Source organism: Methanoculleus methanifontis (assembly GCF_030464365.1).
GTDB classification, from domain to species: domain Archaea; phylum Halobacteriota; class Methanomicrobia; order Methanomicrobiales; family Methanoculleaceae; genus Methanoculleus; species Methanoculleus methanifontis.
Genome location: NZ_VCYI01000019.1, coordinates 1 through 45,543, shown reverse-complemented (window position 1 = coordinate 45,543; position 45,543 = coordinate 1). Strand labels below are relative to the sequence as shown.

Genomic DNA, 45,543 nt, shown 5'->3' with positions numbered 1-45,543 from the left:
GCCCGACATGAGGTTTCTGGGGAGGGAGATGCGGCTCAATGATTGCCCAGAGTTCGTCATCGATTTCCCGGAATGCCATACATCCCGGGTTTTATTCAAGGTCTCTTATAATTGTGGGATGACCTCAGTCCCAACTTGGTCCCCACCAGGTCCCTCGTTTGAGCACCTATCACCAGGTCTCGTCCCGGGCGCCACAGAACCTGGACGAACTGCTGGCCGTTCTGCCGGAATTCCGGCGGCGGCAGTCGTCGCGCTACCATATCGCATCATGTATCCGCCGTCGGCGAGGACCTTGATCGCCCGGCGAACTTCACCGCGCATTGGGCAGTCCCACACGAGGGGAAGAGCGGGGCGGAGACTGCCTCCCCGCACGCCACCCGCCGGAACGAAACAAGCGGGACGATCCAGGCCCCCGTCCGGGTCCGGATCACCAGCGCTCTGCCTGCCGGATTCACCGCCGCATACCCCTCGATCGTCAATCCGGTCCCACCTTCATGCCGCTCCCGCACCACCTGAGCCGGGCGGCCGAAGAAGATGAGTGCCCTCACATCCTCGGGTGTGATCCGGTAACGCTCCGCCTCGACGTGGACGATGAGCCCCCCCGCAGCGGTACAGGCGAGCGTGCCCGGCTCTGGGGTCATGGCCGCCCCCGCTCGACGCTGATCGCGTACTGGTGGTTCCGGGTCCGGCGGACGTTGATCTCCCGGACGGCCCGACCGTGCCGCCGGATCTCGTCCGCGACCGCTCGCGGGACGAGGAAGAGCGGCACCGGGGAGACGTTTATCTCTTCCGGTGAGGATGTACCAGTGGCGGCCTGGCCGACGGTGCGGTCACACTTCAGGTTCGGGCTGCCGCCGCTGGTTTTTGGTTCGGTTCCTCCCGGATTCCGTCTGTCCGGGGTTGCTCCAGGTTGCTGTTGCATCTCTGTTTCTCCCTGCACCGGTGTTCTCTCCGGCGCATACAGATTCCTGAGGGTCAGACCGTTAAAAGAGTGAGCCAAATATCCCGGAAAAAGCAGCAGAGCACATATAAGCATTACTTTATTGAACGTGCTTAAAAGCGAAGCATCGGAGGAGGCACTCCAATCCGGGACAGGGCCGGGGGTTACGGGAGTTCATGATCAGTCCGGGATTTTGCAGGTTGAGTCCGGGGTTTGCAGGCGGTAGCCACGTCCCCGGCATCATATCGGAGCCTGACCTCCCGCCCACGGCCCGTCCCGGGCACCAGGTCGACGATTCCGGCGTTCGCGAGGGCGTTGAGGTGTTCGTGGTAGGTTGTCTTCCCGACCGGAAGATACTCCTGTGCCGCCTCAAAGATCGCCCCCGACGCCATATCGGCCCCGTCGCGGGATCGCTCGGCGATCCACCAGAGCAGCGCCCGCTCGCCCGTCGAAAGCCCCGCGGCCCGGTTCCGGAGCGCGGGCGCCGTGACCGCCCGTGTCGCGGCGGTGACATCGCCGGGGCTGACCCGCCGGCGGCCGTCCTTTTCCGCCCGGAGACATGCTGCTCGGACAAGGTCGATCCCGACCCGGACGTCCTGCTCGCCGGCGGCGATGGCGGCGATGCGGTCGAGGAGAGGCTTCGGCAACACCCGGGGGTAGAGCCCCTGCCGGACGCGGTCGGCGAGGATCTCCCGAATCTCGGTCCTCGTGTAGGGCGGGAAGTTGATCTCGGTCGGGTGGAAGACCGACCGGACGCTCGCGTCCGCTTCGGCGTAAAGGTTCAGGGCGAGGTCGCTTGTAACGGCGAAGACCCCGGCCTTCCGGACATCCCACTTCTCGTAGAGCCGGAGGATCTGGTAGAGGAGGGTGTTGAACGTTCCCGCGGCGGTGAGATAGTTCGCGTCGTCGAGGCAGACGACGAGTGCGGCGTCGTGTTCCCGGAGCCGGGCGGCGACTCCGCGCTTGATCTCGTCGAGGTGCCGCCCGGTCGTCGGCGGGGCGTGGCCAAGGACCTGTTCGAAGATGCACCGGTAGACGGCGGACGGCGTGCGGTCGTGCAGGCAGTTGACGTAAGCCGGGACGACCCGGCGGGTGGTCTCGGCAACCTCGCGAAAGATCCGCCGGACGGTGGTGGTCTTCCCGGTTCCCGGCGGGCCGCGGAGGACGGCGCTCCCCGCACTCCCGCCCCGGAGCGCCGGCCGGAGGAGGAAAGCGAGTTCCCGGACCTGGGCGTCGCGGTGGTGGATCTCTCCGGGGAGATACGTGAACTCGAAGACCTCGGGGTCGCGGAAGAGCGTCTCGTCGGAGCGGAGGAGGGAGGAGTGCGTCATACGTCAGTCTGAAGAAAAGAGGGTTGTTAACGAGGAGCCGGGCGCGGGATGAAAGTGAGGGGGGCAACCAAGGGCCCTCTGGCTTTCTGCCGGAAAAGGAGGTTACTCTGCCTGCAGAATCTCAACGATCCGATCGATGACCGACGTGACGGCCTGGCTGTTGAGACGACCCGCTCGGTAGAGGATCAGGTTGGTACTGGCAGAAAAGAGCCGGTTTGGCCGGACATTGCTTGGCTTTCGGAGTGTTCCCTCTGCAAAATCAATATCGGTGATACCAACGGCATGACGATCGCGGATCTGTTGGCTCGTGATCTGGCAGAGAATGATATCGTCTCCGCCGGGCGTTGCAACGACTAGAGCCGGGCGCCGTTTCACGGTTGAAAGATCGGAGAAAGGAAACGGTACAACGACAACGTCACCCTTCACAAATTGCTCCACGCCTCTTCCTCCTCGGGCCGGAGCCAGTCTTTCCGGAGCGCGGGCTCACTAGCGAGGGCGGTGTCGGGGGCGACTTTCCGGCGCCGGGATTTGAGGAACCGGATGAAGTCGAGCACCTCACCGTACGTCCGGGGTGGGAGGTCATTCAACTCACTGATGATCTCCTCTTTTACTCGGGTCATAGCGGTCTCACCTCTGGGTATATTGATACTCTAGTGTTTCAATCTACATATCTCTGTCTGATGAGGAGTTGTTTACCGTAGTGTTTTGTGCTCCGGTACCGGGAAAATTGAGCAGGGGGTTTCCCCCTCCTCACTCCAGCGTCCCAACGGTGTCGGCCCAGGTCTCGACCGCGTTCCGGATGGTGTCGTCCTGGTAGGACGAGAGCCGGACGGTCTTCCGGGTGAAGGTGACGTAGAAGTCGTCACCCGAGGGGTCGTGGCACTTGAGCTGCGCGTAGTAGGTCTCGCCGGGGCTGTTCCGGACGGCCTCGCCGCCCATCGCGGCTGCGATGGTTGCGTCCTCCATCACCGCGGCGGCGTTCGCCTCGAACGCCGTGATCGTCGGGGACTGGAGTGAGACGGTTCCGATGCGCTTCCCCTCACCGTTGATGAAGTTCACCTTCGCGGTGTAGTGCTCGCGGTTGCGGACGACCGGAGCAACGGCCTCGCCGTCGGCACCCGTATACCCGACGCACCCGAACGGGTTGTCGTCGATGACGGACTGGATGAGGTTGTTAAACGACGTTACGCTGACGATCGGGACGGCGAGGTCCCGGACCGCCGTTTTGTTCACGGTAGTCTGAACGAAGTCTGCCATGGTTTTTCACTCCTCACGGCACAACCCTCTGGGTCGTGCCTGTTAGGAAGACGCGAAGCGTCTTCCGTGGTCTGCATGTTCCCGGGAATATGACAGACAACTATAGGGTAGACCCGGGAGGGTATCAGCCTGACTTTATCGGGAAGCCCGGATCGAGCCCGGATTCTTGAATATAACCATTACGGTCAGCCTTTTTGTTCCCGACCCCCTATGGTCCCGCGGGAGGGTTGCCTGGATGACCGACGAAAAGATCACCCGGGAGCCCGGTCTTACGAGACGAACCGGGACGTGAAGTGGATATGCCGGACGCGATGCTCCATCTGGAGCGGAGCGGGAGCACCGTTAGGTGCGACTCGCTGCAGCGAATGGAGGCGCAGGACGAGGACTTCGAGGCCCGGCTCCGGGCGCTGGAGGGATGGCGAGCGGAGAAGGTGGGAGAGGAAAAACGGATCTCGACGATCAGCGCCGGGGCAGGAGGGATTGTCGGCGGGGTGGTGGCGGTGCTGGTGAAGGTGCTCGGCGGGGGGTGAAGATCCTCCATAAACAGGCCGGGGGATACTTGCTTATCCTTCCGGGCGGTGGGGGCCGTTCCGTGAGCCCGTACAACTCATACACCAGCCTGTCGATTCCCGGTCGGTTGTGTCGATCATCTCCTTCTCGTGCGGGGCCTTCGCCGCTGCGAGGTGCCTGTTCAGGTTGTGCATCTTCTCGATGGGGTGACGATCTGGTCGTGGCGGGCGACGTCAGCGGAGCAAGCCGTTTTCGGGCGAACCACGGCAGGAGGCGGTCAGGCGGCCTCGTCGTCAAGCATCTGTCTGACTGCAACCTGTAGTTCCGGGATCTTGTTCTTGACGACGTCCCACACGATCTCATTATGGATTCCAAAGTATGCGTGAATGAGGATGTCGCGCATTCCTGCAATCTTTCTCCAGGAAATATCGGCATGTTCGCATTTGAGCGATTCGGGGATGAGTTTCACGGCCTCACCGATGACCATGAGGTTCCGGATAACTCCGTCCTGCACCAGGTCGTCTGCCAGGAACTTCTCGTAGTCCATTCCCCGGGTATACCGCTCAATTCTCCCGATGGCCTCAAGGATATCACGGAGATAAAGGTTATATTCCCGGGACATAGCGAACACTCCGGAGGATGTGCGGTGCGAGAGCCGGTTTTATGGCATCACGGTCGACGAGGTCGACTCTCCTCCCAAAGAGGTCTTCGAGGAAGAATTTGAGATCCATGTACGTGTCAAAGGAGCGCCCTCCTTCCTTGAACTCGATGAGGATATCGATATCGCTCTCTTCACGCTCTTCGCCCCGGGCAAAGGATCCAAAGACCCCGATCCGCCGGACGCCCAGGCTCCTGATCCGTTCGCGGTGTTCTGCCAGCGCACCGAGGATGCCATCAGCCGTAAGCATGTCGTATCATACTCCTGTTACCCGCCTATCAGGATAACGCTTTTCCCCCGGGTTGCCGGTCGCAGGGTTGTGCTGGCAGGCATCCCCCATCCCGACAACAACGTTTCTCTCCCGGCATGCTCCCCTCACGGCTCAACGTCGAACCGGTAACAGTCCATCTGCGGGATGGTTGCACAGGGGTCGTCGGCGGGGGTGAAGATCCTCTGGAATTTTAAGAGGTTTCGAGAGTTCAAAGGTTTCGGGCCTCGGTTTCGAGGTCAAGATCCTGCTGCCGGTCGCCAGGCCCCCCTTCGCCGATTCACACGGTGAACGAGGGCTTTTTCTGTTCTGCATCGGAGGTCCGATCTCCCCCGATTCAAAAAAGGTCAATACTGTTGAGGACAGAAAGAAACGTTGACGCGAGCATCTCCATCGCCGGAACGGTTCGTTCCCCCGGGCAGTATGGAGATGTTTCCTTGTTTCAGCAGGAACGGTACGAGCCATGGAGATGCATAAGGAGATTCTTGCCACATTCCCCGGCCTCTCGGTTGCAGAAGGTGATGTCGGGCCGCTGTCGGTTCAGGAGAAGAGCCCGGCCCTGGAGGCGCTGAAAGACGAGACCGTCCGTCTGGCAAGAGAACGGTATACGCTGGAGAGGATCAAGGATGAACCCCTGTTCAGGGCGTACAGGGACTTCTTCTGGAGGGTGGGCGTCGATCCGACCAAAACGCGGCCCGCCTCGGAAGCGCTTGTCCGAAGGATCCTGGCCGGCAAGATGCTCCCGGCGATCAACACCGCGGTGGATGCCTATAATCTGGCCTCAATTCGCACCGGAATCCCCATTGCGGCGTTCGACGCCGATACCCTGGGCGGGGAGCTCACGATGCGGTTTGCAGAAGAGGGTGAGGAGTTCCTCGGCATCGGGATGGCCGCACCCGTCACGCTCCATACGAACCAGGTTATCCTGGCGGATGAAGACGCGATCGTCGCCGTCTACCCGTACCGCGACTCGGATGCGACAAAGATCACCCTCGCCACAACGACGGTGCACGTCGTGGCATGCGGCGTGCCGGGGATTGAGCGGGAGAAGGTGTGTTCGGCATACGACCTGGCTGCTGCATACCTGCGGGAACACGCTTCAGTCCGGGGATGATTCGGACAAACCGGTTGCCGAAACCTACATATGGTCCTCCGAATACGGGCGACCATGAAGATCATACTGACCAGGGTATTTGTCGACGATCAGGAGAGGGCTCTGAAGTTCTACATCGAAACGCTGGGCTTTGTGAAGAAGAACGACGTTTCTGCCGAAGGCTACCGGTGGCTTACCGTCGTCTCCCCCGGCGACCCGAACGGAACCGAGCTGCTGCTCGAGCTGAACGATAACCCGGTAGTCCGGGCATACCAGAAAGGGATATTCGAACAGGGCATCCCTGCCGCGTCCTTTGGTGTCGAAGACACCCATGCGGAATACGAGAGGCTGAAAGCACAGGGCGTGAAGTTCACGATGGAACCGACGGAAGTTGTCGACCGGGTGATCATAGCGGTCTTCGACGACACCTGCGGCAATCTCATCCAGATCCAGACGCTGCAAAAATAAGTTGTTTCACTGAGGCGGCCCGCCCCTGGACTCCCTCACTTTTTACCGGTTCCCCCGTGTACAACATTGTAAATATGATAATCACTTACAATGCTATCATGGCTGCAACCAAGAGGATTCCCGTCTCGGAAGGGATATGGGCGGAGATCTCCGAGCTGAAGCGCCCCGGCCAGACCTTCGACGACCTCCTCTCGCACATGGTCGAGCAGGAGAAGAAGCGCCGGTTCATCGAGGATATGGACCGCATCGAAGCCGAAGGGGATTTCGTGGAGCTGGAGTTTGACGTTTCGGATACTGATTAACAAAAAGGCCCTTGAGAGCATCAGGAGCCTCAGCGAAAAGAGCCGGCGGATAGTCATGGAGAAGTTGAAAACCCTCCAGGACGACCCGTATCCCGGCAGCGACAGGGAGCGCCTGCACGTGCACGGGCGGGAAGATACTTACCTGCTCCATATCAGCCGGACATTCACGGCATTCTATCGCATCCATGAGCAGGAGTTGGAAGTTCATGTTCTTGCCGTGATGTCAATCGGGCAGGCACACAAACGGTACGGGTGGTTCTGACCTCTTTTTTTTGACTGAGATTCGAAAGTGCGTCAGTTCGGACCGTTTTTGCAGTGATTCATACGCGGTGAGATCGCGCGGGTATAGCCATGAGCTGCCCTCCCGGATCCCAGTAACATAACAAAATCGTTATATAACATATCTGTTATACAACACACTCATTGGGTGCACCATGTTGCCTGTAGGGAGTCCCGCAACGGGAGACGACTTCATCGACCGCGAGCGCGAAACCGCGTTCATCCTGGACACGATCGAGAAAGACCACGTCATGCTCGTCGCCCCCCGGCGGTTCGGCAAGACCTCAATCATGCGAAAGATCGAAAGAGACCTCGCGAGCAGACATAAGCCGTGCGTCTTCCTCGAGGTCGAGAGCGTCAACTCGCCGGGAGAGTTCATCACCGATCTCGTTACGGCGCTCGTCGAGTGCGGGGGAGCAAGCCACAAGACCCGGATCTTCTCGGCGCTCGAGAAGGCGTTCGCCCGGCTGCAGGAGAACATCGACGAGATTGAGACCCCGGTCTTCAGGGCAAAACTCCGCAGCCGTCTCCGGGCGGAGTTCTCGGACGACTGGCTCGAGAAGGCGAGGAAACTGGATACGATCTTTGCAGAGATCGACGGCCCGGTCTGCATCATCCTCGACGAGTTCCCGGTTGCCATACAGAACATGGAGGCCGACGACGCGAGAACGTTCCTGCACTGGTTCCGGCGGCTGCGCCAGGTTTCGGCAGGGGTGAGGTTCATCGTCGGGGGCTCGGTCAGCATCGACCACGTCGTCTACGGCGTCGGCGGAACCCCGGTCATCAACGACTTCCGGAGGGTCGGCATCGGCGGGTTCGAAGAGAGCGTCGCCCTCTCCGTCGTCGAACGCGTTGTTCAGGATGAAGGGTGGGAGTATTCCCCGGAGACCGGGCGGGCCGTCCTCGACTGCGTGGGCGACCCCTGCATCCCCTACTTCCTCATGATCGTCCTCTCCGGCCTGAAGGAGGAGATCGAGATCTCCGGCGGCGCTCCCTCCCCGGCGCTGGTCGATCGGGTCTACAACAAACGAATCCTCGGCAGCGAGGGGCGCCACTACTTCGAGCACTACTCGCGCCGTCTCCGGATCACCTACTCCGATCAGGAAGCAAAAGCCGCACGCGCCATCTTGAGCAGGGTGAGCGCCGCAGAATCCCTGCCTGCGGCCATCGCTTACGATATCTTCAGGCGGAGCACCGCATCGGAGAGCGAAGATGCGTTTTTGGCGCTGCTTGCACAGTTGAACCACGACTTTTACGTCACCATGGATACCCCCGGCGAGCTGCGGTTCTACTCGAAGATGCTCCGGGACTGGTGGAGGATCTACCATGCCGGCACCGGGTAACGCAGCCGTCTGCCGCTACTCTCCCGGTGCGCTGGATAGAGAGACGCTCCAGTACCTCCTCGTCGGCCGGGAAGACCTCCTGGATGACACCCTGGCAGAACTGGACCGGGCGTCCCGGAGCGGAACGCCGCGGTTCTTCCTCCTGGTCGGCTCCCGCGGCGCCGGCAAATCCCACCTGCTGAGCCTGCTCTACCACCGGGTCCGCGACGAGCTCCCCGGGCGAATCATCCCCGTGAAGCTCGCGGAGGAGGAGTACTCGATATTCAGGGCGTCCGACTTCTTCCTCCGGGTGCTCGAGGAGATGGGGATCGAGACTTCAACGATCACCGCGCTCGACGACGACCCCCTGGTCCGGGACGCCGCGGTCGATACCCTCGCTGAAGCGGCCGCTGGAAGACAGATCGCGGTGTTCGCCGATAACATACACGAACTCTTCAACCAGATGGACAGGAGCGAGATCCGGGCGCTGCGGTCGGTATTCCAGCGGACGGATCTCTTCTCGATGGTCGCGTCGGCACCGTCGCTCTTCCCCGGGATTGCGGATCACGACGAGCCGTTCTACAACTTCTTCCGGGTCTTTCACCTCCGGGGACTCGAAATTGCCGAAGCGAAGGAACTCATGAAGAGGGTCGCACGGCTGGACGGCAACACCGCGTTCATCGAGAACTTCTCCGATTACGAGCCCGGCATCGAGGGGCTGCTGCACTTCGCCGGCGGCAGCCCGCGGCTGGCCGTCCAGGCGTATGAGGCCGTCTCGAGAGCCGGAACCAGGGATATGGCGGCGGTCTTCTTCAGGATGACGGACGAGCAGACGCCCTACTACCGGGAGGTGTTCGGGAGACTTCCCGGGCAGCGGAGGCTCATCTTCGATACCGTCCTCAGCGCGGGTACCCCCCTTACGCCGAAGGATATCGCAGAGCGTGCCCGGCTGAACCCGGCGACAGTGACCGCGCAGCTCCGGAGGCTGGAGGCGGACGGCTACGTCGTCTCCCGCCCGATGAGGAAGCGGACGTCGTATGAGGTCCGGGATCGCCTCTTCTGGCTCTGGCGGGCGATGCGAAGACCGGCCGGCCGGGACCGCGTGAGTGCTCTCATCGAGTTTCTGGAGGCCTGGCACGAACGGGAACGCGAACCCCGGGAGGGTCCGTATGCCGCCGGGACGGGAGCGCTGGAAGGCGATCAGGTGCAGAGAGCTCAATTATCGCTCGATCGCGCACGGGAGGAACTCCTGAACGGAAACGAGGCGAACGGCCTCTCCCTGATAGATGAGGCATACGGGCACGCGGAAGACCTTGACCCGGGCACGGTGCGGCGGATCACGGCGGGTTTCCTGAAAGGGATCATCGGGGAAGGGCGGGCCCTCGTGATCAAAAGCGCCGTTCGCGGGATCGTCGCGTCCGGGGGCGCCGGGTTCGAGCGGTTCCTAAAACCGGTCGCGGATGCCGTGGCAATCGTCGAGGCGAACGACACGCGGTTGTATTACTCAAAGTTGCAGCCGGAAGAGCGGGCGGTCGTTGCCGGGATTGTACGGGCGATCACGGGATCGGAGGAGCTGGCTCCGGGCCTCTAGGTTCCAGTTGACGTGAGGGCGTTTGGGGGCGGGCAGGGTCGACACAGTGTCCCGGCATGCCTTCGAGAGAGAACCCCCGGGATCGCATTTTGTTTGATTATAACCCAACAAAAACAAACATTTATGCTGGATTATATTCCAACAAACCATATGCCCTCGCCCCTCGCCCTCCTCACCGCCCTCAATCCCTGGTGGAGCGGCAGACCCTTCGATGCGGGTATACTGCGGGAGAAGTACTTCACGAAGATACAGAAGTATCTTGGAACCGGAGAGATCGTTGTCCTTACGGGGGTGCGGCGTTCAGGCAAGACGACGCTCCTCTTCCAGGTCATCGACGATCTTATCCGCAACCGCGGGGTCGATCCGCGGTCGATACTCTTCGTGAACTGCGATGAGCCGGAGATTGCCCGGCTCGAGAATCCGCTTGAGACGCTGCTTGAGACCTACCGCAGGGACGTATACGGTGGTGATAAGGCCTACCTCATCCTTGACGAGATCCAGACCGTCGAGGGCTGGGAGCGGTGGGTAAAGTCGCTTTACGACCGGAAGCAGTTCAGCCTCATCATATCCGGCTCGACGTCATACCTCCTCGACTCAAACCTCTCGATGCTCATCGCCGGGCGGTATCTTCCGGTTCACATCTACCCGCTCGACTTCGCGGAGTACGTGGTCTTCTCGGGCGAGGACCTGCCGCACGACCCTGTCACGCTCGCGGCGGCGAGGTACCGGCTCCTGCACCTGCTCGGCGAGTATCTCAGGGAAGGGGGTTTTCCGCAGGTCGTCCTTTCGGATGACGAGACGATCCGGCGGGACCAACTGAAGGCATACTACGACAGCATCGTCTATCGCGACATCGTGCGGGTCAACGAGGTGCGGAACCAGAAGGCGCTCGCTGATCTGCTCGTATACTGCATGACGAACGTAACCTCACCCTACTCCTACCGGAACCTCCGGGAGGTGCTCGGCATCGACTTCGAGACGATCAAGGAGTACCTCTACTACGCACAGAGGGCGAAGATCCTCTTTGAAGTCCAGTACTTCAGTTACTCGCTGAAAACACAGAGCCGGAACAATAAAAAGATCTACTGCATCGACAACGGTCTCCGGAATGCCGTATCGTTCCGGTTCTCGGAGGACGAGGGAAGACTTGCGGAGAACCTCGTCTTCATCGAGCTCAAGAAGCAGGTTCGTGAGGTCTACTACTGGAAGAAGCAGGGCGAGGTTGATTTCGTGGTTAAAAACCCCGACCGGTCGCTCTCGGCCATCAACGTCTCGTATACGGATGCTCTCTCCACCCGGGAGGAGAAAGCGCTGCTTGAATTTGCAGACCTCCACGGCTCCGGGGTGCGGGAGTGCATCCTTCTCACGAAAGATACGGAGAAGAGAGAGGGAGCCGTCCGGTATATCCCGCTCTGGAAGTGGCTGCTCGGCGCCGGCTGAGGTCGGTCGTGCCTCTCTCCAGGCGTCCCGGAGGTCTTTCGGCCGATAAGCGCCCTGAACGAGCCGGGTACTCCTGCCCGCGCCCGGTATCCGAGAGCGCTCTCCATCAGCCAGAGCGGAATGCCGGCAAAGAGCAGGGCGATGACGTAGGGCAGAAGAAACGCCCCGCCGCCGTTGTCATAACAGATATAGGGGAAGCGCCAGAGGTTTCCGAGGTCGATTGCCGCCCCTATCCCGGCGAGTACGAAGGTGAGCCGGGAGCTCCAGCGCTCTCCTGCACTCATGACTCAGATATCTTGAGTCCGGGGCGGGAAAGATATGTCGTTATCGTTCGCAGATGCAGCCCGGGAAAGGTCTCTTTACCCCGGTATGGTAGGGGCCGTGGGTTCAATACCGCTTGGTCAGTCCTTTTTCGCGATAGATAAAATATCTCAGGCTGAATTCCGGAACTGCCGGGATTTATGCATCGCCCCTTCTGATGCGGTTCGACCCGGACCGGTACTCTTATCCTCCTCGCGTTCCAGGATTCCAGATTGCAGCCTGTCGCTATTCTGCGTCGTGCAAGGGATGCTTCCGGGAAGAGTCGAAGAACAACCTCGCCGCCATCTTCGCCTTCCCGGAATAGAACTAGGAAAATGGTTCCCGGTGGTCTCACCAATACCCTGATGAGGCATTCGCACCCATGCTCTCCAGGAAGTGCCGGGATGGATCTTGCGACGTTCTTTGGAGATGAGGGAATTGACGTTTTCTCCTGGGTTGCCATCGAGGATCTTCCCGATGCCGACAGGGCGTCGGTGCTGGAGTTCTTCCCGGCCGCCCGGTCCATGATCGTCTTCGGGAGGGAAGTCCCGATCCCGGTGTACCGGATGCCGCAAAGAGAGAAGACCCGGGAGATGCTCCGGACTGCGGAGAGCCTGGACAACACTGCCGTACGGCTCGCCGGCCGCCTGGATGCGGAGCAGATCCCGGCCCGCCCGGTCCCACTCTACCTGCCCGTCCGGATTGTCGACGGGAGGGTGCAGGGGTCGTCCGGCTGAAGCAGGTTGCAGCGGCCGGGGGGCTCGGGGAGATTGGGAAGAATACTGTTCTCCTCAACCCCCGCTTTGGCCCACGGCTGCTCCTCGCCGGTGTCGTGGCCGGCTCCCCGGTGCAGGAAGCCGGGTATAGGGCTGCAAGCACCGCCGCGCCGCTCTGCACCGGGTGCGGAGCCTGCATCCGGGCATGCCCGGACGGCGTCGACGCGTTCCGGTGCCGGACCGTGCGTGCATGGGTGCCGCCCCCGGTCGTCCCTGCCGTGAAATGGCTGCTCCGGCGGCAGTTCCTGCTCAGGAGTGTGGCCCCGCTTGCGCCGCTCGTCGCCCGGACGGCAACGATCCGGTGCAGCCTCTGCGTCACCGGGTGCCCGAAATTTCCAGGGGTTGAGGGGAAGGAATAAGGGTTCGGTTGTTCCCCGGTTGAACCCTGCAGAACCGGTTAAGTCGTTCCCGGATCAATATCACGTATGGACATCTTCGACTCGGTCTACCACGGCACGCCCCCCTGGGAGATCGGCCGGCCCCAGAAGGCGTTCGTCGAGCTCGCCCGGGCGGGAGAGGTTGCCGGCTCCGTCCTGGACGTGGGGTGCGGAACGGGGGACCATGTCCTCTTTTTTGCGGAGGAAGGGCATGAGGTGCTCGGGATCGACACCGCCGCTCTTGCGATCCGCAAAGCCGAAGAGAAGGCTGCCGGAAGAGGTCTGCAGGCGCAGTTTCTCGTCCGGGACGCACTGGACCTCTCCGGGCTTGAGCAGACGTTCGACACCGTCATCGACTCCGGGTTTTTTCATACCCTCTCCGACGAAGACCGGCCGGTCTTCGTGGATAACCTCGCGGCCGTTCTCGCGCCCGGCGGGAGATACTTCATGCTCTGCTTTGGCGACCAGAATCCCGGCGAATACCCTCTGCCGAGAAGGATCGCGGAGGGAGAGATACGGGATGCCTTCCGGGACGGGTGGCGGATCAACTACATCCGGCCGGCGATCTTCGAGAACAGCATCCAGGTCGAAGGACACCATGCCTGGCTCGCGTCGATGACCCGGTCCGGGGAATGACGTGAGCGGCTACCCCGGAACGATTATCCCGCAGGAAGCGCTATCTCCCTTGCGAGGATCATGGAGGATATCCCGCTCCGGAGGTTCCGCCCGAGGAGATCGAGGACGTCAGCAGGCTCGTCACCGAGACGATAGAGGTCTCGTATGCGCACAGCTACCCTCGGGAAGCGATAGACTACTTCCTCGAGTACCATACCGTGGAGCAGATCCTTCTGGATGCAACCCGGGGCTGCACCTTCGTCCTCGCGTCCGGCGGCCGGATCGCCGGCACCGGAACCCTGCTCGGCACGACGATCAAACGGGTCTTCGTGCACCCCTCCCGCCAGCGCAGGGGATACGGCGCCCTCCTGATGCATGCCCTGGAGAGCGAGGCGATCCGCCGCGGCATCGGGAGAGTCGATCTCTCCGCCTCGCTGCCGTCGAAACGGTTCTATGACCTGCTCGGGTACGCGACGGAATGCGAGGATTACATTCCCGTCCGAAACGGGAAAAGGCTGGACTACTACACGATGGTCAAGGCCCTGGGAGAAGGCCGGTAGGCGGCGTGTTCCGGGGCTATTGGTCGCCTTCCGATTGCGTATTGTTCGTCGTATCCCGGGTGAGATACCTGTCGATATGCCGGAAGAACTTCCAGTGCAGGAGCAGGTGGACGATTACCAGGGCGGCAAACACGAGACTTGAATTGTCGTGCATGACAACCCACTGGCTGCGGGGGATGTCGAGGAACAGTTCCCATCCGCTGCCCCGCCCGCCTCCGGAAGGCAGGACAAGATAGAGCACGAGTCCCGAAATGACCGAGGGAATGAACGTGATCAGGCATCCGATGTCGACGAGCGCGTTGATGGCGATCTGCTTCATGGTCACCCCTGTCATTTGCAGGATATATATCCTGCGCCCCCGGATCTGGTGGACTGATATGTCCGGAGGTCGATATCTTCAGGCTGCACTGCGTGTGCACGGGACGGCGTGATCAAAACGAGCTGGCAGGATTTTGCAATTACCGGCATCACGGTACTCTTCGCGGCCATGCTCCTGCCGCAGCTCCGCGACGTGCTGTCGCGCGGCGCCGTGCTGAACTTATTCACGGCGCTCTTCACGAGCATCCTCGGCTACAGCATGGCGCTGGTCTTCGCCACACTCGGGCTCTGGATCTCGATGGTCGGCCAGGGGCTCGTTGCAACCGTGTGGATGCTGCTCGCGTGCTTTTCGCTGCGGAACGTGCGCAACCGCATGTTCCCGCAAGAGTCGCTCGCATCCGTCGCCCTGGATTTCTTTACGGTCTGGGTGCAGGGCGTGGCCTTCACCGTTTCGGGCGGCGTGAAGGAGATCTTCTCGCGGATCAGCCGGGAATGACCGGCTCCGGCCCGCATCCCTGCCGGTGAAGGCGGCTCCCGTCGTTTCCGGAAAGGATAACTCCTCGTGCGGTGAGGGCATAGTATGGAGCGCACTGCTTCAGGCCGGTGCACGGCAGGTTCGCCGGAAACGACGGTGAGAGCGGACAGAATGGCTCTCCTCGAGGAGATCGCAGCGTTCGTCCGTGAGCATAAAGAGATCCTTGCCCGATACCATCGCTACTCGATGGACGACCTCAAGCGGATCGAGCAGGAGTGCTGGAGGCTGCACGACGAGGCGTGCAGCAGGGGCGCCTGCGGGACTGTCGGGGAACTCGTCGAACTCGAGTACCTCATCGGCCGGGCGAAGGAGATGAAGGCGAAAAGGATGGAGGGGGAGCGAGGCCCGGGTTGACCTGACGGCTACGTCGAAAGTTACGGAACGGGATCTGCGCCTTCGATGCCGGGCGGTGAATATCCTGCCCGGCTCGTCCGTCTCTTCGACGCCGGGTATCTTCACACCCGCGGGGACGTAGAGGGTGGCGTCCGGGGCTCCCGCCCCTCTTGAAACAGTCCTGAAGATATCCCGGACTAACCGATCTTTAAGAGGATGGATGCCAGGACGAAGAGGAGCAGGCCGTTGATCACGACGATTCCTGCAATGACCATGCCCGGGACGAGGCCCGGCAGCAGCATGCTGATGCCGAACGCGATCGCCACGACGTTCAAGACCGTCAGGGTGACCAGGAGCCGTTTGAGGATGGGCGGGAGAGGGGCCGGTTCGGCGGCAGCGTGCAGCATCGGGAGGAACCGCTTCGTAAGGAGAATCGCTCCCCCGGCGATGTTGAGGATCGCAAGAAGCTGCCGGATCACGTCGGTCAGGATGCCCGGAACGATGCAGGAGAAGATCCCGATGGCGGCGAATGCGATCCCGATCCCGATCAGCAGCCGTGAGCGCCTGTACTGGCCCATCGGGGTCTCCCCCAGGGCCAGCATCTGGACGGCCATGATGACGAGCAGCAGGCCGAGCTGGCCGTCAGGGGAGAACGGGATCATCCCCTGGTTCACCGGGAAAAGGAGCAGCCCGAGGAGGATCAGGAGGGCGCCGACCGGGATGACCACGGCAATCGAGAGGGGGAGGGAGGCCTCCCCAAACAGGCCGGTGCCGCCGGTTGTCCGGGGATCGGTCACGCCGATCCCTCCTGCGGATACAACCGGCCGACCTTCTGGATGCACCAGGCAAGGTAGAAGAAGCCGATGCCGTAGATGATGAGAAGGATCGCGGTCTGTGGGTCGGTGGTGATGCCGGGAAGGAGCGTGACGAGGCCGAGGATTATCGACATCACGTACACCATGATGCAGGCGATCGTCAGGTGCCGGAGTATTCCGGAGACTTTCAGCCACAGCCGGGCTTTATCGTCGGAGAGGAACAACTGCGCGAGAAGAGCGATCCCCCCGGCAAAGAGGAGTATGCCGACGAGGATGCGAACCGGCCCGGCCAGCAGTCCGGGAACAAAGCAGGCGGCCATCCCGACGACCGCCGTGCAGACCCCGAGAAGGATGACCGCCCACGAACGCCGGAGATCGCCGAACGGGGTCTTTCCCATCGTGATTACCTGAAACGAGACGATCACGAGAAAAAGCCCGTAGGTGCTGTCCGGGGCATACGGCAGTTCGCCCGCATGAATCCTGAAGAGCAGCAGGCCGAAGAGGGACATGAATACCCCGAAGACGAGCAGGATGACGACCTCGAGGGAGAGATCGGGTTCCGCTCTCGCGACTGGATTGCTCTCCTCTCCTGGCTGGCTGGAATGTCCCATAATTGCATCTCCCCGGTTCTATCCGGAGACCGACGGATAATTATCGCCGGTTGAGTGAATACCATGATCTAAATTAATAATTTATTTATACGTTTGTATTCCGTCCCCGGTTGGCTCTGCCGAACCATGAGCGGAACCCGTTCTCGATATATTTGCCGTATTACGGCGCTGATCCGGCAATGCAGTAGTGGGGCGCGAAAATTGCCCCGGTTGGCATATTAGGGTTTAATATGATGGATTTTCTAAATCCGGTGCAGGAGAAGTAATATTCAAAAGGTATATGCCTAATGGGATGGCATGAAACTGATTGGAGAACATTATGTTCCGACCGCAGGACGATTTTACGTATCTGATGCCGGTCCACTTCGGGGGCGGCAAATTCGACCCGGAAACCCTGGTCACGCAGAAGGCGACCGCCCTCTCCCTCAGTTACGAAACCGAGAGAGACCTTCTTGAAAACTACATTCCAGAGGGGTTCGAACTCCTGGTCCCTGAGGTGCAGGTTGCATTCAACAAATTCACCGAGATCAACTGGCTGCACGGCGGCCAGTACAACCTGATCAACGTGGCGGCGCCGGTCCGGTTCCACGGGAAGAAGGACGAGCTCGACGGTGCCTACACGCTGGTGGTCTGGGAGAACAAGACCGCACCCATCCTCGGGGGGCGGGAGCAGACCGGCATCCCGAAGATCTATGCGGATATCGAAGACCTGCACATCGTCCGGCCGCACTACGCCACGACCGTCAGCTACGAGGGCAACACCTTCCTCAACATGGACTTCGAGGCCGCCGGATCAATCACCGGGCAGGACCTGGATGCCCTGAAGTCGCAGTTCCTCTCCATGAACACCCTCGGGTGGCGGTACATCCCGAAGGTCGGGGCTCCGGGAGCAGAACTCTCCCAGTTCGTCCTCTACCCCCAGGGTATGGAGGTGGAGACGGCAGAAATTGGAAAGGGCAGCCTGAAATGGACCGAACTGACCCCGATGCAGAGTCCGGCCCAGTACTACATTGTCAACAGCCTCGCGGCCCTGCCCATAAAACGGGTGACGCAGGCGGTTCTGGTCGAGGGGAGGGCCGTCCTTCGTGCGATGGGCGCGAGGGTGATCGAATAAAGGCAGGGATCATGGTGGATTCGGATTACTATACGGGCAAGGTCTGCCTCGTCACCGGTGCGAACTCCGGGATCGGGTATGCGATCAGCGAAGAACTCTTAAAGAGGGGAGCAATCGTCTACATGGCCGGCCGCAGCCGGGAGAAGGTTGCCGCGGCCACGGGGCAGCTCTCCGCCTACGGGGATCGGGCACGCCCGCTTGTTGTGGACGTGACGAAGCAGGAGCAGGTGCAGAAGGGTATCGAGGATACGGCGGCAGAGGCGGGCAGGCTGGATTTCCTCTTCAACAACGCAGGCGTCGGGGGAACCATCCCGTTCGAGGTGGCCACCCTTGAGGACTGGAAGGCGATCATCGACACCAACATCTGGAGCGTCGTCTACGGTGTCCATGCCGCCGTGCCGATCATGCTCAAACAGGGGTTCGGGCATGTCGTGAACACCAGCTCGATCGCGGGCATCGTTCCGCCCCCGTTCCAGGCGCTCTACTCCCTGACGAAGTACGGCGTCACTGGTCTTACCGAGAGCCTGAAGTACGAGTATGTGGATAAAGGGTTCTACTTCTCGACGATCTGCCCGGCGAACATCGCAACCCCGATCTTCAACAAGGGGATCGACGGACAGGCACACGGCGACCTGAAGATCCCCGACGACGCGTATCCCGCCGATAAAGCGGCGGCGCTCATCCTTGACCGGGTCGCGGAGCACAGGGGGATCATCGTCGTGCCCGAAGAACCCTACACCGACCTCTGGAAGGGGTATATCCTCGGCGCCCCTGAGGTGGAGGAGCGGTTGCAGCAGATGGCACGCGAGCGGCGAGAGGCGTTCGAGAAGGGCGGGACGTACTTCTGATATTCTCTTTTTGCCCCGGGCCCGTCAGGTAACAATCTTATCTGGTTGCCTGCACGGGTTCGGGTAATGAACAGATCTCCACGCTTGTCCCGCATAACACGGGGCGGCGTTACTCTTCGCGGTCATGCTCCTGCGGCAGTTCCAGAGTGTGCTGAACTTCCTGGCGTTCGTCACGAGCATCCCCTGCTATAGGGCGGTGCCGGGTTCTGTTCCTGCCTGAAAGATTGATGTTACCCTATGGTGTATTATGGTGTATGGCAGTGGAGGCAACGATCAAGGTGACCCCGGAAGTGAAGGGGAGGCTGGATAAACTGAAAAACTACCCCCGGGAGACGTACAACGACGTGATCGACCGTCTCACCCGGGATGCCCTCGAGGAAGCTGCCGAGGAACTGACGGATGAAGATATTCGTGATATCGAAGAGGCAATTGCGGATATTAAGGCCGGGAGGGTCTACACAACGGAGGAGTTGAAGCTGGAGCTGGGGATCGATTGAATGCCTTACACGGTGATATGGACCGAAAAAGCCCTTAAAAACCTGAAACAACTTCCACGCAAAACTGCTGCGAGGATCGTTGCAGCCGTCGAGAGAACCCGTGCCAACCCCCTGGATCACCTGCACCCGCTGCGAGGGTCCCCTTACTTCAAGCTGCGGGTGGGGAATTACCGCGTCATCCTTGATTTAAGGAAGAAGGCCATGATTGTGTACGTGATCAAGGTCGGGAAGCGGGAGAATATTTACGACAGGATCTGAGAGTCTCCCCTGAATATGCTATGGATGACTTTTAAGTGCTGCCGCTCGATCCATCACCCTTGAGGTGGGATCATCGATCAGAATATTCCCGGAGCGATCGCTCCGGAACGCGTGGGCCTTGAGGCGGTCGCCGCGGGATTCACCATGCCCGTCGCGCTTGCGTCTCCCGGCGACGGGACCGGCCGGCTCTTCGTTGCGGACCTTCCGGGCACAGTCCGGGTCATCGACGGGAACGATCACCGGCCGTTCCTCGATATCGCCGACCGGGTCGTCGATCTCCGCACCGGCTACGACGAGCGCGGACTGCTCGGCCTCGCGTTTCACCCACGGTTCGCGGAGAACGGCAGGTTCTTCGTCTACTACAGCGCCCCGCTCCGGGCCGGTGCGCCGGAGGGCCGGGACCACACGAGCCGGGTATCGGAGTTTTCCGTCTCCACCCCCGACCGGGCGGACCCCGGTTCGGAGCGGGTGATCCTGGAGGTCGACCAGCCGCAGGCGAACCACAACGGCGGCTCGATCGTCTTCGGCCCGGACGGGTATCTCTACATCCCGCTCGGCGACGGCGGCGGCGCGAACGACGTCGGGAGAGGCCACCCGCCGGGGGGAAACGGGCAGGATATCACCACGCTGCTCGGGAGCATTCTGCGGATCGACGTCGACGGCGCGGAGCCCTATGGCATCCCGGGAGACAACCCCTTCGTCGGAAGAGAGGGGCGGGACGAGATCTACGCCTACGGCCTCCGCAACCCGTGGAGGATGACGTTCGACGCCGGAGGGGAGCACCGCCTCTTTGCCGCCGATGCCGGGCAGTACCTCTGGGAGTCGGTGAAGATCATTGTTGCGGGCGGCAACCACGGCTGGAACCTCCGGGAAGGCAACCATGCCTTCGATCCCGAAAACCCCCGCGAGTCGCCGGCAGACGTGCCCCGGACCGGCCGCCGCGGCGAGCCCCTGGTCGATGCGATCATCGAGTACCCGAACGCCAAGCAGCCCGGCGGCATCGGGCAGGTCGTCATCGGCGGCTACGTCTACCGGGGGAGGACGATTCCCCGGCTCTTCGGGCGCTACGTCTTTGCGGAGTGGAACCGGGCCGGGACCGACGGCGACGGGATCATCTTCGCCGCGACGCCGCCAAAAGACCCCAACAGGATGTGGGAGTTTGGTGAGGTCGAGGTGGCCGGGAGCCGGACCGTGGGCGCATACGTCCTCGCGTTCGGTGAGGACGCGGAGCACGAACTCTACGTCCTGACCGCGAAGAGCCGGGGGCCGGCCGGGAAGACGGGGAGGGTCCACCGGATCGTGCCGTCATCCTGAACCGGGTAACTCCCGCAGGTCGAGTTCGTTGCCGCCAGTGCTATCGCATCGGCAAAGAGCGGCTCAAGCTGCTCTGGTATATCGTGCCCCATACCCCGGACGACGATGAGCCGTGCGCCTGGGATGTTCGCTGCGAGATCATGGCCGTTCTCTACAGGCACCAGGATGTCCGAGTCGCCGTGAAGGACGATCGTCGAGACATTGAGCCGGTTCAGGAGCTCGCGCCGGTCGCTTTCTGCCGTGATCGCAGCGCTGTGGCGTTCCTGTGCGATCGGGTCGTAATCGCGCTCGACATTCTGCCGGCTATACTCACGAAGCACGTCCTCGTCGGTCGGATAGGCGGGACTGCCGAGTGTCCTTGCCACGAGCACCTCGTGCTCCACAATCTCTTCGATCTCACTCCCCGCAGGCGGGGGCGGTGGAAGTGCCAGGAACTCCTCCGTCGGGCCGGGCATCTCGGGATTTCCCGTCTCCGAGAAGAACAGGGTGAGCGAACACGTGCGTTCTGGGTGATGGATCGCGATCCGCTGGGCGATGGCTCCTCCCATCGATGCACCGACGACATGGGCCTTCTCGATCTCAAGCGCGTCAAGAAGGCCGACCGAGTCGTTCGCCATGTCGGTGACCGTGTAGGGGAGCGGCAGAGGCCTGCTCTCGTTGGCTGCGGCGATAATTTCCTCCCAGTCAGGCCGGTCGAGGTGATCCAGGTGGGTCGAGAGGCCAGTGTCACGGTTGTCGAACCGGACGACACGATAGCCGCGTTCTACAAGTTCTTCACAGAGTTCGTCCGACCACATCGTCATCTGCGCACCGGCTCCCGCGATGAGCAGTACCGTCTCCCGGTCGGCCGGGCCGAAGACCTCATAGACGATGGTGATGTTATCCACCTGAGCCTGACCCTGGATGGGATGAATCCCTGTTGCCGAGTTATTGTCGGCGTCATCCAGGTTGATCGCGGCCGCAGGACCGCCGACCGCTACCAGAGCCGCCCCGAGTATGAGGACGCTCATGATTTTTGCAATTCTCTTCATGATGAGCCTCCGCTGAGCCGGGACGCCTGAACGTACGGGTTCCGGATAAACCTTCCCCCTGCTGCACCGCAGCCCGGAGGAAACCCCGGCAATCACTCCCGGGAATCAAGATCTTCCCGGACATCCCGCATCGTCGTCTCGAAGTCGCGCATCCGGGCAAAGTCCGGCGTGGTGAAGACCAGGCGGTAGCCGTCGGGGTCGCGGACCACGACGTCGCGGGTGCTCCAGGGCCGGTCGACCGGGCCTTCGATGACGGCCCCTTCTCGCGCCATCCGTTCGGCGAAGGCGTCGAGAGCGGGGATCTTATCTACCGGCTCGTCGGAGAACGCGAGCGTAATGGTGATGCCGGAGCCCGGAGCCACGAAATTCTCATTTCGGGGCACGAGCAGGATATCCTGGTGCTTCAGCCGCCGGAGATGGGCAAGGTGTGTTCTCCCCTCAGGGTCCTGCATCAGGTAGACCGGGGAGAACCACGGGACCCGGGTGTACCAGTCCACGGACGCCTCGACATCCCGGACCTCGAGGGTGGGAAAGAGCATCATCGGGTAGATCTCGTGCTCGGTTGGTTCCATGCAAGTCCTCTTTGTTCTCGACGGATGTCGGGGTGTCGAACCGTTTCAGGGACTGGTCTGTGGACCCGCATTGTTCGCTACATTCTGTCCGTTACCACAAACAAGAGCTGGAGCGCTGAGTGACGGCGGCCTGTGCGGGAGTTTTGATGACGGGTGCAACACTCCGGGAGGTAAAAGTTTTTATTCTAGGATGTTGAATAGTTGATCAGAAAATTGAATGAACGATCAACCCGATCGGAGCGGCCTATGAGATCCCCCGGAGGCATGCACGATACGCGGAAAAGCGAGGCACCGGAGTTCCTGCAACGGATCGCCCCTGCACTCGGCCTCTTCTTCCTGGCACCGGTGACCGCGGAGTACCTGATCGGCTACCTCCCGGTAACCGGAGATCTTGTGCAGATGCTCGTGGATCTCTGGCTGTTTGCGCCGCTCTACGGCGGTGCCGCGCTCATCATCCGCGAGGCCGCCCGCCGCACGGGCCGTGGCTGGCCCGCGATCATCCTGCTTTCGGCTGCGTTCGGCATCTTCCAGGCGGGCCTGGTCGACCACAGCCTCTTCAACCCGGCGTACCACGGCGTAGCGGACCCCACCTACATCGCGGTGCTCGGTATCAGCGGCACCACTGCACTGGCATTCATCCTGGGCCACGTCATCTGGAGCATCGGCGCACCCATAGCAATCATCGAGACGTTCGTTCCTCGCCGGAGGACGGAACCGTGGCTCGGCCGCGCCGGCCTTGCCGTCACCGGTATCCTGTACGTTCTCGCTTCCGCGATCATCTTCCGGGGCGCGGCCGAGGAGAGCGGGTTCCTGCCCTCGATGCCGCAGATGATCGGGACAGCTCTCGTCGTCGCAGCCCTGATCGGCCTTGCGTTCTCCATCAGGAGCCGGTCGGGGCCGGCGGTCGACCTGCCGGTGCCCGGGCCGTGGGTGGTCGGGACGGCGGCGTTTGCCGCACTGAGCGTGCCGACTCTCATCGAGGTGGCGCTCGTACTGCTGGGCGTCTCTTCGGCAGTCATGAGTGGCTGGCCCGGCGTAGCCCTGAACCTCGTTCTGGTCGGCGCCCTGGCGCTCCTCGTCCGGCGATGGTCGCACCGCGAAGGTTGGAGCGTCGCCCATACCCTTGCCCTCGCCGGGGGTGCTCTCCTGACCCGGGCATGGATCGCGTTCCTCGTGGTGCCGTTCGGGGATGTAGCGTTGCACGACAAACTGATCGGCAACACCGTCCTCTTCGTCGGCGTGGTCGTGCTGCTCGTCGCGGCCGCATTGAAGATTCGAGCGGAAGGTGAACTACATGAATGACGAAAATCGATTAAAACAACTCTGCAGTGACGCGCCCGGCTGGGTGACGGCCATCCTGCCGCTCGTCAGCGCGGCGGCCGGAGGGCTTGTCCTCTGGGCGACGTGGTTCTTCTACGGCGGTCTCTACCTGTCCGGCTTCACGTGGTATAACTGGATACAGCCGGCCCTGATGGTGATCGGCGGCCTCCTTGCCCTTGCTGCGGTACCCCTGCTTGCTACGCGGAGACCGGCCGGGTGGGACCTCCTTTGGACGGCGATCGCCATGATCCCGATAATCCTGGCGTTACGGCTGGTGATTGTTGTTATCCTCGCCGTCGGTCACGTATGTAGCGCGGTCCTCGACGGCTCCCTCGTCGACCGGCTCGGGAGCATCAGCCCCGCAAGTATCGCCGTGACGGTCGTGATCCTCGCGGTCATCGGTATCGCGAGTCTGCTCGGGAAGGCGGAAGAAACACCCGAAGACGGTTCCTGAGGAGAAGATCATGAGCAGCAGAGGCGAGGAGCAGTCGTTCATCTCCGATGCACGGCGGACGCAGATCATCGAGGCCACGATCGCGACCTTAAACGAGATCGGGTTCGTGAGGGCGAGCCTTGCACAGATAGCGAAACGGGCCGGGATCAGCACTGCCCTGATCTCGTATCACTTCGGCGACAGGATGGATCTGATAAACCGGACGATACAGACCCTGATCGAGGACAACGCGTCGTTCGTGCTGGAGAGGGTGAAGGGCGGCAGGAGCTGCCGCGAGAGACTGCACCTCTTCATCCTCTCCAGTCTCGAGTACCAGGAGACCTATCCCGAGCGCTTCGTCGCCCTGGTGGAGATTATCTTCAACGCCCGGACGCCCGACAACATCCCCTACTACATGCTGAACGATGAGGTTGACGCAGAGCCGTTACTGCTCGAACTCCGGACGATACTGCGGGACGGGCAGGTGAGCGGTGAGTTCGGTGAGTTTAATGTCGTGATCATGGCCAACACCATCCAGGGCGCGATCGGGGAGTACGCGAGTCCGGGCGTGGCTTCCCGGATGGACGCGGCATCCTACGGCGCGGAACTGGTGAGGATATTCGATAGAGCCGTCTCACCGTCGTCAGATTAGCGTCCCAGCGCGGGGGCGTCGAGGAACTCCCGGGTCATCGAGAGCAGCCAGTCGGTGCGGTCGATGAGCGTGATATGGGTCGTGCCGGGGAGGACCGCGAGCCGGGAGCGGGGAAGACCGGTGAGGTCCCCGGCCCCGCCGCCGCCGAGCAGCTGGAAGATCTCCACCGCGTGCTCGGGGCGGACGATGTCGGAATCGCCGATGATGATGAGCGTGGGCGCCCGGATCGATTGGATCTCATCGGCCGTCCAGCCCTGAAACTCCCGGTCCAGCTGCTTCACCTTCTCGATCAGAACCGGCCAGTCCTCGGGGTTCGGCGCCGTCCGGGTGTATTCTTCCAGGAGCGGGGTGCCGGCGAAGGCTTCGGGGGTGAGGGTCTCGATCCCCTCGAACATCTCTGGATAGAGGCCCTCCCGGGTGTATGCGGGCGAGGCGAGCACGAGCCTGCGCACCAGGTCCGGGTGCCGGACGGCGACTTCGAGGGCAATGGCGGCCCCCATGCTGTAGCCGAAGACGTCGGCGTTTTCGACCCCCAGGTGCCGGAGGAGTTCAGCGGTATCCCTTCCCATCCCCTCGTAGGTCAGCGGGCGGTCGATATCGGCGGTGCGGCCGTGGCCCTGCTGCTCGACGGCTATGACCTGCCGGGTCGCTGCGAGGGAGGGGAGCACCCTCCCAAACGATCCCTCGATCGTCGTGAGCGCCCCGTGAAGGAGCACCAGGGGACGGCCGGTGCCGTGAATCTCGTAGTACATCGAAAGCCTGTTTATGGCCGCGTAGCGGCCGGGGGCTGCCGTTGTCATACTTTCTGTTGCCATGATCCATTCTCCTTCGTTTTAGCGGGGTTGCGGCGGCGAAGCCACGGTGCTCCGCAGGAACTCCGTGATCCCCTGCCGGACCTCTTCGTGGTGCCCGAGAAGCATATGGCCACCGCCGGGAACGGCCTGGAGGCGGGCGTACGGGATCTTCTCCACGAGGGCACGTGCATTCTCGTGGAGAGCCAGCGGATCGTCCACGGCGCTGATCACCAGCGTGGGTGCCCTGATGCTGCCGAACGGGTAGTCGCTCTCCGAGGCGCTGAGCAGTCCGGGGGTTGAGACGTAGGTGTCAAAAGAACTTCCGTCGGCCCGGACGCTGACAGGAAGGCTGCTTGAAAGCAGCACCCTGATGTCGGCCTTATCGTCCGGGGTGAGCCGCTTTCCCGGGGGCACACCGGCCCATGGCCCTTCCACGACCGGCTGAAAATAGGTGATCGCCGCCCAGTACATGAAGTCGCTTTTTAAGGAGATCGTAAAGATGGTAAAGAGTGTAAAGATGATGGAGGCGGACCGGGGCATGACCAGGCCCTTTCCCGGTCCCTTTCCCGGGGCAACGGGCTCGACAAGGACGAGAGCCGAGAGACGCTCCGGGTGGCGCAGGGCGAACTGGATCGCCGATGCGGACCCCGCCGAGTAGCCGACGACGGCAGCCTGCTCGATGGAAAGGGAATCCAGCAGGGCGGCGTAGGCATCCGCCTGCATGGCGACGCTCGCGTTCGGCGGCATCGGCGAGCCGGGGTAGCCGAACCTTGAAGGCGCGATGACCTGGAACCCCGGGTCGATGGACCAATCGGCGAGCAGTAAGCCCTGGTCGAACCCGCCCGCGTTGCCATGGATGGCCAGCACCGGGTAGCCGTCTCCCGCCCGGGCGTATGCGATCCTCCCGTAGTCCGTCCGGGCCACCCGGCTTCCCGACCTCTCGATACGCGCCCGGGCGGCACGCGTATCACGCCGGTAGCGCACCGCGACCGCCGCCCCCGCGACGGCGATACCGAGCAGGACGAGAACGACCCGGACGTCGGCCATACGAATAACCCCTGCCGGTCACGCCGATCTCCAGGCGCCGGTTTATCCCCTCGAGAGCTCCTTCAGGACTTCCGTGAGTTTGTCGAGGGACTCGTTCCAGCCGACTACGGCCATATCGCGGCCCTCGTCCACCGGGACGCCGGGCTCCCGTATGGTCACCTTCGTCCCGCCGTCGGCGTCCTCAAACGTCACCGTCGAGAGCAGTTCCGTCGGCCAGTCTCCGGTCATCCCGTAGGCCGATGCCGGAACCACGTTGCCGTCTGCGTCCGCAAACGAGTCGGTGGCGACGATCCGCTCCGCGGGGACGATCTCACGGTACTCACCGGTGCTCCAGAAATCCTGGCCCTCGGGCGACCGCATGCCGTACAGGTACCTGCCTCCCACGCGGAGATCGATCTCCATGACGGGCGCGGTGAAGCCTTTCGGCCCCCACCAGCGCCTGACATAATCGGGCTCTGTCCACGCCTTCCAGACGAGTTCACGTGGGGCGTCAAAGACGCGTCCGACGAGGAGTTCCGACCGGATCTGCTCTGCTTCTTCCATAGATTGCTCACCCTGCGAGCCCTATGACGGCCGGGTGATCATTAACCCAGCGGCGAATACTCCCGATGAGGTTGCCGTGGGTATCCTCCCCGGGCGGCCGCCCGGCAGCGGAGTCCTGCGGCAGAACCCCCGCGTGAAAATCCGTCTGACTGAGGCCGGCTGCCCTGCACTTATCGTGCCGGGGCCTCCTGTTTCAGCGACTGCAGGAGTCCGGCAAGCCGTTCCATGGGTTCGAGCATCTCTTCCTGCGATCCCGCCTGGAGCATCCCGTCGCGGTCCGCGACCGACTGGAAGACCAGGTGGTCGGTCAGCCTCGTCCTGCCGCCGCCGAGGTCTTCGAGCGTCTGCGTCTCGAGCAGGACGTGGCCCGGCATGGCCTCGTACTCGAAGGTGTCGACGATCCGCTCCGGCGTAACCTCGTGGTATACGCCGTGGAACGCGTACTCGCTGCCCCCGGCATCGCGCTGGGTGACACGCCACGTCCCGCCGGGCCTCGCGTCCATCTTCTCGATCGTGGTCGTGACGCTCTCCGGCCCCCACCACTGCGATACCAGCTCCGGGTCCGTGCATGCCCTGAACACGAGGTCCCGCGGGGCATCGAACTCCCGCGAGATGACGACATCCTGTTTTCCCGGTTCAGCGGTGAGACTTGTTTCTGCCATTGTATCTCCCTCCGATGGTTCCCGGGCTTCATCGGTTCTTCATGAAAAATGTTCCCGTCACGGGCACGCCGGTGAAGACAACCACGAATGCGGCAAAACCGGGAAATGCCTCCTGAGATGCGGCACTTCCGCGGTATGCCCCGGGTGCGGGCAGAGGCTCCCGTCCGGATACGTGCCTCCTTTCTCTCACCAGAACCAGGCCAGCAGGAAGATCGCCGCCAGCAGGAGGCCGTCCTGGAGGACGACGGAGAGGATCATGATCTCGGCACCCAGCCTCGGCCCGAAGATCGCGGCGTAGAACGACCCGAGCCATCGCAGGTAGGTGACGACGCTGGTGAGCAGGTTCGCCACGAGCAGCGTGATGACGATATCCCTGCCGGTCATATCCCCCGCCGCAAGCAGCCCGGACGCAAGGCTTGCCGCGGCGACGTACGACCCGAACTTCGCGGCGACGATGGCGAGCCCCTCGGGGGGTATGGGGAAGAGCCGGCCCGCGCCCTCCAGGTGCGCCGCGACGGCGTCGAAGACGCCCGCCTCGATCAGAAACGCCACAATGACGATCGTCGGGATCATGATCCCGAGGATGCGGCGGAGGGTCTTCGCGGTCGGTCCGAGAGAGGCCCGCAGGGCTTCGCGGACGGACAGCGCCCCTCCGGAAGGTTTCTCCGGCGGCCCGGACGCCGGAACCTCCGGGAGCAGCACCCTCCCGGCCGCCATGACGATCCCGGTCTTGAGAAACCCGATACCCATCAGAATCGTGAAGTAGATCAGACCGAAGGCCCCGAGCAGCGGCACGTAGACCGGGATGAGGTAGCGCCAGTGCATCACGACGGACGGGAAGGAGTTGATGAGCGCCGCGACGACGAGTTGGCGTCTCCCGATCATCCCCCTGTGGTGGTAGTCGACGAGCATCGCGTCCGCCGCCTGCGGCGAGACGAACGCCAGGAGGAAACTCGCCCCGCATTCCCGGGGGAGGTGGGAGAACGTCGTGACCGGGTAGGCGACGCTCGCGATTTTGTCGGTGACCCGCAGAGCAATCAGGACTTCGGCGATCAAAACGCCGGCGACGACGATCGGGACCGTCCGAACCAGGAGTTCGAACGAGAGGCCCAGTGCCGCCGAAACGATCTCTGCAGTGCCGTCCATGGTTCACCTCGCCTTACGGCTTTCGTCCCGCCCCGAAACAACATCCGGTACGCCGTCCGTGCATATCACCGTTCTGGATGGCCGCGAGCGGGACCTGCCGCTGCTGTTGCAGCCGGTAGCGTATCTGGGCACGTAAATGGGAGGAATCCGGCAGTAGTGCGATCTCCCTCCGCCTGAGGTGCCAGAAAATCGGATGGTTTAAATACAATAGATCGAGAAGGTGTTTAGGTACTCGATGATTGGCAACCATGTAGAGTCCTGTTGCACGCCAGTGCAGACCTGTCCGAACGTGCGGTGCACGTTTGCGCAGAACGCATTCTTCTTTAGATAGGGAACCGGCCCTTCTGCTGAGTTCCCGTGTAACGTAACGGTTTTTCCGTTACCGCCAGGTGGTTTGTTATGTTCGGCATTACTGATCCCGCGATCTGGGTTGGGTATCTGCTTGCGCTCGCGTTCACGCTCGCATGCTTAGTGTACGGCCTCTTGAACTGGAACAACGGCGTGGAGGAGCAACGGGATGGCAGTTGATACGCGGCTATTCGTCGCAATGACACTGGTATATCTTGTCATCATCATCGGTCTCGGCTACCTCGGCTACCGCCGGACAAAAGAGAGCGACGACTACATGGTCGCCGGGAGGAAGATCCATCCCGTGGTTCTCGCCCTCTCCTACGGCGCGACCTTCATCAGCACCTCCGCCATCGTCGGGTTCGGCGGGGTTGCGGCGCAGCTCGGCATGGGGATGATCTGGCTGACCGTCCTCAATATCGGGCTCGGAATCTTCATCGCGTTCGTCTTCTTCGGAAAACGGACCCGCCAGATCGGGCACAAACTCCGCGCCGTGACCTTCCCCGACCTGATGGGGAAGTGCTACGGGTCGCCGTTCATGCAGTATGCCGCAGGACTCGTCATCGTCCTCGGCATGCCGCTGTACACGGCGGCGATCCTGATCGGCGGCGCCCAGTTCATCACGAGCACGCTGCAGATCCCCTACACCACTGCGCTCCTCGCTTTCGCCGCGATCGTCGCCCTCTACGTGATTATCGGCGGACTCATCGCCGTCATGTACACCGACGCACTGCAGGGCGGGATCATGCTCGTCGGGATGACCGTCCTCCTCGTGCTCACCTACATCCGGCTCGGGGGCGTCGTCGAGGCGCATACCGTCCTTGCCGGGATGTCGGACCTCGTCCCGGAGGCGCTCGCCGCCGGGGGGATGACCGGGTGGGCGTCCATGCCGGCGTTCGGGTCGTCCATCTGGCTCACGCTGGTGACGACACTCGTTCTCGGGGTCGGCATCGGGGTGCTGGCGCAGCCCCAGCTGGTCGTCCGGTTCATGACCGTCAAAGACAGCCGGGCGCTGAACCGTGCGGTTCTCGTCGGCGGGCCGTTCATCCTGATGATGACCGGGGTCGCCTTCACGGCCGGGGCGCTCACGAACGTCTACTTCTACCAGACGGAAGGCGTGACCGCGCTCGCGGCGGCCACCAACGGCAACGTCGACACGATCATCCCGAACTTCATCAACGCGTCGATGCCGGACCTCTTCGTCGTCGTCTTCATGCTGGCCCTCCTTGCCGCGGCGATGTCCACGCTCAGTTCCCTCTTTCATACGATGGGAACGTCGCTCGGGTTCGACGTCATGCGGCGCACCGGAACGGAGAAGGCGACGATGCGGCCGATCCGGCTGGCGACCGTCACCATGATCGTCGTGAGCATCGTTCTCGCCTTCATCATGCCCGGCAGCATCATCGCCCGGGCAACGGCGATGTTCATGGGCCTCTGTGCATCGGCGTTCCTGCCGACCTACGCCCACGCCATGTACAGCAGCAGGCCGTCGCTCCGGGCGGCGAAGATGAGTCTCGCCACCGGAACGGCGGCCTGGTTCGCGTGGACGGCCTTCGTGCACGTCAAGGAGTCGGCGGCGCTCGGGCTCTCCAACCTCCTCTTCGGCGTGCCGGCGGTCCTCTCCGCCCCGTGGCAGGACGTGGACCCGCTCGTCATCGCCCTCCCCCTCTCGGCGGCCGCGCTGCTGGTCGGGTGGGCGCTCGACCGCCACGAGGTGACTGCGGATACGGAGGAGTCGGCCGGGGCGGCCTGACGGCGGCTCCACCTTTTTTACAAGTGTCCGCCGGGCAGAAGTTACGAAAAAAGAGTGAGGGTTAGTTCTTTCTCCCCGCAACCAGCACCAGCCCGGCGATCAGCAGGGCGGCGCCGGCAAGGGCCGGCGAGAGGGGCGCCTGCTGCGTGGGGGGCGCGGTGCTCAGGTCCGCGTGGAGGTCGACGGTCTCCCCTGCGGCGGGATATTGGTTGATGGCCGCCGTGTAGGGCAGGTAGCCCTCTTTGGTCACGGTGTAGGTCTGGTAGGGTGTCCCGGTCACGTAGACCTGCACGGTGAGGACACCCTGGCTGGTGGTGCCCTTGACCTCGTTGTCGAACTGGACGGTTGCCCCGTCAACGTTGGCGTGGACAGTGTACCAGCCGACGTCGCCTCCGATCGGGGCGGGAGGCGCGGCGGGGTTCAGGGTCGCGTAGAGGTCGAAGACCTCTCCCTTGCCCGGAACCGAGGTTACGTCCCCGTAGTGGGTTGCGTACCCGTCCTTTTCCACACGGAACGTCTGGTAGGGTGCACCAGTGGTGTAGACCGGGACGTAGAGCACGCTGTCCTCGATCGTGCCCTTGAATTCGTCGTCGAAGTAGACGTCGGCTCCATTCACATTACAGTTGACCGCATACCATCCGTTGTCCCCGCCTACGGGCGGCTGAGCACTCGAAGGAAGGACAAGAAGGAAGCAGGCGATGAGAGAAAAGACCAGAAGGTTGCGTACAGCGTTTTGCATAAAAGCCTCCGCTTTCATTAGTAAATTCTCTTCTGAGGGATATATCTTTCTCTATTATAACGGAAGAAATACGAGATCGAACGTGATTTTCAGGAGATATCCGGAATCTTCGTTCTAAACACACAGTTTTCGCGGCTCCCAGCAGGAACGCGCCCCTGCACGATCTCCCGGCATCCTCATGATTGAGCCTGACGGCAGGTCCCAGGAGCCCAAAGGCAACGAGCAGATATCCGAAAACTGAAAAGCATCCCAGGAAACCACAGCCCAGAATATATTCGGTGGCTTTTATTGCAAGTTAGATAAAAAATTGGATCTGCACGGGAGGCGTCCTTCTATGGCACCACTGCCCGAGACCATCCGCATATTCATCGTCGGCATCCTGCTCGGGATATCGATCGTCCTGACCTACTACTTTCATGCAATCCTCTCGGTAGGAGCGGTCTTCTCCCATTTCTTCTACATACCCATCACCTCGCCGCCCTCTGGTGGGGGAGAAGGGGCATCAGCGTGGCCTTCTTCCTCGGCGGTCTGGTCCTGATCAGCCACTTCCTCCTCAGGATCGACGTCGGAACCGTCAATGACTACGGGCGTGCGGTGATGTTCGTCGTGGTCGCGATCGTCATCGCCTGGCTCTCCGAGCAGCTGAAGAGGCAGCAGAAGGACACCGAGCGGGAGCGTGACCGGGCGCAGGGCTACCTGGACGTGGCCGCCGTCCTGCTGGTCGTGATCAACGCGGACCAGACCATCGGCCTCGTCAACCGCCGCGGCTGCGAGCTCCTGGGATACCGGGAGGACGAACTGCTCGGGAAGAACTGGTTCGACGTGGCCATCCCGGAGCGCAACCGGGAGGATGCCCGGCAGGCATTCGCCCGTATGATCTCCGGCGCCGCTACCGCATCGCCAACGGACGAGATCGTCATCGTGACGAAAGACGGCGACGAGCGCACCCTCATCTGGAAAGAGGCCGTCCTGCGGGACGCCGGCGGCCGTATCACCGGGGTTCTCGGGTCGGGGAAGGATATCACCGAGCGGATCCGGGCACAGGAGGCGCTCCAGAACCGCGAGGCCCAGCTTCGCACGATCGTCGAGAACCTGAACGAAGGGCTGGGCGTCTTTGACCTCGACGGCAACCCGCTTCAGTGGAACCGTGCCGCAAGAGAATTCTTCGGGCTGTTCGGTCTAAAGGACGCTCCCGGGAGCGTGAGCGAGTTTGGTAATCTCTTCGAGTTCACAACGGTGGACGGCACCGTCCTCCCGGTGGAAAAGTGGCCGCTCTCCCGCGTTCTGCGCGGAGAGCAGATCCGGGATGTAGAGGTGCGCACCCGGCGCATCGGAACCGACCGGCAGCGTGTATTCAACTACGGCGGCACCCTCGTTCGCGGCGCGGGCGGCAGCCCCTTTATGGCGGTGGTCACGTTCACGGACATCACCGACCGCAAAGAGACTGAAGAGGCCCTCCTCGCGGCGAACGAGGTGGCGAACCTGTATCTCGACATCATGGTTCACGACATCAACAATGCCAACGCTATAGCGCTCGGATACAGCGAAATCCTCGCCGAAGACCTGGAAGGCACGAACCGGGAGATGATACAGAAGGTCCGGTCGGCCGTCAGCCAGAGCATCGAGATCATCCAGAACGTCTCGACGATCCGGCGTCTCCGCTCGCTGACCCCGCCCTTGAGGCCCGTCGATCTCGACGCGGTGATCCGGGCCGAGATCCGGCAGCACCGCGAGACCGATATCCGGTATGACGGGAAGCCGGTCACGGTCCTCGCCGACGACCTCCTCCCCGAGGTCTTCACGAACCTCGTCGGCAACAGCATCAAGTTCGGGGGACCCGATGTCACGGTCGCGATCCGGGTCGAGGACATGGACGGCGAGGTGCTGGTCTCGGTCGAGGACACGGGGCCCGGCATACCCGACGACGTAAAGCCCACCCTCTTCTCGCGGTTCCGAAAGGGGGTGAGTTCGAAGAGCGGCAAGGGTCTCGGGCTGTACATCGTGCGGATGCTTGTTACCCGCTACGGGGGGAGCATCCGGGTGGAAGACCGTGTGCCGGGCGCCACGGAGGAGGGGGCGGCGTTCCGGTTCACGCTAAAAAAGGCGGCGCAGGAGGAGCCGGAGACTCCGGCCATCCCGGAGGCGCAGCCACCGATGTAGAATGGCTGCAACGGCCATCCTTCCGGCCTGACTTCCGGTTTTTTCGAGGGGGGCCGTTTAGATCCCTAAAATCGGCGAAAATCCCGGGAAAAAGGTTCGAAAAAGAAAAAATTTTTCTACAATCCGCATGTTCTCTTTACTATGAGATCCACTGCGATCACCATTTCTGCGGCTGTATTCGCCCTTCTTCTCATCTTTGCGGCAGGATGCACTGCCGCAACGGAGGAAAAGGCCGGTTCCGCCGCTCCTTCGCCGGCCGACGAGGCCTACGCCCGGGGGCTCGCCGAATATGGAGCCGCCAACTATCGCGTTGCCGAAGAACGCTTCGCGGAGGCCTGTGCCCTCTACACAGACGCCGGCGACCCGGACGAGGCAAAGGCCGCACGGGATGCGATCTTCCGGGCGAACAGGACGTATATAGAGTATCCGCTCGACGCTGCGGCCGCAGAGGCAGCGCTGCGGGAGAAGGTTCCCGGGATCACCGATGCCGCGATAACCGATTGGCTGGAGAACCGCGCCCAGAAACTTGTCTCGGAGAACGAGACGCTCTACTTCTACGACGTTGCCGGCAACTACCTCTACGCGCACCCGGGCGAGATGCAAAAGCAAAACGAGAGGCATCTCGACTTCGACTACATCGCCCGATACGCCCTGTCTGAGAACCGTTCGGAGCACGGCCCGTACGTGAACCCGGTGCGCTATGCAGGGGTCGAACGGCTCGATATCCCGTTCGAAGCGCTCCCCTCGGCGGGTGTCTTAAAGATCTGGTTCCCGCTCCCGGTCGATACAGACGCGCAGAGGAACGTCACCGTCACGAACCTCTCGTGCCCCGACTTCATCGTCGCCGGCCCGGTCACCACCGGCTCTATCGGCTACGTCTACTACGAGATCCCGGCCGGGGCGGTCAACGGGAACCTCGTCCTTTCGGCGGATATCGCATTCACCTCCTACGAGCAGGTTTTCGACGACATCGACCCGGCAATGGTCGGGGAGTACGACACGAGCGATCCCGGGTACCTGCTCTACACGGCATCGGAGAGGAACATCGAGGTTACGGACGCGATCCGGGAGAAAGCGCGGGAGATAGTCGCGAACGAGACGAACCCGCACCTGCAGGCGCAGATGATCTACCACCACATCATCGAGACCTATCCCTACAGCCACGTCCCGCACTACTCGCTCGACACCCGCGAGCCGAAGGTCGCCGAGTCGACCTACATGTTCGAGACCGGCCACGGCGACTGCGGCACCCAGAGCATGCTCTTTGCTGCGCTCTGCCGGTCGCTCGGCATCCCCGCCCGCGCCATCGGCGGCTACCAGATGCTTCTTTCCGAGACGCCCGGCGCCCACTTCTGGGCGGAATACTACCTGCCCGGCTACGGTTGGGTTCCAAACGACGTGACGGCGGCCGATATTGCCGACTGGGTCGCCATCCCCGAGGAGGACCGGTCGGCGTTCAAGGACTACTACGCCGCGAACCTCGACCCGGCACGCCTTGTCATCCAGAAGAATGTCGACACCCCGATGGACCCGACCATCCCCGGCGATGCCGCCGTTTTCAGGATCGTCCGGCAGTACCCGGCAATTGTCTGCGATACGGCAGAGGACGACCTGGATCTCCTCTGCATGGAGTGTTTTGGGGTCAGTCTTGCGGCTGTCGAGTGACACCATTTATTCATTTTTCGGTCGGGACGACGCAGAGATTTTCGCGCAATATGCCCATAATTGGTGCGGAATGCAACTAAAGGTCTAAGATTAGCGGTAGCAATTACAGAACGTATATAACGCGATTGCGACTATTCGCCAGATATATATGGATTCGACTCTGTAACAATAAGTAAAAGTCTCTTTGATTGCCGGAATACTCTGGCTGAATCATGATCGGGAGATTGTATTGAGTCATGATCCAGAGAAGCCAGCTCGACTTAAGAAAGTTCGTAGTTCCTGAATTTATCTGCGGACACGGGGCACTGCAGCTTGCAGGACGGTATGCCCGCAACTTCGGGATGAAACAGGTGCTCCTCGTCACCGATCCGGGAGTCCGGGCCGCAGGCTGGGCCGGGGCCGTCGGGGAGAGCCTGGTCGAAGCAGGGGTGTCGTTCACCGTCTTCGACTCCATCTCCGTAAATCCCCGCTCCCGGCAGGTGATGGCAGGTATGGAGACATACCTCGCTGAGGAGTGCAACGGCATCGTCGCCGTCGGCGGCGGCAGCCCGATGGACTGCGCCAAGGGGATCGGGATAGCAAGCTCAAACATGCGGGACATCCGCACGTTCGAGGGCGTCGACCGGGTGCCGGTGCCGGCGCCGCCGCTTATCTGCATCCCAACGACCGCCGGGAGTTCTGCCGACGTCTCCCAGTTCGCCATCATCACGGACGAAGAGAGAAAGCGGAAGATTGGCATCGTCTCGAAAGCGGTGGTCCCCGACATCTCCCTGCTCGATCCCGAACCGCTGACGACGATGTCCCGGGACCTGACCGTGGATTCCGGCATAGATACCCTCAGCCACGCGGTCGAGACCTACGTCTCGAACGCCAGTTCCCCGATGACCGACGTGCATGCCCTCGAGGCGATACGGCTCATCACGAGCACACTGCCTGCGGTTCTGGAGGAGCCCGACAACCTGAACCTGCGCTTCTCGACCCTCCTTGCCAGCCTTCATGCCGGACTTGCGTTCTCGAACGCAAGCGTCGGGGCCGCGCACGCGATGGCGCACAGCCTCGGGGGCGCCTACGACCTTGTGCACGGGCGGTGCAACGCGCTGCTCCTTGAGCACGTGATGGCGGCCAACTACGAGGCTGAACCCGAGCGGTACAACCGGATTGGTGCGATCATCGGAAGAGGAGGGGCGACCCCGGCGGAGAAGGTGGCGGCGTTTCGGAGGGCGCTCGGGGTCACCGAGACCCTCGCTGCAGTCGGCGTCCGGGAGGATGCGATTCCCGCCCTTGCCGAAGCGGCGTACAACGATCCCTGCATGGTAACCAACCCGCGTAACTTCACCTGCGAAGATATCGAACGGATTTATATGTATGCATTCTGAATCCCCCGAAGACCGGGATGCGCTCCGCGAGAAGATCATCGGCCTCGGAGAGACGTCCCTGCACAAGAGTTACTATCCCGAGCTGCAGAGTCGGCTTGCCGAGCTCGAACGGTTCCGGGCGCTGCTCGACCAGACGTACGACGCGATATTCCTGATCCGTGCAGATACCGGGAAACTTGCGGACATCAACGCATCGGCGAGGCAGTATCTGGGCTACTCAAGGGAAGAACTGCTGGCAAAACCGTTTATTGACCTGATCTCCCCGCAACAGAAGGCATGGCTTGTTGAATTCGTCCAGAAGAGCGGCGATCAGCTCTCCAAACCCGGGCAGACCTTTACCGCGCCGCTCGTATCGCGGAGTGGAACGGAGATCCCGATGGAGATCACCGTCCGGTCGGTCACCTTCGGCGCCGAACAGTACGTCGTCGCGGTTGCGCGGGACATCACCGACCGGATCCGTACCGAGCGGGAACTCAGGATAAAGGAGAGCGCTCTTGAATCGTCGACGAACGGCATCCTCATCGCCGATCTCACCGGGGCGGTCATGTATGCCAACCGGAGTTGTGCCGCGATGTTCGGCTACGAGCGGGCTGACGCGATCGCGGGGAGAAACCTGGAGGCGTTCTTCGCGGACCCTACCGTCGGGGAGAAGGTTACCGTCCACCTCCTCGCCAACCCTGCGATCGTGCAGGAGACGGTCGGGCTGCGGAGCAACGGCTCTCCGTTCCACATCCAGATCTCGGGCAGCGTCGTCCAGAACGATGCCGGGCAGCCGCTCTGCATCATGCTGATCGTGATGGATATCACCGACCGCATCCTCAACGAGCAGATGAAACGGGAGACCTATGCACAGCTCGGGAAGAACATCGAGCAGTTTGCCATTCTCGGGGACCATATCAGGAATCCCCTGCAGGTGATCGTCGGGTATGCGGAGATGATCGACGATCCGTTTGCAAAGAGGATCCTCGAACAAGCGCGCCGGATCGACGACCTTGTCGCCGAGCTCGACCGGGGATGGGTCGAGTCAGCGAACGTCAGGCAGTTTTTGCGAAGACACGGGGAGGGTGTAGAGCCCTCTGAGGAGGTCTTTTTCCATTTCTCGAACCGGAAACAGGAAGATATCTGATGCACGCTTATCCGTCAATGCGGTGACCCATCGTGCCGTATCCAAGCCCCTCTGTTGCTGCAACGACCGCCAGTTTCTCCCGGACTTTGCCGAAGGACGTGACGAATCGTCGCTCAAAATGCGATCCCTTGAATATTTCATCAGGGACGAGTGCTGCGTAGAGAGGCTTTTTTGAGTGGTGTGTTTCCTTTACAAATGGATCTGAGAAGAGGACTCTTTCCATGACACTGTCTCCTGAACTACCTGCTGGATGGTGTTTTCATTCGTTGACGGTCAGGCATACTCTCCACACCAGCGCATCACAGTTTCCGCCATATAAAGATCGCTTCATAGAACCTGGTTGAACGCCTGCCTGTTCTCCGGTTCACGTGGCGCTGGATGATATTCTCAACCTCGACATCCAGAGAGTCTGCAATCTCGCCGTAGAGGTTTTCCTGGTCGTTTGCGACGACGATCAGACGGCCGTCAGGATGCATCGTTCGGAGAATTCGCTGGAAGACCTCTGCAATGTCCTTCTGGTAGGCTTCTTTCGCGTTTTTGCTCTTTCCATTCGCAGCAGGCCCTATCTCCTTTGCCCGTTTGTCTTCAAGTCCGAGGAGATGGTACGCGTAGGCGTGCTGCTCGTGATAGTCGATCAACCCGACATAAGGAGGGCTGGTAACGACGCCGTGAGCCTCAGGAAAATCAACTGTGCGGCAGTCTTCGTGATAGACTTCTACACGTGCTCCGGTTCGCGCGGCTGCAAATGCGGTGATCCGTTTGATCGTATCGTTGCTGTAGCGTTTGAGGAACTTGAACGCTTCCCGGATCGGCTGGCAGGTCTTCCTATGCTTATAGCAGTAATACGGTTCAGTCACGGGTTCTCTGGGAAAGTCCAGATCAAAATGCGTCGTTAACCGTGCGGATCGTGCGGATCGGCAGAGGATGATCTGCAGGAGATCCGCGTATTCATACTCACCAGCCTCGATGTAGTAGCGGTAGGTAAGCAGTTCCTCAAGCGCCTGTGGCGCGAACCAACGCTCTAAGTATTCGTTATCGTCAGCGGAGAGGTACGGCTTTTTCGTGCATTCCATCCAGAGCCTCCGCTGCCCTGAATCGATCTGCGTCGCCGCTTTCACCTTATCCAGGATGTCCAGGATTTCTCTCTGCACCGCTGGAACGTCGTACTCGGCGGTCTTTGCCCGTGAGAGAAGGACGTTGAAGGCAGAGATGTCATAGCCGATTGCGTTGATGCCGAGCTCGTTGGCCTGAACCAGCGTAGTTCCGGAGCCGCAGAACGGATCGATGATCGTCTGGCCGGCAGAGAAGTATTTTCTCAGGAAGACCTCGACGAGTTGCGGAATATATTTGCCGAGGTACGGGTGAAGGCGGTGGACGTGTTTTGTGCGCTCCCGTTCGGGAAGATCTTTCTCGGTCCAGTTGAGATTGAGTTCGTCCAGCGGGGTGGAAGGCGTCACCTCATGCGATCGTGTTGGGACATCTCCCATCGAATAAATCCTCACCCGTTCTTCTTCGTTCGTGAGCATGTGCTGTCCTGCAATATGGTTTCGTGGATTGATGGTATTGGCAGCGGCTTCACAAATACATAGTGATCCGGGACGGCGGGTGGAGTACGGCGAGTGCCCGCTCAAGTATCGGTGATGATCTTCTCCCCGCTACTGTTTTCAGGAATCAGACATCTGTTTATACCCGGAAAACAAGCCGTTTTGGAAACAAGGGTTTCATAACTTGAACAAAAACAAGTACGCCCCGGCCGGGATTCGAACCCGGGTCGAAAGCTCCGGAGGCTTTCAGGATATCCACTACCCTACCGAGACTGCCATATTATGTTGTCGTGTATGGTATAAAAGGCCAGCGGAGAGGAGGGTTTCATGCCCTCCGCGATTCGTAGAGATGCCAGATCTTGCACGCCCCTTCGTGGCTGACCATGCAGGGGCCAACGGGGGTGCGCGGGGTGCAGACCTTCCCGAAGAGCTTGCAGTCGGAAGGCCGGGCGATGCCGCGCAGCACCTTGTCGCAGATGCAGGCGGAATGCTTGTCCACGTGCCGGATCTCGATATCGAACTTTTTCTGGGCGTCGTAGCCCTCGAACTCCGGCTTCAGGCGGAGGCCGGAGGCCGGGATCACCGGGAATCCGCGCCATTCGACGTCGAACGGCTCGAAGACCTCGTACATCAGGTTCTTCGCCTTGACATTCCCTTCCCGGGTGACCACGCGCGGGTAGGCGTTCTCGACCCGGTGCGCGCCTTCGCGGACCTGCTGCACCGCCATCAAGAGGGCGAGAAGGATATCCTCGGGCTCGAACCCCGCGACGACCTGCGGGGCGGGGAACCGCTCGTACTCCTCGTAGCCCATTACCGCGCAGACGTGGCCCGGGAGGAGGAACCCGTCGAGCGACGCCTCCCCCTGGGCGAGGAGCCATGCCATCGCGGGCGGGACGAGCCGGTGGCATGAGAGGATCGAGAAGTTCTCCGGCGGGCGGGAGAGGATCGTGGTGGCGACCGTCGGTGCGGTGGTCTCGAACCCGACCGATATGAAGACGACCTCCCGGTCCGGTTCCCTCCGGGCGATCTCCACTGCCTTGTGGACGCCCTGCACCACCCGGACGTCCCCACCGCTTGACTCGAGCGATCCCTTCGTCCCGGGAACCCGCAGCAGGTCGCCGTAGGTGGCGATGGTGCAGTCCCGCTCCACCAGGTCGAGCGCGGCGTCAATCTCGCCCTGGGGCGTGATGCAGACCGGGCAGCCCGGTCCCATCACGATCTTGAGGCCCGGGGGAAGGACGCTCCGGAGCCCGGCACGCGCGATCGCCGCCTCGTGGGTGCCGCAGATATGCATCAGCGTGATATCCCGGTCGACGAGGGTGTGCAGTGTTTTGAGTATATCCTTACCAACCGCCATGAATCCTCATATGTATCTTTTGCCGGTACGGCATATTTATGCCGGTAGCTGTATCGGGCGATCTCAGACAGGCCGGTAGAATACGCCCCTCTCCTCCTGCACCGGCTCGATCTGCCCGCCGGACTCGAGGACCCTGAGGTGTTTCGCAACCTCGGCCGGGCGGATGCCGAGGAGTGTCGCGAGGTCAGCGGGCGTGCAGGGCCTCCGGCGGATGGTCGCGAGGATCGTTTCTGCGACATCCTCGCTCTCCGGCGGCAGCGTTCTGTCCGTGCAGGCCGCCCCGATCACCTCCGTCTTTCCGCCGAACACCACCGCAATCCGTTCGAGCGCCCCGATGGACGCCGGCCTTACCCGGATATCAGTGCCGGGCCTATCGAGGGTATTTAACTGGACGCAGTCGGGGTTGACTGCCGCGACGGCGTCTTTCAGGAGCCGGATCTCTTCCTCGGTGTCGTTTATGCCCGGGACGATGAAGATCTCAAGCCGGACCTCGCCGGGATACTCGGAGACGAAGTCGAGCAGCCCCGCGAGCACCTGCTCTGCGGTGATGCCTGAATAGGGACGGTTGATCCGCACGAAGGCTTCTTCGGAGACAGCGTCGAGCGACGGCACCACGAGGTCCGCGGGCATGAGGGCTGCCCGGACTGCCGGGTCGGTGAGGAGCGCGCTGTTGGTCAGCACCGCGACCCGGTAGCGGGGATACCGGTCTTTGATGAAGGAGATGATCTCGCCGATGCCCGAGTGAAGCGTCGGTTCCCCTGACCCAGCGAACGTGATGTAGTCCAGTTCCGGGCCCTTCGCGAGGAAGTCGTCGAGTTCCGCGATGACCCGGTCGGTCGGGACATACTCGCGCCGCTCGCGGGTGAGGTCGGTCGTCCGCCCGCACTCGCAGTAGACGCAGTCGAAGGTGCAGGTCTTGTGCGGCACCAGGTCGATCCCGAGCGAGATGCCCAGCCGCCGGGAGGGAACCGGGCCGAAGAGGTAACGGTATGCCATAGGGTTGTCCGGGGTACTATCCGACGCGATGGGCTATCAGGCTGCTTATCGCGGCACCCTCAGGTGTCGCCGATCTTGAGCATCTTCTTGCAGAAATGGTCGACCGAGATGAAGACCGCCGCGTTGACGCCCCTCTCGGTCGCGGGGATGTCGGCGGTGACGAACCGGAGCATGTCGGAGTAGTAGTTCAACGAAGGGTATTTCCTGCGGAACTCATCGAGGCAGAGGGCCGCCTGCCCCCGCTTCCCCCGGAGGAAGGCGTAGGCATAGTCGATGAGGCAGAGGACGTGACCCGGCATCTTCAGGTGTTCGGCAGTTTTACGGAACCTGTTGAACTCTCCCTCCTGAGGGAGATAGAGGGCGGTTCGGAGGCCGTAGTATACCGGTTCGAGGTCGTTGGGGAACCTCTGGATCAGGTCATGGATGAGACCCATGGCATTGGCAAGGTCGCCCTGCTCGAACTTGAGCTGGTAGGCTTCCCGGTAGAAGAACATCTCATCGGGGAACCGGATGAGGCCGATCTGGAGCATCTTGACCAGGGCTACTTCGTTCTTCTCCTGCTTGCCCCGTGTGATCCCGATCTCCAGGAACCAGCGGTTCTCGGGAATCCACTCGGTCGCAAGGAAGATCATCACCCAGAACGGCTCGGCAAGCCACGTGTCCTGTTCGAGTTCGCCCCGGACCAGTCGTTGCAGCCCCGGCTGCAGCTGCCCGAGTTCCTCCATGTACTGGCGCGCGGCTTTCAGGTAGTTCCACCGTTCGGCGGCAGAGTAGCCGGGTTCGGTGGAGCCTTCTTTGTAGAGCATGTAGGAGCAGTAGGCGTACCAGCACCCTACGGCAGCGTCGTGCTTGCGGTAGGGCTGGAGGAAGATGGTCGCCGCAAGCGGCATCCCTATCTTCATCAGTTTGACGGCGGCGGCAAGGTAGACACCTGCTTTGCGCTCTTTTTTGCGTTTCATCCCGCAGGCGATCTCGCAGGCACGGTTAAGGAACTTCACGTCCCCGGCCCGCTTGCTGACCTCGAAGACCCGGAATACGATTGCGTCGATGAACTCGTCGTAGACCGCGTCGGTGATGGGGACACCCGCACGGTCGAGGAGCATGACGACGTTCCCGAAGAAGATGGGGAAGTTCTCGTCGATGGCTTCGGCATTGGACTCTATGTAGGAGAAGATCTCGGCCTTTTCTTTTTCAAGCCGATTCGAGACAACAACCTCCGGGATGAAGCCATCAGCCATGATTATTCATATGTGGTGTTGGTTGTATAAACCATGTGGGTAGGTGCTTTTTTTCACTGGAAGGCTGCCTCGTGCCGGGCACGGGCGGCACGGCCGGGGCGATCCGGTCCGATCAGGGGATGAGGCGGCAATACGCCGGGAGGTGCCTATTCCGAACCTATTTAATCGTCCCGGTCGGAACATTCTGTATGTTCGGCGTCTCCACCTACTGTCTTCACCATGAGCCGCTCTCCTTTGCGCTTGAGCGACTCGCTCCCATCACCGATTGCGTGGAGGTGATGGACGACGGCCTGCACTACCTGGAGAGTGCGGAGCCGCTCGAAAGTTATTCGTACCGTTATTTCATCCACGCGCCGTCCCGGGGTGTCAACATCGCAAGCCTCCTCGAGCCGATCCGGCGGGCAAGCGTCGAGGTCCTGACGCAGACCTTCGCCGTCGCCGCCGAGGTCGGGGCGGGCGTGGTCATCCACCCGGGCTACTATGCGTGGGTCGAGGAGCGGGAGCAGGCGGTGGAACGGTTCCGTCGGTCGCTCTCCGAACTGACCAGGGCGGCAGAAGACCTCTCGGTCACGTTCTTTGTGGAGAACATGGGGAACTGGGAGTACTTCTTCCTGCGCACCTGCGACGACCTGCCGCTCATCGACGGGATCGGTCTCGCGCTCGACGTCGGCCACGCGAACCTGAACGGGTGCCTGGACTGCTTCCTCACCCACCCGGCGGCGCACTTCCACCTGCATGACAACAAAGGCATCGAAGACACGCATTCGCCGGTCGGGGACGGGACGATCGACTTTTCGGCCGTGATGGAGGCTGTCCGGAGGAGCGGCGCCACCCCGATCGTCGAGGTGGAGACCTTCGAAGGGGTGACCGCCAGCATATCCGCGCTGGAGGCGATCGACGCCGCCGGCCGGGGCGAATAAGAGCGGTCATGCCAGGTTCTTTCCCCGGTTCCAGCCGTAACCTTTTATAGGGTAAACCTCCAACATAATTGGTGCGTCACGCCTCAGTGGCTCAGCCGGTAGAGCGCGTCCTTGGTAAGGACGAGGTCGCGAGTTCGAATCTCGCCTGAGGCTCTCAAACGTCACGACATGAGCTCTTTTTGAAAAAGGCGTTTTTTCGGGTATACTTCACGTTTCGCCGTGTCCGCTTGTTTCACCGGCCGTTATGGCCTTATCCTCAACGTCAATATCGCCTCTCCTGCTTTATTTCCGCAATTGGCGTATCTCTGATTATTCACGTGTGCCGTATCAAAAAATATGTGGTGTGTACAGGCCGGGGACATTTGAACGCATGCCCCGGCGACCGGTGATATGTGAAAGAGTGGTGCACGATCGTGATTGATCCTAAAGCCGCCTGGCCGCAAAGAGGCCCCAGCCCAGTTTGTTTTCAAAGGCCTTCTCTACCCAGAAACGAAGACTGTTCAAGTAATTATCAATCCATTCCTCCGGCACATTTCTCTCTTCCATCAGGTATTCCTTTTTGTTCATCAGGTTATCATGTGCTGCCTGGTACGACTTCCCCAGATTGACATTCCCTAAATCGACGATATTCTCGACAGTTAAACCTGCACGACGCAACTGCTCTTCATAGAAATCAAATGTTGCCAGATAGGGCGCATTCACCCTCTCATTGATTACTTCTGCCTCCGCTGGCGTAATCGAAGGCATCTGTAGCACATCGGAAAAGACAAACTGCCCGCCTTTTTTCAGGACACGGGCACACCCCTTCAAGAGCGCTTTCTTGTCAGGACTGTGCAGCATCGCATCCTGGCTGACCAGGACATCAAACGCCCCGTCCTCAAAGGACATGTCGTTGTAACTTCCCTCCACCACTGTGATGAGGTGATCCAGCCCTTCTTCACGGTTTTTTGCTACTGCGTATGCGTTCTCCCTCCGGGAGAGGTCCAGGGCTGTTACATGGCAGCCGGTACGCCGGGCAATGAACCGGGGCAGCCCGCAGAGGCCGCTTCCAAGATCCAGGATCTTGCATCCCGGGATGGTATCAAGAAAGCTCAACAGGTGTTCGTTGGATTTGCGCCCTGCCTGATAAAAATCATCTGTCTCGTCAAAAATACCGAGGTGGTGGTTCTCCCCTCCCCAGCATTCTACATACATTTCGTGCGCTATACCGTCGTAATATTCCTGCGTGATCTTCGTATAATCCTTATGCTCTGTCATCAGGGTATGAGGTCATCCCAATACTCTCGCAATCATGACGCTGCATGCCAGGTGAATCAGTCCCATGAATGAGGTCTCATAGCGTTCATATCTGGGAGTAATCTTCTTAAATGCTTCAATCCAGCTGAAGAACC

The 45,543-nt window shown here is 61.4% G+C and carries 56 protein-coding genes, 2 tRNA genes and 1 pseudogene; 31 read left to right on the top strand and 28 right to left on the bottom strand.

The features are described 5' to 3' along the window. Positions 1–266 precede the first annotated feature (266 nt). The 6 genes from FGW20_RS12280 to FGW20_RS12255 form a co-directional block, all read right to left on the bottom strand. The gene (locus FGW20_RS12280; protein WP_011843952.1) at positions 267–641 is read right to left on the bottom strand and encodes a hypothetical protein; all 375 of its coding nucleotides are present in this window, start codon (positions 639–641) and stop codon (positions 267–269) included. Then, positions 638–922: a hypothetical protein gene (locus FGW20_RS12275; RefSeq protein WP_301678376.1), complete on the bottom strand. Its 285-nt coding sequence runs from the start codon at positions 920–922 to the stop codon at positions 638–640. Before FGW20_RS12275 ends, FGW20_RS12280 begins: the two co-directional genes overlap by 4 nt. Before the next feature lie 182 nt (positions 923–1,104). Beyond that, complete coding sequence (locus FGW20_RS12270; RefSeq protein WP_301678375.1) at positions 1,105–2,271, bottom strand: ORC1-type DNA replication protein; 1,167 nt, start codon at positions 2,269–2,271, stop codon at positions 1,105–1,107. A gap of 102 nt (positions 2,272–2,373) precedes the next feature. Further along, complete coding sequence (locus tag FGW20_RS12265; RefSeq protein WP_301678374.1) at positions 2,374–2,709, bottom strand: type II toxin-antitoxin system PemK/MazF family toxin; 336 nt, start codon at positions 2,707–2,709, stop codon at positions 2,374–2,376. Beyond that, positions 2,694–2,891 carry a hypothetical protein gene (locus tag FGW20_RS12260; RefSeq protein ID WP_301678373.1) on the bottom strand — a complete coding sequence of 66 codons (198 nt, stop codon included), beginning with the start codon at positions 2,889–2,891 and terminating at the stop codon, positions 2,694–2,696. The genes FGW20_RS12265 and FGW20_RS12260 overlap by 16 nt, the downstream gene beginning before the upstream one ends. Before the next feature lie 130 nt (positions 2,892–3,021). Further along, entirely contained in the window at positions 3,022–3,528 is a 507-nt protein-coding gene (locus FGW20_RS12255; RefSeq protein WP_301678372.1) for a hypothetical protein, read from the bottom strand. Between the two features lie 293 nt (positions 3,529–3,821). Between FGW20_RS12255 and FGW20_RS12250 the strand changes: the two genes are divergently transcribed. Further along, the gene (locus FGW20_RS12250) at positions 3,822–4,058 is read left to right on the top strand and encodes a hypothetical protein (protein WP_437178580.1); all 237 of its coding nucleotides are present in this window, start codon (positions 3,822–3,824) and stop codon (positions 4,056–4,058) included. A 257-nt stretch (positions 4,059–4,315) separates the two neighbouring features. Here FGW20_RS12250 and FGW20_RS12245 read toward each other — a convergent pair whose 3' ends face one another. Together FGW20_RS12245 and FGW20_RS12240 are read right to left on the bottom strand one after the other, a co-directional pair. Then, a complete protein-coding gene (locus FGW20_RS12245; protein WP_301678371.1) occupies positions 4,316–4,660 on the bottom strand; it encodes a HepT-like ribonuclease domain-containing protein in 345 nt (114 codons plus the stop codon). After that, on the bottom strand, positions 4,644–4,946 hold the full coding sequence (locus FGW20_RS12240) for a nucleotidyltransferase family protein (protein WP_292364110.1): 303 nt from the start codon (positions 4,944–4,946) through the stop codon (positions 4,644–4,646). Before FGW20_RS12240 ends, FGW20_RS12245 begins: the two co-directional genes overlap by 17 nt. 481 nt (positions 4,947–5,427) lie before the next feature. Between FGW20_RS12240 and FGW20_RS12235 the strand changes: the two genes are divergently transcribed. The 7 genes from FGW20_RS12235 (at position 5,428) to FGW20_RS12205 (ending at position 11,459) form a co-directional block, all read left to right on the top strand. Beyond that, positions 5,428–6,078 carry a B3/B4 domain-containing protein gene (locus tag FGW20_RS12235; RefSeq protein WP_301678370.1) on the top strand — a complete coding sequence of 217 codons (651 nt, stop codon included), beginning with the start codon at positions 5,428–5,430 and terminating at the stop codon, positions 6,076–6,078. A 54-nt stretch (positions 6,079–6,132) separates the two neighbouring features. Beyond that, the gene (locus FGW20_RS12230; RefSeq protein WP_301678369.1) at positions 6,133–6,525 is read left to right on the top strand and encodes a VOC family protein; all 393 of its coding nucleotides are present in this window, start codon (positions 6,133–6,135) and stop codon (positions 6,523–6,525) included. Positions 6,526–6,623: 98 nt separating this feature from the next. After that, a complete protein-coding gene (locus tag FGW20_RS12225) occupies positions 6,624–6,827 on the top strand; it encodes a hypothetical protein (protein WP_301678368.1) in 204 nt (67 codons plus the stop codon). Beyond that, positions 6,805–7,089 (top strand): type II toxin-antitoxin system RelE/ParE family toxin, encoded by a 285-nt coding sequence (locus tag FGW20_RS12220; protein WP_301678367.1) that lies wholly within the window; start codon positions 6,805–6,807, stop codon positions 7,087–7,089. Before FGW20_RS12225 ends, FGW20_RS12220 begins: the two co-directional genes overlap by 23 nt. A 172-nt stretch (positions 7,090–7,261) precedes the next feature. Beyond that, positions 7,262–8,449, top strand: coding sequence for an ATP-binding protein (locus FGW20_RS12215; protein WP_301678366.1), 1,188 nt, complete (start codon positions 7,262–7,264; stop codon positions 8,447–8,449). Then, positions 8,433–10,019, top strand: a complete 1,587-nt coding sequence (locus FGW20_RS12210) for an AAA family ATPase (RefSeq protein WP_301678365.1) — start codon at positions 8,433–8,435, stop codon at positions 10,017–10,019. The genes FGW20_RS12215 and FGW20_RS12210 overlap by 17 nt, the downstream gene beginning before the upstream one ends. 150 nt (positions 10,020–10,169) lie before the next feature. Further along, complete coding sequence (locus tag FGW20_RS12205) at positions 10,170–11,459, top strand: ATP-binding protein (protein ID WP_301678364.1); 1,290 nt, start codon at positions 10,170–10,172, stop codon at positions 11,457–11,459. A gap of 62 nt (positions 11,460–11,521) precedes the next feature. On the opposite strand, the pseudogene FGW20_RS13390 reads toward FGW20_RS12205, so the two are convergent. Next, positions 11,522–11,743, bottom strand: a pseudogene (locus FGW20_RS13390) (sodium-dependent transporter); the annotation flags it as partial. Positions 11,744–12,163: 420 nt separating this feature from the next. Between FGW20_RS13390 and FGW20_RS12200 the strand changes: the two are divergent. From FGW20_RS12200 to FGW20_RS12190, 3 genes are all read left to right on the top strand, one after another. Then, positions 12,164–12,496, top strand: a complete 333-nt coding sequence (locus tag FGW20_RS12200; RefSeq protein WP_301678363.1) for a hypothetical protein — start codon at positions 12,164–12,166, stop codon at positions 12,494–12,496. A gap of 95 nt (positions 12,497–12,591) precedes the next feature. After that, positions 12,592–12,894 carry a hypothetical protein gene (locus tag FGW20_RS12195; protein ID WP_301678362.1) on the top strand — a complete coding sequence of 101 codons (303 nt, stop codon included), beginning with the start codon at positions 12,592–12,594 and terminating at the stop codon, positions 12,892–12,894. A 66-nt stretch (positions 12,895–12,960) separates the two neighbouring features. Then, positions 12,961–13,548 carry a class I SAM-dependent methyltransferase gene (locus FGW20_RS12190; protein ID WP_301678361.1) on the top strand — a complete coding sequence of 196 codons (588 nt, stop codon included), beginning with the start codon at positions 12,961–12,963 and terminating at the stop codon, positions 13,546–13,548. 23 nt (positions 13,549–13,571) lie between these two features. Here the strand turns inward: FGW20_RS12190 and FGW20_RS12185 are convergent, their stop codons facing one another. Next, positions 13,572–13,742, bottom strand: coding sequence for a hypothetical protein (locus FGW20_RS12185; protein WP_301678360.1), 171 nt, complete (start codon positions 13,740–13,742; stop codon positions 13,572–13,574). 3 nt (positions 13,743–13,745) lie between these two features. Here FGW20_RS12185 and FGW20_RS12180 point away from each other — a divergent pair, with 3 nt between their 5' ends. After that, a complete protein-coding gene (locus FGW20_RS12180; RefSeq protein WP_301678359.1) occupies positions 13,746–14,087 on the top strand; it encodes a GNAT family N-acetyltransferase in 342 nt (113 codons plus the stop codon). Positions 14,088–14,103: 16 nt separating this feature from the next. Here FGW20_RS12180 and FGW20_RS12175 read toward each other — a convergent pair whose 3' ends face one another. Beyond that, positions 14,104–14,406 carry a DUF4405 domain-containing protein gene (locus FGW20_RS12175; protein ID WP_301678358.1) on the bottom strand — a complete coding sequence of 101 codons (303 nt, stop codon included), beginning with the start codon at positions 14,404–14,406 and terminating at the stop codon, positions 14,104–14,106. A gap of 108 nt (positions 14,407–14,514) precedes the next feature. On the opposite strand from FGW20_RS12175, the gene FGW20_RS12170 reads away from it, so the two are divergent. Then, a complete protein-coding gene (locus tag FGW20_RS12170) occupies positions 14,515–14,901 on the top strand; it encodes an ACT domain-containing protein (RefSeq protein ID WP_301678357.1) in 387 nt (128 codons plus the stop codon). Positions 14,902–14,985: 84 nt separating this feature from the next. Continuing rightward, positions 14,986–15,294 carry a hypothetical protein gene (locus FGW20_RS12165; RefSeq protein WP_301678356.1) on the top strand — a complete coding sequence of 103 codons (309 nt, stop codon included), beginning with the start codon at positions 14,986–14,988 and terminating at the stop codon, positions 15,292–15,294. Between the two features lie 176 nt (positions 15,295–15,470). Here FGW20_RS12165 and FGW20_RS12160 read toward each other — a convergent pair whose 3' ends face one another. Together FGW20_RS12160 and FGW20_RS12155 are read right to left on the bottom strand one after the other, a co-directional pair. Then, the gene (locus FGW20_RS12160) at positions 15,471–16,070 is read right to left on the bottom strand and encodes a hypothetical protein (protein ID WP_301678355.1); all 600 of its coding nucleotides are present in this window, start codon (positions 16,068–16,070) and stop codon (positions 15,471–15,473) included. Then, positions 16,067–16,699 (bottom strand): hypothetical protein, encoded by a 633-nt coding sequence (locus FGW20_RS12155; RefSeq protein WP_301678354.1) that lies wholly within the window; start codon positions 16,697–16,699, stop codon positions 16,067–16,069. Before FGW20_RS12155 ends, FGW20_RS12160 begins: the two co-directional genes overlap by 4 nt. 307 nt (positions 16,700–17,006) lie before the next feature. Between FGW20_RS12155 and FGW20_RS12150 the strand changes: the two genes are divergently transcribed. The 5 genes from FGW20_RS12150 (at position 17,007) to FGW20_RS12130 (ending at position 20,730) form a co-directional block, all read left to right on the top strand. Continuing rightward, on the top strand, positions 17,007–17,813 hold the full coding sequence (locus tag FGW20_RS12150) for an acetoacetate decarboxylase family protein (protein WP_301678353.1): 807 nt from the start codon (positions 17,007–17,009) through the stop codon (positions 17,811–17,813). An 11-nt stretch (positions 17,814–17,824) separates the two neighbouring features. Then, positions 17,825–18,661, top strand: a complete 837-nt coding sequence (locus FGW20_RS12145) for an SDR family NAD(P)-dependent oxidoreductase (RefSeq protein WP_301678352.1) — start codon at positions 17,825–17,827, stop codon at positions 18,659–18,661. Positions 18,662–18,915: 254 nt separating this feature from the next. Then, the gene (locus FGW20_RS12140) at positions 18,916–19,158 is read left to right on the top strand and encodes a DUF7557 family protein (protein ID WP_301678351.1); all 243 of its coding nucleotides are present in this window, start codon (positions 18,916–18,918) and stop codon (positions 19,156–19,158) included. Beyond that, entirely contained in the window at positions 19,159–19,416 is a 258-nt protein-coding gene (locus FGW20_RS12135) for a type II toxin-antitoxin system RelE family toxin (protein ID WP_301678350.1), read from the top strand. 111 nt (positions 19,417–19,527) lie between these two features. Continuing rightward, on the top strand, positions 19,528–20,730 hold the full coding sequence (locus tag FGW20_RS12130) for a PQQ-dependent sugar dehydrogenase (RefSeq protein WP_301678349.1): 1,203 nt from the start codon (positions 19,528–19,530) through the stop codon (positions 20,728–20,730). Here the strand turns inward: FGW20_RS12130 and FGW20_RS12125 are convergent. Then, a complete protein-coding gene (locus tag FGW20_RS12125) occupies positions 20,655–21,761 on the bottom strand; it encodes an alpha/beta fold hydrolase (protein WP_301678348.1) in 1,107 nt (368 codons plus the stop codon). The two genes, FGW20_RS12130 and FGW20_RS12125, sit on opposite strands and share 76 nt — an antisense overlap. Positions 21,762–21,853: 92 nt before the next feature. Continuing rightward, positions 21,854–22,333, bottom strand: coding sequence for a VOC family protein (locus FGW20_RS12120; RefSeq protein WP_301678347.1), 480 nt, complete (start codon positions 22,331–22,333; stop codon positions 21,854–21,856). A 246-nt stretch (positions 22,334–22,579) separates the two neighbouring features. On the opposite strand from FGW20_RS12120, the gene FGW20_RS12115 reads away from it, so the two are divergent. From FGW20_RS12115 to FGW20_RS12105, 3 genes are read left to right on the top strand one after another with little or no spacing between them, the layout of a single operon-like run. Next, entirely contained in the window at positions 22,580–23,635 is a 1,056-nt protein-coding gene (locus FGW20_RS12115) for a hypothetical protein (RefSeq protein WP_301678346.1), read from the top strand. After that, positions 23,628–24,107: a hypothetical protein gene (locus FGW20_RS12110; RefSeq protein WP_301678345.1), complete on the top strand. Its 480-nt coding sequence runs from the start codon at positions 23,628–23,630 to the stop codon at positions 24,105–24,107. The genes FGW20_RS12115 and FGW20_RS12110 overlap by 8 nt, the downstream gene beginning before the upstream one ends. A gap of 10 nt (positions 24,108–24,117) precedes the next feature. Further along, positions 24,118–24,738, top strand: coding sequence for a TetR family transcriptional regulator (locus FGW20_RS12105; protein WP_301678344.1), 621 nt, complete (start codon positions 24,118–24,120; stop codon positions 24,736–24,738). Here FGW20_RS12105 and FGW20_RS12100 read toward each other — a convergent pair. The 5 genes from FGW20_RS12100 to FGW20_RS12080 form a co-directional block, all read right to left on the bottom strand. After that, positions 24,735–25,553, bottom strand: coding sequence for an alpha/beta fold hydrolase (locus tag FGW20_RS12100; protein WP_301678343.1), 819 nt, complete (start codon positions 25,551–25,553; stop codon positions 24,735–24,737). The genes FGW20_RS12105 and FGW20_RS12100 overlap by 4 nt on opposite strands. 18 nt (positions 25,554–25,571) lie before the next feature. Then, entirely contained in the window at positions 25,572–26,579 is a 1,008-nt protein-coding gene (locus FGW20_RS12095) for an alpha/beta fold hydrolase (protein WP_301678342.1), read from the bottom strand. A 42-nt stretch (positions 26,580–26,621) separates the two neighbouring features. Beyond that, entirely contained in the window at positions 26,622–27,122 is a 501-nt protein-coding gene (locus FGW20_RS12090; RefSeq protein WP_301678341.1) for an SRPBCC domain-containing protein, read from the bottom strand. Between the two features lie 170 nt (positions 27,123–27,292). Next, positions 27,293–27,784, bottom strand: coding sequence for an SRPBCC family protein (locus tag FGW20_RS12085; protein ID WP_301678340.1), 492 nt, complete (start codon positions 27,782–27,784; stop codon positions 27,293–27,295). A gap of 186 nt (positions 27,785–27,970) precedes the next feature. Next, positions 27,971–28,930 carry a nucleoside recognition protein gene (locus FGW20_RS12080; protein ID WP_301678339.1) on the bottom strand — a complete coding sequence of 320 codons (960 nt, stop codon included), beginning with the start codon at positions 28,928–28,930 and terminating at the stop codon, positions 27,971–27,973. A 399-nt stretch (positions 28,931–29,329) separates the two neighbouring features. Here FGW20_RS12080 and FGW20_RS12075 point away from each other — a divergent pair, with 399 nt between their 5' ends. Both FGW20_RS12075 and FGW20_RS12070 read left to right on the top strand, forming a co-directional pair. Beyond that, the gene (locus FGW20_RS12075) at positions 29,330–29,458 is read left to right on the top strand and encodes a symporter small accessory protein (protein WP_301678337.1); all 129 of its coding nucleotides are present in this window, start codon (positions 29,330–29,332) and stop codon (positions 29,456–29,458) included. After that, entirely contained in the window at positions 29,448–31,031 is a 1,584-nt protein-coding gene (locus FGW20_RS12070; RefSeq protein ID WP_301678336.1) for a sodium:solute symporter family protein, read from the top strand. The genes FGW20_RS12075 and FGW20_RS12070 overlap by 11 nt, the downstream gene beginning before the upstream one ends. Positions 31,032–31,092: 61 nt before the next feature. On the opposite strand, the gene FGW20_RS12065 is transcribed toward FGW20_RS12070, so the two are convergent. Continuing rightward, positions 31,093–31,770 carry a hypothetical protein gene (locus tag FGW20_RS12065; protein ID WP_301678335.1) on the bottom strand — a complete coding sequence of 226 codons (678 nt, stop codon included), beginning with the start codon at positions 31,768–31,770 and terminating at the stop codon, positions 31,093–31,095. A 334-nt stretch (positions 31,771–32,104) separates the two neighbouring features. Here FGW20_RS12065 and FGW20_RS12060 point away from each other — a divergent pair, with 334 nt between their 5' ends. The 5 genes from FGW20_RS12060 (at position 32,105) to FGW20_RS12040 (ending at position 38,097) form a co-directional block, all read left to right on the top strand. Further along, positions 32,105–32,308, top strand: coding sequence for a hypothetical protein (locus tag FGW20_RS12060; RefSeq protein WP_301678334.1), 204 nt, complete (start codon positions 32,105–32,107; stop codon positions 32,306–32,308). Beyond that, positions 32,278–33,930: a sensor histidine kinase gene (locus FGW20_RS12055; protein WP_301678333.1), complete on the top strand. Its 1,653-nt coding sequence runs from the start codon at positions 32,278–32,280 to the stop codon at positions 33,928–33,930. Before FGW20_RS12060 ends, FGW20_RS12055 begins: the two co-directional genes overlap by 31 nt. 141 nt (positions 33,931–34,071) lie before the next feature. Continuing rightward, entirely contained in the window at positions 34,072–35,595 is a 1,524-nt protein-coding gene (locus tag FGW20_RS12050; protein ID WP_301678332.1) for a transglutaminase-like domain-containing protein, read from the top strand. Positions 35,596–35,831: 236 nt separating this feature from the next. Next, entirely contained in the window at positions 35,832–36,971 is a 1,140-nt protein-coding gene (gene ercA, locus FGW20_RS12045; protein ID WP_301678331.1) for an alcohol dehydrogenase-like regulatory protein ErcA, read from the top strand. Then, on the top strand, positions 36,961–38,097 hold the full coding sequence (locus tag FGW20_RS12040; protein ID WP_301678330.1) for a PAS domain S-box protein: 1,137 nt from the start codon (positions 36,961–36,963) through the stop codon (positions 38,095–38,097). The genes ercA and FGW20_RS12040 overlap by 11 nt, the downstream gene beginning before the upstream one ends. A gap of 7 nt (positions 38,098–38,104) precedes the next feature. Here the strand turns inward: FGW20_RS12040 and FGW20_RS12035 are convergent, their stop codons facing one another. The 6 genes from FGW20_RS12035 to FGW20_RS12010 all read right to left on the bottom strand — a co-directional run bounded on the left by FGW20_RS12035 (position 38,105) and on the right by FGW20_RS12010 (position 43,232). Then, positions 38,105–38,320 carry a TdeIII family type II restriction endonuclease gene (locus FGW20_RS12035; RefSeq protein WP_301678329.1) on the bottom strand — a complete coding sequence of 72 codons (216 nt, stop codon included), beginning with the start codon at positions 38,318–38,320 and terminating at the stop codon, positions 38,105–38,107. Between the two features lie 76 nt (positions 38,321–38,396). Next, complete coding sequence (locus FGW20_RS12030; protein ID WP_301678328.1) at positions 38,397–39,623, bottom strand: DNA methyltransferase; 1,227 nt, start codon at positions 39,621–39,623, stop codon at positions 38,397–38,399. 219 nt (positions 39,624–39,842) lie between these two features. After that, positions 39,843–39,914, bottom strand: a tRNA-Arg gene (locus FGW20_RS12025). Between the two features lie 52 nt (positions 39,915–39,966). Continuing rightward, positions 39,967–40,998 carry a hydrogenase formation protein HypD gene (gene hypD / locus FGW20_RS12020; RefSeq protein WP_301678327.1) on the bottom strand — a complete coding sequence of 344 codons (1,032 nt, stop codon included), beginning with the start codon at positions 40,996–40,998 and terminating at the stop codon, positions 39,967–39,969. Positions 40,999–41,061: 63 nt separating this feature from the next. Next, positions 41,062–41,994: a radical SAM protein gene (locus FGW20_RS12015; protein WP_301678326.1), complete on the bottom strand. Its 933-nt coding sequence runs from the start codon at positions 41,992–41,994 to the stop codon at positions 41,062–41,064. A gap of 59 nt (positions 41,995–42,053) precedes the next feature. After that, positions 42,054–43,232 (bottom strand): hypothetical protein, encoded by a 1,179-nt coding sequence (locus tag FGW20_RS12010; RefSeq protein ID WP_301678325.1) that lies wholly within the window; start codon positions 43,230–43,232, stop codon positions 42,054–42,056. Between the two features lie 188 nt (positions 43,233–43,420). Here FGW20_RS12010 and FGW20_RS12005 point away from each other — a divergent pair, with 188 nt between their 5' ends. Next, complete coding sequence (locus tag FGW20_RS12005) at positions 43,421–44,152, top strand: sugar phosphate isomerase/epimerase family protein (RefSeq protein WP_301678324.1); 732 nt, start codon at positions 43,421–43,423, stop codon at positions 44,150–44,152. 80 nt (positions 44,153–44,232) lie between these two features. Then, a tRNA-Thr gene (locus FGW20_RS12000) sits at positions 44,233–44,305 on the top strand. A 270-nt stretch (positions 44,306–44,575) separates the two neighbouring features. Here FGW20_RS12000 and FGW20_RS11995 read toward each other — a convergent pair. Further along, positions 44,576–45,409 (bottom strand): SAM-dependent methyltransferase, encoded by an 834-nt coding sequence (locus FGW20_RS11995; RefSeq protein WP_301678323.1) that lies wholly within the window; start codon positions 45,407–45,409, stop codon positions 44,576–44,578. Between the last annotated feature and the right edge of the window lie 134 nt (positions 45,410–45,543).

Excerpts from the sequence above, each read along its gene's own strand:
- FGW20_RS12155 (WP_301678354.1), bottom strand. The coding sequence starts at position 16,699 with ATGGGACATTCCAGCCAGCCAGGAGAGGAGAGCAATCCAGTCGCGAGA.
- FGW20_RS12245 (WP_301678371.1), bottom strand. The coding sequence starts at position 4,660 with ATGTCCCGGGAATATAACCTTTATCTCCGTGATATCCTTGAGGCCATC.
- FGW20_RS12225 (WP_301678368.1), top strand. The coding sequence starts at position 6,624 with ATGGCTGCAACCAAGAGGATTCCCGTCTCGGAAGGGATATGGGCGGAG.
- FGW20_RS12230 (WP_301678369.1), top strand. The coding sequence starts at position 6,133 with ATGAAGATCATACTGACCAGGGTATTTGTCGACGATCAGGAGAGGGCT.
- FGW20_RS12185 (WP_301678360.1), bottom strand. The coding sequence starts at position 13,742 with ATGGTACTCGAGGAAGTAGTCTATCGCTTCCCGAGGGTAGCTGTGCGC.
- FGW20_RS12190 (WP_301678361.1), top strand. The coding sequence starts at position 12,961 with ATGGACATCTTCGACTCGGTCTACCACGGCACGCCCCCCTGGGAGATC.
- FGW20_RS12240 (WP_292364110.1), bottom strand. The coding sequence starts at position 4,946 with ATGCTTACGGCTGATGGCATCCTCGGTGCGCTGGCAGAACACCGCGAA.
- FGW20_RS12280 (WP_011843952.1), bottom strand. The coding sequence starts at position 641 with ATGACCCCAGAGCCGGGCACGCTCGCCTGTACCGCTGCGGGGGGGCTC.
- FGW20_RS12100 (WP_301678343.1), bottom strand. The coding sequence starts at position 25,553 with ATGGCAACAGAAAGTATGACAACGGCAGCCCCCGGCCGCTACGCGGCC.
- FGW20_RS12065 (WP_301678335.1), bottom strand. The coding sequence starts at position 31,770 with ATGCAAAACGCTGTACGCAACCTTCTGGTCTTTTCTCTCATCGCCTGC.
- hypD (WP_301678327.1), bottom strand. The coding sequence starts at position 40,998 with ATGGCGGTTGGTAAGGATATACTCAAAACACTGCACACCCTCGTCGAC.
- FGW20_RS12175 (WP_301678358.1), bottom strand. The coding sequence starts at position 14,406 with ATGAAGCAGATCGCCATCAACGCGCTCGTCGACATCGGATGCCTGATC.
- FGW20_RS12105 (WP_301678344.1), top strand. The coding sequence starts at position 24,118 with ATGAGCAGCAGAGGCGAGGAGCAGTCGTTCATCTCCGATGCACGGCGG.
- FGW20_RS12080 (WP_301678339.1), bottom strand. The coding sequence starts at position 28,930 with ATGGACGGCACTGCAGAGATCGTTTCGGCGGCACTGGGCCTCTCGTTC.
- FGW20_RS12205 (WP_301678364.1), top strand. The coding sequence starts at position 10,170 with ATGCCCTCGCCCCTCGCCCTCCTCACCGCCCTCAATCCCTGGTGGAGC.
- FGW20_RS12210 (WP_301678365.1), top strand. The coding sequence starts at position 8,433 with ATGCCGGCACCGGGTAACGCAGCCGTCTGCCGCTACTCTCCCGGTGCG.
- FGW20_RS12060 (WP_301678334.1), top strand. The coding sequence starts at position 32,105 with ATGGCACCACTGCCCGAGACCATCCGCATATTCATCGTCGGCATCCTG.
- FGW20_RS12255 (WP_301678372.1), bottom strand. The coding sequence starts at position 3,528 with ATGGCAGACTTCGTTCAGACTACCGTGAACAAAACGGCGGTCCGGGAC.
- FGW20_RS12115 (WP_301678346.1), top strand. The coding sequence starts at position 22,580 with ATGAGATCCCCCGGAGGCATGCACGATACGCGGAAAAGCGAGGCACCG.
- FGW20_RS12070 (WP_301678336.1), top strand. The coding sequence starts at position 29,448 with ATGGCAGTTGATACGCGGCTATTCGTCGCAATGACACTGGTATATCTT.
- FGW20_RS12010 (WP_301678325.1), bottom strand. The coding sequence starts at position 43,232 with ATGGCTGATGGCTTCATCCCGGAGGTTGTTGTCTCGAATCGGCTTGAA.
- FGW20_RS12270 (WP_301678375.1), bottom strand. The coding sequence starts at position 2,271 with ATGACGCACTCCTCCCTCCTCCGCTCCGACGAGACGCTCTTCCGCGAC.
- FGW20_RS12275 (WP_301678376.1), bottom strand. The coding sequence starts at position 922 with ATGCAACAGCAACCTGGAGCAACCCCGGACAGACGGAATCCGGGAGGA.
- FGW20_RS12085 (WP_301678340.1), bottom strand. The coding sequence starts at position 27,784 with ATGGCAGAAACAAGTCTCACCGCTGAACCGGGAAAACAGGATGTCGTC.
- FGW20_RS12050 (WP_301678332.1), top strand. The coding sequence starts at position 34,072 with ATGAGATCCACTGCGATCACCATTTCTGCGGCTGTATTCGCCCTTCTT.
- FGW20_RS12165 (WP_301678356.1), top strand. The coding sequence starts at position 14,986 with ATGGAGCGCACTGCTTCAGGCCGGTGCACGGCAGGTTCGCCGGAAACG.
- FGW20_RS12040 (WP_301678330.1), top strand. The coding sequence starts at position 36,961 with ATGCATTCTGAATCCCCCGAAGACCGGGATGCGCTCCGCGAGAAGATC.
- FGW20_RS12235 (WP_301678370.1), top strand. The coding sequence starts at position 5,428 with ATGGAGATGCATAAGGAGATTCTTGCCACATTCCCCGGCCTCTCGGTT.
- FGW20_RS12005 (WP_301678324.1), top strand. The coding sequence starts at position 43,421 with ATGTTCGGCGTCTCCACCTACTGTCTTCACCATGAGCCGCTCTCCTTT.
- FGW20_RS12135 (WP_301678350.1), top strand. The coding sequence starts at position 19,159 with ATGCCTTACACGGTGATATGGACCGAAAAAGCCCTTAAAAACCTGAAA.
- FGW20_RS12075 (WP_301678337.1), top strand. The coding sequence starts at position 29,330 with ATGTTCGGCATTACTGATCCCGCGATCTGGGTTGGGTATCTGCTTGCG.
- FGW20_RS12125 (WP_301678348.1), bottom strand. The coding sequence starts at position 21,761 with ATGAAGAGAATTGCAAAAATCATGAGCGTCCTCATACTCGGGGCGGCT.
- FGW20_RS12110 (WP_301678345.1), top strand. The coding sequence starts at position 23,628 with ATGAATGACGAAAATCGATTAAAACAACTCTGCAGTGACGCGCCCGGC.
- FGW20_RS12095 (WP_301678342.1), bottom strand. The coding sequence starts at position 26,579 with ATGGCCGACGTCCGGGTCGTTCTCGTCCTGCTCGGTATCGCCGTCGCG.
- FGW20_RS12035 (WP_301678329.1), bottom strand. The coding sequence starts at position 38,320 with ATGGAAAGAGTCCTCTTCTCAGATCCATTTGTAAAGGAAACACACCAC.
- ercA (WP_301678331.1), top strand. The coding sequence starts at position 35,832 with ATGATCCAGAGAAGCCAGCTCGACTTAAGAAAGTTCGTAGTTCCTGAA.
- FGW20_RS12120 (WP_301678347.1), bottom strand. The coding sequence starts at position 22,333 with ATGGAACCAACCGAGCACGAGATCTACCCGATGATGCTCTTTCCCACC.
- FGW20_RS12015 (WP_301678326.1), bottom strand. The coding sequence starts at position 41,994 with ATGGCATACCGTTACCTCTTCGGCCCGGTTCCCTCCCGGCGGCTGGGC.
- FGW20_RS12215 (WP_301678366.1), top strand. The coding sequence starts at position 7,262 with ATGTTGCCTGTAGGGAGTCCCGCAACGGGAGACGACTTCATCGACCGC.
- FGW20_RS12200 (WP_301678363.1), top strand. The coding sequence starts at position 12,164 with ATGGATCTTGCGACGTTCTTTGGAGATGAGGGAATTGACGTTTTCTCC.
- FGW20_RS12090 (WP_301678341.1), bottom strand. The coding sequence starts at position 27,122 with ATGGAAGAAGCAGAGCAGATCCGGTCGGAACTCCTCGTCGGACGCGTC.
- FGW20_RS12030 (WP_301678328.1), bottom strand. The coding sequence starts at position 39,623 with ATGCTCACGAACGAAGAAGAACGGGTGAGGATTTATTCGATGGGAGAT.
- FGW20_RS12145 (WP_301678352.1), top strand. The coding sequence starts at position 17,825 with ATGGTGGATTCGGATTACTATACGGGCAAGGTCTGCCTCGTCACCGGT.
- FGW20_RS11995 (WP_301678323.1), bottom strand. The coding sequence starts at position 45,409 with ATGACAGAGCATAAGGATTATACGAAGATCACGCAGGAATATTACGAC.
- FGW20_RS12140 (WP_301678351.1), top strand. The coding sequence starts at position 18,916 with ATGGCAGTGGAGGCAACGATCAAGGTGACCCCGGAAGTGAAGGGGAGG.
- FGW20_RS12260 (WP_301678373.1), bottom strand. The coding sequence starts at position 2,891 with ATGACCCGAGTAAAAGAGGAGATCATCAGTGAGTTGAATGACCTCCCA.